Origin of the sequence: Frankia canadensis (genome assembly GCF_900197875.1) — a bacterium.
In the GTDB taxonomy this organism is placed as follows: domain Bacteria; phylum Actinomycetota; class Actinomycetes; order Frankiales; family Frankiaceae; genus Frankia; species Frankia canadensis.
In genome coordinates this window covers 1-56,713 of sequence record NZ_FZMO01000046.1, presented here as the reverse complement: position 1 = coordinate 56,713, position 56,713 = coordinate 1, and the positions used below count along the sequence as shown (strand labels likewise).

At 73.4% G+C, this 56,713-nt stretch carries 51 protein-coding genes; 34 read left to right on the top strand and 17 right to left on the bottom strand.

Annotated elements, in window-relative coordinates; genetic code table 11:
- The gene (locus tag C1A33_RS05735; protein ID WP_133150568.1) at positions 1-243 is read right to left on the bottom strand and encodes a hypothetical protein; all 243 of its coding nucleotides are present in this window, start codon (positions 241-243) and stop codon (positions 1-3) included.
- A 264-nt stretch (positions 244-507) separates the two neighbouring features.
- On the opposite strand from C1A33_RS05735, the gene C1A33_RS05730 reads away from it, so the two are divergent.
- On the top strand, positions 508-1,356 hold the full coding sequence (locus C1A33_RS05730) for a helix-turn-helix domain-containing protein (RefSeq protein WP_101830467.1): 849 nt from the start codon (positions 508-510) through the stop codon (positions 1,354-1,356).
- Between the two features lie 5 nt (positions 1,357-1,361).
- Entirely contained in the window at positions 1,362-1,577 is a 216-nt protein-coding gene (locus tag C1A33_RS05725; protein WP_101830466.1) for a DUF397 domain-containing protein, read from the top strand.
- A 32-nt stretch (positions 1,578-1,609) separates the two neighbouring features.
- Here the strand turns inward: C1A33_RS05725 and C1A33_RS05720 are convergent, their stop codons facing one another.
- Complete coding sequence (locus C1A33_RS05720) at positions 1,610-3,070, bottom strand: acyl-CoA carboxylase subunit beta (RefSeq protein WP_101830465.1); 1,461 nt, start codon at positions 3,068-3,070, stop codon at positions 1,610-1,612.
- A gap of 125 nt (positions 3,071-3,195) precedes the next feature.
- Here C1A33_RS05720 and C1A33_RS05715 point away from each other — a divergent pair, with 125 nt between their 5' ends.
- The 5 genes from C1A33_RS05715 (at position 3,196) to C1A33_RS05695 (ending at position 7,831) form a co-directional block, all read left to right on the top strand.
- Complete coding sequence (locus C1A33_RS05715) at positions 3,196-4,092, top strand: LysR family transcriptional regulator (RefSeq protein WP_101830464.1); 897 nt, start codon at positions 3,196-3,198, stop codon at positions 4,090-4,092.
- Between the two features lie 136 nt (positions 4,093-4,228).
- Entirely contained in the window at positions 4,229-5,149 is a 921-nt protein-coding gene (locus tag C1A33_RS05710) for a 5'/3'-nucleotidase SurE (RefSeq protein ID WP_243407232.1), read from the top strand.
- Between the two features lie 290 nt (positions 5,150-5,439).
- Complete coding sequence (locus C1A33_RS05705) at positions 5,440-5,700, top strand: hypothetical protein (RefSeq protein ID WP_101830462.1); 261 nt, start codon at positions 5,440-5,442, stop codon at positions 5,698-5,700.
- 544 nt (positions 5,701-6,244) lie between these two features.
- The gene (locus C1A33_RS05700; protein ID WP_243407228.1) at positions 6,245-6,997 is read left to right on the top strand and encodes a Clp protease N-terminal domain-containing protein; all 753 of its coding nucleotides are present in this window, start codon (positions 6,245-6,247) and stop codon (positions 6,995-6,997) included.
- A gap of 48 nt (positions 6,998-7,045) precedes the next feature.
- Positions 7,046-7,831: an NUDIX hydrolase gene (locus C1A33_RS05695; protein WP_101830461.1), complete on the top strand. Its 786-nt coding sequence runs from the start codon at positions 7,046-7,048 to the stop codon at positions 7,829-7,831.
- Positions 7,832-7,859: 28 nt separating this feature from the next.
- Here the strand turns inward: C1A33_RS05695 and efeB are convergent, their stop codons facing one another.
- The 3 genes from efeB to efeU all read right to left on the bottom strand — a co-directional run bounded on the left by efeB (position 7,860) and on the right by efeU (position 11,345).
- Entirely contained in the window at positions 7,860-9,113 is a 1,254-nt protein-coding gene (gene efeB, locus C1A33_RS05690) for an iron uptake transporter deferrochelatase/peroxidase subunit (protein WP_101830460.1), read from the bottom strand.
- A gap of 98 nt (positions 9,114-9,211) precedes the next feature.
- Positions 9,212-10,366 (bottom strand): iron uptake system protein EfeO, encoded by a 1,155-nt coding sequence (efeO, locus tag C1A33_RS05685; RefSeq protein ID WP_101830483.1) that lies wholly within the window; start codon positions 10,364-10,366, stop codon positions 9,212-9,214.
- Between the two features lie 61 nt (positions 10,367-10,427).
- Positions 10,428-11,345, bottom strand: coding sequence for an iron uptake transporter permease EfeU (gene efeU / locus C1A33_RS05675; protein WP_243407227.1), 918 nt, complete (start codon positions 11,343-11,345; stop codon positions 10,428-10,430).
- Between the two features lie 547 nt (positions 11,346-11,892).
- Between efeU and C1A33_RS05670 the strand changes: the two genes are divergently transcribed.
- Together C1A33_RS05670 and C1A33_RS05665 are read left to right on the top strand one after the other, a co-directional pair.
- Positions 11,893-12,567: an NUDIX domain-containing protein gene (locus C1A33_RS05670; RefSeq protein WP_207770177.1), complete on the top strand. Its 675-nt coding sequence runs from the start codon at positions 11,893-11,895 to the stop codon at positions 12,565-12,567.
- A gap of 475 nt (positions 12,568-13,042) precedes the next feature.
- Positions 13,043-13,819, top strand: coding sequence for an aquaporin (locus tag C1A33_RS05665; protein ID WP_101830459.1), 777 nt, complete (start codon positions 13,043-13,045; stop codon positions 13,817-13,819).
- Between the two features lie 92 nt (positions 13,820-13,911).
- On the opposite strand, the gene C1A33_RS05660 is transcribed toward C1A33_RS05665, so the two are convergent.
- On the bottom strand, positions 13,912-16,200 hold the full coding sequence (locus tag C1A33_RS05660; protein ID WP_101830458.1) for an MMPL family transporter: 2,289 nt from the start codon (positions 16,198-16,200) through the stop codon (positions 13,912-13,914).
- A 171-nt stretch (positions 16,201-16,371) separates the two neighbouring features.
- On the opposite strand from C1A33_RS05660, the gene C1A33_RS05655 reads away from it, so the two are divergent.
- From C1A33_RS05655 to hpnH, 9 genes are all read left to right on the top strand, one after another.
- The gene (locus C1A33_RS05655; RefSeq protein WP_101830457.1) at positions 16,372-17,133 is read left to right on the top strand and encodes a TetR/AcrR family transcriptional regulator; all 762 of its coding nucleotides are present in this window, start codon (positions 16,372-16,374) and stop codon (positions 17,131-17,133) included.
- Between the two features lie 1,241 nt (positions 17,134-18,374).
- Entirely contained in the window at positions 18,375-19,211 is an 837-nt protein-coding gene (locus tag C1A33_RS05650) for an SDR family NAD(P)-dependent oxidoreductase (RefSeq protein WP_207770176.1), read from the top strand.
- Positions 19,212-19,561: 350 nt separating this feature from the next.
- Entirely contained in the window at positions 19,562-20,581 is a 1,020-nt protein-coding gene (hpnC, locus tag C1A33_RS05645) for a squalene synthase HpnC (protein WP_101830455.1), read from the top strand.
- Positions 20,578-21,492, top strand: coding sequence for a presqualene diphosphate synthase HpnD (gene hpnD / locus C1A33_RS05640; protein WP_101830454.1), 915 nt, complete (start codon positions 20,578-20,580; stop codon positions 21,490-21,492). Before hpnC ends, hpnD begins: the two co-directional genes overlap by 4 nt.
- Entirely contained in the window at positions 21,489-23,090 is a 1,602-nt protein-coding gene (gene hpnE, locus C1A33_RS05635; RefSeq protein WP_101830453.1) for a hydroxysqualene dehydroxylase HpnE, read from the top strand. Before hpnD ends, hpnE begins: the two co-directional genes overlap by 4 nt.
- Positions 23,087-24,103: a polyprenyl synthetase family protein gene (locus tag C1A33_RS05630; RefSeq protein WP_101830452.1), complete on the top strand. Its 1,017-nt coding sequence runs from the start codon at positions 23,087-23,089 to the stop codon at positions 24,101-24,103. Before hpnE ends, C1A33_RS05630 begins: the two co-directional genes overlap by 4 nt.
- 146 nt (positions 24,104-24,249) lie before the next feature.
- Complete coding sequence (locus C1A33_RS05625) at positions 24,250-26,406, top strand: terpene cyclase/mutase family protein (protein ID WP_101830451.1); 2,157 nt, start codon at positions 24,250-24,252, stop codon at positions 26,404-26,406.
- Positions 26,403-28,280 (top strand): 4-hydroxy-3-methylbut-2-enyl diphosphate reductase, encoded by a 1,878-nt coding sequence (gene ispH, locus C1A33_RS05620; protein ID WP_101830450.1) that lies wholly within the window; start codon positions 26,403-26,405, stop codon positions 28,278-28,280. Before C1A33_RS05625 ends, ispH begins: the two co-directional genes overlap by 4 nt.
- A gap of 488 nt (positions 28,281-28,768) precedes the next feature.
- A complete protein-coding gene (gene hpnH / locus C1A33_RS05615; protein ID WP_101830449.1) occupies positions 28,769-29,773 on the top strand; it encodes an adenosyl-hopene transferase HpnH in 1,005 nt (334 codons plus the stop codon).
- An 84-nt stretch (positions 29,774-29,857) separates the two neighbouring features.
- Here hpnH and C1A33_RS05610 read toward each other — a convergent pair whose 3' ends face one another.
- Complete coding sequence (locus C1A33_RS05610; RefSeq protein WP_101830448.1) at positions 29,858-30,529, bottom strand: TetR/AcrR family transcriptional regulator; 672 nt, start codon at positions 30,527-30,529, stop codon at positions 29,858-29,860.
- Between the two features lie 244 nt (positions 30,530-30,773).
- Between C1A33_RS05610 and C1A33_RS05605 the strand changes: the two genes are divergently transcribed.
- Positions 30,774-32,081 (top strand): glycosyltransferase, encoded by a 1,308-nt coding sequence (locus tag C1A33_RS05605; RefSeq protein WP_243407226.1) that lies wholly within the window; start codon positions 30,774-30,776, stop codon positions 32,079-32,081.
- 27 nt (positions 32,082-32,108) lie between these two features.
- Here the strand turns inward: C1A33_RS05605 and C1A33_RS05600 are convergent, their stop codons facing one another.
- Together C1A33_RS05600 and C1A33_RS05595 are read right to left on the bottom strand one after the other, a co-directional pair.
- Positions 32,109-32,942 (bottom strand): urease accessory protein UreD, encoded by an 834-nt coding sequence (locus tag C1A33_RS05600; protein WP_101830447.1) that lies wholly within the window; start codon positions 32,940-32,942, stop codon positions 32,109-32,111.
- Positions 32,939-33,556 (bottom strand): TetR/AcrR family transcriptional regulator, encoded by a 618-nt coding sequence (locus C1A33_RS05595; protein WP_101830481.1) that lies wholly within the window; start codon positions 33,554-33,556, stop codon positions 32,939-32,941. The genes C1A33_RS05600 and C1A33_RS05595 overlap by 4 nt, the downstream gene beginning before the upstream one ends.
- Before the next feature lie 196 nt (positions 33,557-33,752).
- Between C1A33_RS05595 and C1A33_RS05590 the strand changes: the two genes are divergently transcribed.
- Entirely contained in the window at positions 33,753-34,655 is a 903-nt protein-coding gene (locus C1A33_RS05590; RefSeq protein WP_101830446.1) for a TIGR03620 family F420-dependent LLM class oxidoreductase, read from the top strand.
- Here the strand turns inward: C1A33_RS05590 and C1A33_RS05585 are convergent.
- Positions 34,652-35,371 carry an urease accessory protein UreF gene (locus tag C1A33_RS05585; RefSeq protein ID WP_243407225.1) on the bottom strand — a complete coding sequence of 240 codons (720 nt, stop codon included), beginning with the start codon at positions 35,369-35,371 and terminating at the stop codon, positions 34,652-34,654. The genes C1A33_RS05590 and C1A33_RS05585 overlap by 4 nt on opposite strands.
- A 79-nt stretch (positions 35,372-35,450) precedes the next feature.
- Between C1A33_RS05585 and C1A33_RS05580 the strand changes: the two genes are divergently transcribed.
- Together C1A33_RS05580 and C1A33_RS05575 are read left to right on the top strand one after the other, a co-directional pair.
- Positions 35,451-35,681 (top strand): hypothetical protein, encoded by a 231-nt coding sequence (locus C1A33_RS05580; RefSeq protein ID WP_101830445.1) that lies wholly within the window; start codon positions 35,451-35,453, stop codon positions 35,679-35,681.
- Positions 35,682-35,908: 227 nt separating this feature from the next.
- Entirely contained in the window at positions 35,909-36,862 is a 954-nt protein-coding gene (locus C1A33_RS05575; protein WP_101830479.1) for a phytanoyl-CoA dioxygenase family protein, read from the top strand.
- On the opposite strand, the gene C1A33_RS05570 is transcribed toward C1A33_RS05575, so the two are convergent.
- From C1A33_RS05570 to C1A33_RS05560, 3 genes are read right to left on the bottom strand one after another with little or no spacing between them, the layout of a single operon-like run.
- Complete coding sequence (locus tag C1A33_RS05570) at positions 36,859-38,598, bottom strand: urease subunit alpha (RefSeq protein WP_101830444.1); 1,740 nt, start codon at positions 38,596-38,598, stop codon at positions 36,859-36,861. The genes C1A33_RS05575 and C1A33_RS05570 overlap by 4 nt on opposite strands.
- Complete coding sequence (locus C1A33_RS05565; protein WP_101830443.1) at positions 38,595-38,951, bottom strand: urease subunit beta; 357 nt, start codon at positions 38,949-38,951, stop codon at positions 38,595-38,597. The genes C1A33_RS05570 and C1A33_RS05565 overlap by 4 nt, the downstream gene beginning before the upstream one ends.
- On the bottom strand, positions 38,948-39,250 hold the full coding sequence (locus tag C1A33_RS05560) for an urease subunit gamma (protein ID WP_101830442.1): 303 nt from the start codon (positions 39,248-39,250) through the stop codon (positions 38,948-38,950). Before C1A33_RS05560 ends, C1A33_RS05565 begins: the two co-directional genes overlap by 4 nt.
- Before the next feature lie 315 nt (positions 39,251-39,565).
- Here C1A33_RS05560 and C1A33_RS05555 point away from each other — a divergent pair, with 315 nt between their 5' ends.
- From C1A33_RS05555 to C1A33_RS05535, 5 genes are read left to right on the top strand one after another with little or no spacing between them, the layout of a single operon-like run.
- A complete protein-coding gene (locus C1A33_RS05555) occupies positions 39,566-40,597 on the top strand; it encodes an ABC transporter substrate-binding protein (RefSeq protein ID WP_101830441.1) in 1,032 nt (343 codons plus the stop codon).
- Positions 40,594-41,424 (top strand): ABC transporter ATP-binding protein, encoded by an 831-nt coding sequence (locus tag C1A33_RS05550; RefSeq protein ID WP_101830440.1) that lies wholly within the window; start codon positions 40,594-40,596, stop codon positions 41,422-41,424. Before C1A33_RS05555 ends, C1A33_RS05550 begins: the two co-directional genes overlap by 4 nt.
- On the top strand, positions 41,421-42,188 hold the full coding sequence (locus tag C1A33_RS05545; RefSeq protein WP_101830439.1) for an ABC transporter permease: 768 nt from the start codon (positions 41,421-41,423) through the stop codon (positions 42,186-42,188). Before C1A33_RS05550 ends, C1A33_RS05545 begins: the two co-directional genes overlap by 4 nt.
- On the top strand, positions 42,185-42,988 hold the full coding sequence (locus tag C1A33_RS05540) for an ABC transporter permease (RefSeq protein WP_101830478.1): 804 nt from the start codon (positions 42,185-42,187) through the stop codon (positions 42,986-42,988). Before C1A33_RS05545 ends, C1A33_RS05540 begins: the two co-directional genes overlap by 4 nt.
- A gap of 52 nt (positions 42,989-43,040) precedes the next feature.
- A complete protein-coding gene (locus tag C1A33_RS05535) occupies positions 43,041-44,696 on the top strand; it encodes an adenine deaminase C-terminal domain-containing protein (protein WP_243407223.1) in 1,656 nt (551 codons plus the stop codon).
- Positions 44,697-44,706: 10 nt separating this feature from the next.
- On the opposite strand, the gene C1A33_RS05530 is transcribed toward C1A33_RS05535, so the two are convergent.
- Both C1A33_RS05530 and C1A33_RS05525 read right to left on the bottom strand, forming a co-directional pair.
- Positions 44,707-45,894 (bottom strand): ATP-binding protein, encoded by a 1,188-nt coding sequence (locus tag C1A33_RS05530; protein WP_101830477.1) that lies wholly within the window; start codon positions 45,892-45,894, stop codon positions 44,707-44,709.
- Between the two features lie 71 nt (positions 45,895-45,965).
- Complete coding sequence (locus C1A33_RS05525; protein ID WP_101830476.1) at positions 45,966-47,054, bottom strand: aromatic ring-hydroxylating oxygenase subunit alpha; 1,089 nt, start codon at positions 47,052-47,054, stop codon at positions 45,966-45,968.
- A 213-nt stretch (positions 47,055-47,267) separates the two neighbouring features.
- Here C1A33_RS05525 and C1A33_RS05520 point away from each other — a divergent pair, with 213 nt between their 5' ends.
- The 6 genes from C1A33_RS05520 (at position 47,268) to uraH (ending at position 54,445) form a co-directional block, all read left to right on the top strand.
- Positions 47,268-48,167 carry an FAD binding domain-containing protein gene (locus C1A33_RS05520; protein WP_101830475.1) on the top strand — a complete coding sequence of 300 codons (900 nt, stop codon included), beginning with the start codon at positions 47,268-47,270 and terminating at the stop codon, positions 48,165-48,167.
- A complete protein-coding gene (locus tag C1A33_RS05515) occupies positions 48,164-48,664 on the top strand; it encodes a (2Fe-2S)-binding protein (RefSeq protein ID WP_101830437.1) in 501 nt (166 codons plus the stop codon). Before C1A33_RS05520 ends, C1A33_RS05515 begins: the two co-directional genes overlap by 4 nt.
- On the top strand, positions 48,661-50,997 hold the full coding sequence (gene pucD, locus C1A33_RS05510) for a xanthine dehydrogenase subunit D (RefSeq protein ID WP_101830436.1): 2,337 nt from the start codon (positions 48,661-48,663) through the stop codon (positions 50,995-50,997). Before C1A33_RS05515 ends, pucD begins: the two co-directional genes overlap by 4 nt.
- Positions 50,994-52,427, top strand: coding sequence for an allantoinase AllB (allB, locus tag C1A33_RS05505; RefSeq protein ID WP_101830435.1), 1,434 nt, complete (start codon positions 50,994-50,996; stop codon positions 52,425-52,427). Before pucD ends, allB begins: the two co-directional genes overlap by 4 nt.
- Positions 52,428-52,536: 109 nt before the next feature.
- On the top strand, positions 52,537-54,087 hold the full coding sequence (locus C1A33_RS05500; RefSeq protein WP_101830434.1) for an allantoicase: 1,551 nt from the start codon (positions 52,537-52,539) through the stop codon (positions 54,085-54,087).
- 19 nt (positions 54,088-54,106) lie between these two features.
- The gene (gene uraH / locus C1A33_RS05495) at positions 54,107-54,445 is read left to right on the top strand and encodes a hydroxyisourate hydrolase (protein WP_101830433.1); all 339 of its coding nucleotides are present in this window, start codon (positions 54,107-54,109) and stop codon (positions 54,443-54,445) included.
- 4 nt (positions 54,446-54,449) lie between these two features.
- Here uraH and C1A33_RS05490 read toward each other — a convergent pair whose 3' ends face one another.
- Positions 54,450-54,815, bottom strand: coding sequence for a YybH family protein (locus C1A33_RS05490; RefSeq protein WP_101830432.1), 366 nt, complete (start codon positions 54,813-54,815; stop codon positions 54,450-54,452).
- A 107-nt stretch (positions 54,816-54,922) separates the two neighbouring features.
- Here C1A33_RS05490 and C1A33_RS05485 point away from each other — a divergent pair, with 107 nt between their 5' ends.
- Positions 54,923-55,891 (top strand): LysR family transcriptional regulator, encoded by a 969-nt coding sequence (locus C1A33_RS05485; protein WP_101830431.1) that lies wholly within the window; start codon positions 54,923-54,925, stop codon positions 55,889-55,891.
- Between the two features lie 78 nt (positions 55,892-55,969).
- On the opposite strand, the gene C1A33_RS05480 is transcribed toward C1A33_RS05485, so the two are convergent.
- The coding region (locus C1A33_RS05480) for an HNH endonuclease (protein ID WP_207770175.1) at positions 55,970-56,713 on the bottom strand (744 nt) is incomplete at its 5' end.

Sequence of the window (56,713 nt, the reverse complement as noted above, 5' to 3'; positions counted from 1 at the left end):
TCAGACGGTTCCGGTGGGGCGGCGGATGAGGACGCGCAGCAACGCGTCCGGCAGGTGCGCCCCCGCGGAATAGCGCACCGGAGTGCTCCGTCTACGGTGCAACGCGGCCGTCGGCAGGAACATCGGCCCGACGGAGTATGGCCCGTTGACGTTCTTCGAACCCCATAGATCTGCTTCGGCGGACGAGTGGAACCCGCCCTGGATCACCGGCCCGGAGCTTGTCTGCTCAATGACTGCGAACAACGACGAATCCGCTCGGCTCACGCGGCCTCTCCTTCTCGACGGCGGGAAGGTGCTGTCCCCTGCCGGGCCCCTGCCTGCGGCAGGGGACAGCGGCTGGCGGGGAACCAGTGCGTCCCCGCCAGTGAAAGCGACTTTATGCACGTGCGCAGGCAAGTGCGTAGGCAAGATTTGTGGTCTCATTGGTGGCTGCTTCCTCGGCAGGCCCTTACTCGTTGCGGCAGGCTACGATCACGGGGCCCAGAAGTGAGGAGCGCCTTGTCCCGGATGACCGCCGCACCGACCATGCGTCGCCGCAAGCTCGGTGCAGAGCTCAAGCGTCTTCGCCTCGTGGCTGGTCTCACGATGAGGGAAGCGGCGAAGGTCTTGCGGGCCACCGAGAGCAAGGTGAGCCGCATGGAGAACGGCCATGTGCCGTTCAAGCAGATGGACATCGAGGACCTGCTCGACCTCTATGGCGTCCGGGACGCGGCGACACGGGCCGAGCTCGTCGATCTGGGGCGCGACACCCGCGCGGTCGGCTGGTGGCACACCTTCAGCGACGCCGTGCCCCAGGACTTCGAGCTCTACCTCGGCCTCGAGGCCGGCGCCGCCACGGTCTCCGCGTTCACCTGCGGCTTCATCGAGGGCCTGCTCCAGACGCCCGCCTATGCGACGGTCCTGATCCGGGGCGCGGCGCCGGGCGCCAGCGTGAGCGAGGTCGACCGCCGGGTTCGCCTGCGGCTCGAACGCCAGCACCGACTCGCCGACGCCAACCCGCCCCACCTGCGAGTGATCATGGACGAGGCGGTGCTGCGCCGGCCGATCGGGGGTCCGGAGGTCTTCCGTGATCAGCTTCGCCACCTGGTCAGCTGCGCGCAGCGGCCGAACATTACGCTCCAGGTGCTGCCGTTCGGCCGGGGCTGGCACCCCGCCGTCGGCAGGTCCTTCACGATCCTGGCGTTCCCCGAGGACGTCTGCGCCGACGTCGTGTACGTCGAGGAGGTCGGAAGCAGCCTGTATGTGGAGAAACCGGGCGCCACGGCCCGCTACAAGCGGATGCTTGACGAGCTGGCCGTCATCGCGATGCCGCCGGACGAGTCGGTTCAGCTGATCAGGACAATAAGCGAGGAATAGCCATCATGAATAAGATCGATTTCGATCCCGCACAGCTCACGTTCGTGAAGAGCAGCCACAGCGACGGAGAACGCGCCTGCGTCGAGGTCGCCCGTATTCCCGGCGGTCTCGGCGTCGCCGTGCGGGACAGCAAGGACCCGGACGTTCGGCCTCAGATCTACACCGCGCAGGAGTGGGCCGCGTTCGTCGCCGGCGTGCGTGCCGGCGAGTTCGACCTCTGAAAGCCGCCGACCGCGGCGCGTGCCGAACCCGGCTACAGCGGGATGTTGCCATGGCGGCCGCGCCGCGGCGGCGCGTCGGCGAGAGCCTCGGCGATGCGGCGGCGGGTGTCGGTCGGCTCGATGACGGCGTCGATGACGCCGAGGGCCAGCCCGCGGTCAACCCCGCCAGCCGCCAGCGCGTGTTCCTCGGCGAGTCGGGCGAGCAGTGCCGGCCGGTCGGATTCGCCCGCCGCGGCGAGGGCCCGCCGGTGCAGGATTCCGACCGCGGCCTCGGCGCCCATCACCGCGACCTCCGCCTCCGGCCAGGCGAGCACGGCGGTGGCCCCGAGTGACCGCGAGTTCATCGCGATGTACGCCCCGCCGAACGACTTGCGGGTCACCAGCGTCACTCGGGGCACGGTCGCCTCGGCGAACGCGTAGAGCAGCTTGGCCCCGCGCCGCACGACGCCCTCCCACTCCTGGCCCACCCCGGGCAGGTAGCCGGGCACGTCGACGAGCACCACCAGGGGAAGGCCGAAGGCGTCGCACATCCGCACGAACCGGGAGATCTTCTCCGCACTCAGCGAATCCAGGCAGCCACCCTTGCGGATCGGGTTGTTCGCGATGACCCCGACCGCCTGCCCGTACAGCCGCCCGAGCCCGATCACCGCGTTCGCCGCCCATCGCGGCTGGAGCTCCTCGAACGGATGCGGCCCCTCGTCGAGCAGGCGCAGCACCAGTGGCCGTACGTCGTAGGCGCGCCGCGGACGCTCCGGCAGCAGCGTGCGCGGGTCGGGCCGCGCGGCCTCACCCGGATCGAGCTCGTCGTCGCGGGCCGGGTCGAGGGCGAAGCGCGGCTGCCCGGTCAGCAGCGAGGTGATCCGCCGGGCCCGGGCCAGCGCGTCACCCTCCGAGGTGGCCAGCACGTGTACCACCCCGGAGCGGCGACCGTGCGCCTGCGGGCCACCGAGCCCCGCCATGTCGATCACCTCGCCGGTCACGCTGCGCACGACGTCCGGTCCGGTGACGAACACCCGGCCGGCCGGCGCCATGATGACGACGTCGGTCAGCGCCGGCCCGTACGCCGCGCCGCCCGCCGCCGGCCCGAGCACCACCGAGACCTGCGGGACCCGGCCCGACGCGTGGATCATCGCGGCGAAGATCCGGCCGATGCCGTCGAGGGCCTGCACCCCCTCGGCGAGACTCGCCCCGCCGGAGTGCCACAGCCCGATCACCGGCTGCCCGGTCCGCACCGCCTCCTCGATCGCCGCGACGATCTGCCCGGCGCCGTCCGCGCCGAGGGCACCACCCATCCGGGTCGCGTCCGTGCAGAAGGCGACCACCTCGCTCCCGTCGACCCGGCCGCGCCCCGCCGCCACCCGGCTGGCGGCGACCGTGGGGAACGCCGCGAACGTGCCGGGATCGAACAGCGCGGACAGCCGTCGGTGTGGGCCGCGGACATCCTGTTCCGGGACGACAAGCCGTACCCGCTCGCCGCTCGTTACCTCCGCCATGACGCCCCTCTCCCGCGGATCGTCCCGCCGACGGCCGTACGACCTCTTCCGATGATGCGGCGCCGGCCTTTCGTCTCCCTATAAGCCAGCTCAAGCGCCGGCAGGCCGGTTGATACCCTGCCGGTATGGGCGGCGAGCTGGAGACGCGGCAGTTGCGGTACTTCGTCGCCGTGGCCGAGGAGCTGCATTTCGGGCGGGCGGCCAGCCGGCTGGGAATGGCGCAGCCGCCGCTGTCCCGGGCGATCCGCGATCTCGAACGCCAGCTCGGCGTCCAGTTGTTCGAGCGCACCACCCGCCAGGTCGCGCTCACCACGGCCGGCGACGTCCTGCTGCGCGAGGCCCGCACCGCCCTCGACGCGGTCAGCGCCGCCGAGCGCCGGGCGCGCCGCGCCGGTGGCGGCGGGCCCGGGCTGCGGCTCGCCGCCGACCACGACGCCGGGCTGCTGTCGCGGATCCTCGACGCCTATCGCCGCGAGCGGGCGTCGCTGCCGGTGGAACTGCTGCTCGGCGGGCGCGGTGACCAGACCCCGGCGCTGCGGGACGGCCGAGCCGACGTCGCGCTCGTCGCCACCCCCTTCGACGACCGCGAGCTGGACCTCGAACCGCTGCTGACCGAGCCACGCCTGGTCGCGCTCGCCGCCGCGGACCCGCTGGCCGCCCGCTCAACCCTGTGCCTCGCCGACCTCGCCGGCAGGGTCCTGCCCGACGGCCAGCCCGCGGACGTCGACGGCGGCACCCTCGCCCCTGGCGCGGCCTCGGGGAGTGGGCCGCGGCTGGACCTCGCGCAGATCTTCCACCTGGTCGAGCTCGGCGGCGTGGTCTGGTTCGCGCCGCTCTCGGTCGCGCGCCGCCACCCGCGACCCGGCCTCGCGTACCGCAACGTCCGCGACCTGGTCCCGTGCACCCTGGTGGTCGCCTGGCCGCGCTCCTCGTGCTCCATGGCCGTCGCCGCCTTCGTCCGCGTCGCGGCCAGCACCGCGGCGGCGTACCCGCCGGAGCCCGCGTCCCGGTCACGGGCCTGACCCGACCCCGCCTGTCGGCTGCTCGACGCCGCCAGCGGGATGACATGACGCGAGGTAGCCGGTAAAAGGTGTACCAACCGGCACCGATCCCGCTGACTTCCTTGCGTCTTCGCAGGTCAGGAGCACTGTTGTGGCCATGAAACCCGCCCGGCTCACCGTCGCGGCGGCGGCGGTCCTGCTCGGCTGCGTCACCGGGTGCGGATCCGGCGAGGATCCCGCCGGTCCCGCGCCCGCCAGCACCGCGCCCACCGCGACCGCGCCGGCGGGCGCGGCCGGTCCCAAAGCCGCCGCGACGGCCACGGCCAGGCCGGTGGACACCGTCCTCGACGTGCTCGTCACCAGCGACGACGGGGTCGGCTCGGCCGGCGTCGACGCGCTCGCGCACGCCCTCGCGACCCTGCCGGGCACGACCGTGCGCATCGTGGCGCCGGCGGCCAACCAGAGCGGCACCGGCGACCGGAGCAGCGGCGGCCAGATCACCCACGGTGACACGACGACGGCCACCGGCCAGCGCGCCACCGAGGTGAGCGGCTTTCCCGCGGACGCCGTCGCGGTGGCCCTCGACGATCTGGGCCTGCGGCCCGATCTCGTCGTCGCCGGGATCCACGAGGGCCAGAACCTCGGGCCCGATCTCGGCACGTCCGGCACCGTCGGCGCGGCCCGCGCCGCCGCGCGGCGGGGCATCCCGGCGCTGGCCGCGAGCGCCGGCCTCGGCGACACCTACGACTACGGGCCCGCCGTCGCGCAGGTCCTCGCCTGGATCTCCGCGCACCGCGCGAACCTGCTCGCCACCTCCGCGGCCGGGGGCCAGCCGGCGAGCGCCGTGGGCGGGTCCGCCGCCACCCAGACCGTCGCCAACCTGAACGTCCCGAACTGCTTCGCCGGTGGGGCGGTCCGGGGGGTGCGGGAGCTCGCCAGCGAGGCGAGGGTGGCCGACCCGGCGGCCACCCGGACGACGCAGACCTGCACCGCCACGATCACGTCAGACGACGAGGTCGGCGCGTTCAACGCCGGCTTCGCGACCCTGACCACCGTCCCCGCCCGCCAGCCCGAATAACCCGGCCCGGGTGCAATACGGGCAAACTAGGCTCTGCCTATTCCGTACCGCGTTTTTGTCGACAAGGTGTTGTCAGCGAGTTCCGGTCTCGTTACGCTCGCTCTGCACCCGGTCGCCACAAGGATTCTGGCAGCGGGTGGTGAAACGGGGGCTCACATTTTCCGGCCGACGTGGTGAGCTGCCGGCGTCCTGGGTCGCGGCATGGGTCGGTGGCGCGGGATGGTGTTTTCTTTCGTCGGCATGGTCGGGCGCGGCCGGGAATGGTTGCGCGTACATGAAAGGTGGGAGACATGGCCCTTTACCACACCGAGATCCAGTGGGGCGGCCCGGGCGCCGACTGGCACAAGGACGCTGACCTGCAGGTCGTCATCAGCAACCGCAACGGCGTCGTTCCGCAGTCCGGCCGGCCCGCCACCGGCACGCAGGTGAGCTGGTCGGGACCGCAGGGCAGCGGGAACGTCCTGTTCTTCGACAACGGCGCCACCTTCCAGGGGGCCGCGCAGTTCCCGGGTGAGGGCCCGGTCGGCTACCGCGGTACCGCCGCCTCCTGACCGTCCGGTGTGGGCCGTCGTCCGCCGGCGGCCCGCACCCGCACCCGCACCCACGACAGGGTGTCCGCGACGGCGTGCGGCACGTAGTGCATAGCCGCGCATGAATACTCCTCATCCCATGGCCGGGTCGGCGCCGGATGTTCGGATTCTCGGCGAGGTGGTTTCGAAAGGCCGGTCTCCGCGCCCGGCTCCTGGCTGTGGCACATTCCCTGATGAGCGATGCACCGCCGAATGGCGCGGTGTCCGCCGTGTATTTTCTGATGCTTCACGAACACGGTGCCATGCGCGCGGCCGGGCGGCGCCCACCGCCTCGCAGTAAGCCGCGTACCGGGCGGACTTCCCGTAGGTGGGAAGCGCGTGCGGGGCATGGCGGCGTCGTGTCGCGAATACCGGACTTGGTGTCCGTGTTGCCCCTGATTATGCGACACGGGTCGCCGTGACGCTGTCGGAACGCTGCCACGGCAAGCCGTGAGGGAACCCGTCGCGCGTGGGTGCCGTCAACCCACGGTTGACGCTCTCATGCCGTCAACCTATGGTTGACGGCATGAGTGAGAGCGAGTCCGTTCGGATGTCCCGCACCGTCCGTCTCGACGACCTGATCGACGGCATCCGCTCGGCACACCCCGACGACGCGCTGGACCAGCTGTCCAACGCGGTCCTGATCGCCGACCACCTCGGTGAGGTCGCCGACCATCTGATCGGCCACTTCGTCGACCAGGCCCGCCGCTCCGGCGCGTCCTGGACCGAGATCGGCCGCAGCCTGGGCGTGACCAAGCAGGCTGCGCAGAAGCGGTTCGTCCCGAAGGGCGCCGGTGACGCGGCGAACCCGGGCGACGCCGGCTTCAGCCGCTACACCCCCCGCGCCCGCAACGTCGTCATCACCGCGCAGAACGCGGCGCACACCGCCCACAACGACACGATCACCCCCGCCCACCTCGTCCTCGGACTGATCGGCGAGACCGGCGCCGTCGCCGCCAACGCCCTCCAGGAACAGGGGATCGACCTGGACGAGCTCGGCCGGGCGGCCACCGCGGCGCTGCCGCCCGCGGTCGAGCAGACGCCGGCCCTGGTCCCCTTCGACGCCGACGCGCGGCAGGCGCTGGAGCTCACCTTCCGGGAGGCCCTGCGGCTCGGCCACAACTACGTCGGCACCGAGCACATCCTGCTCGCCCTGCTGGCCCTGGAGGACGGTTCCGGGGTTCTCAGCGACGCCGGCGTCGACCCGGCCGTCACTGAGGAGAACATCCAGCGGGCACTCGCCTCCCTGGTCGTGGGCCGCCGCTCCGCGGCCGAGTGAGAGCGGGCTGCGACCGGTTCAATTCAGGGGGTGCGAGAGGATCACCGCATGAGCGACGATCCCGACGCGCCCTGCGCGTCCCCGCCCGTGCCCGCGTCCCCGCCCGTGCCCGTGCCCGCGTCCGTGCCCGCGTCCGTGCCCGCGTCCGTGCCCGCGTCCGTGCCCGCGTCCGTGGCGGCGGCCGGCACCGAACCGCCGTGGATCGACGTCGGGTCGCGCAACCCGCAGTGGCTGCCGTGGGTGCGTGAACTGCACTCCATCGCCCAGGCAGGCCTCGCCTACTCCCGTGACCCCTTCGACCTGGAGCGGTTCGAGCAGCTCCGCCACCTCAGCTACCGCATCGCGGCCCGCTGCGCCGCCGTCACCGTCCCCGTCGCGGAGGGCATCTTCGGCGGGGAGGTCGGTTACCAGACGCCGAAGGTCGACGTCCGCGGGGTGCTGTTCGACGGTGACCGGATCCTGCTCGTCCGGGAGAAGGAGGACGGCGGGTGGGCGCTGCCCGGCGGCTGGGCGGACGTGGGGCTCACTCCGTCCGAGGTCGTCGTCAAGGAGATCCGGGAGGAGGCGGGGCTGGAGGCGGAGCCGGTGCGCCTGCTCGGCGTCCTCGACAAGCGCCGGCACGCGCACCCGCCGTACCCGAACGACACCTACAAGGTCTTCATCCGCTGCCGGGTGGTCGGCGGGACGGCCGGCGCGGGCCTGGAGACGTCCGAGGTCGGCTGGTTCGCCCGCGACGCGCTGCCGCCGCTGTCCGCCAGGCGCAACACGGCGGCACAGCTGGTGATGATGTTCGCCTTCCTCGACGACCCGAGCGCCCCCGCCCTGCTCGACTGAGGTCATCGGCCGGGGGCCGCCGCGATGCTCAGGCGAGCAGGCCGCTGGCCCAGTAGTCGCGCCCGTCGCGTACCCCGGGCGGGACCGCGAACACGGCGCTCGAGGTGTGCTGGATGTACTCGTTGAGGGCGTCCGACGCGGCGAGCCGGCGCTGGACCGGGATGAACCCGGTGCGCGGGTCGCGCTGGAAGGCGATGAAGAACAGGCCGGCGTCGAGCTGGCCGGTCTCCTGGTTGACGCCGTCGGTGTAGGAGTAGCCGCGGCGCAGCAGCGTCACGCCGCCGTTGCTGGCCGGGGCGGCGAGGCGGATGTGGGCGTCCGCGGCGATGATCAGCTCACCGCCGGCGTCCTTGGCGCCCAGCGGCACCGGGTCGAACTCCTCGGCGGCGCCCAGCGGCGCGCCGCTGGCCTTCGCCCGGCCGAACACCTGCTCCTGGTCGCGCAGGTAGTCGCGGTCCCAGGACTCCAGCAGCATCCGGATGCGGCGGGTGACGACGTAGGTGCCGCCGCGCATCCAGGCCTGGTCGCCGTCGGCGCCGACCCAGACGTGCTTGTCCAGCGACGCGGCGTCCTCGCGCTTGATGTTGTTGGTGCCGTCCTTGAAGCCCATCAGGTTGCGCGGGGTGTCCTGGTCGGAACTGGTCGTGCTGGTCCGGCCGAAGCCGAGCTGGAACCAGCGCAGCACCGCCGTGCCCTGGGCCAGCCGGCGCAGGTTGCGCACCGCGTGGAAGGCGACCTGCGGATCGTCCGCGCACGCCTGCACGCACAGGTCGCCGCGACTGCGCAGCGGGTCGAGGTTGTCGCCGGGCAGCGGCGGGATGTCGGCGAGCGCCGCCGGGCGCCGTGACGCCAGCCCGAACCGGTTGTCGAACAGGCTGGGCCCCACCCCGAAGGTGATCGTCAGGTTCCCGGCGGTCAGGCCGATCGCCTCGCCAGTGTCGCGCGGCGGGGACTGCGGCGCGGCCTCGTCGTCGGCGACGGCCTGCCCGGCGGCCATCCGCGCCGCCGCCGCCGTCCAGCCGACGAGCAGCGTGCGCAGCTCCTCCCTGCTCACCCCGGCGGAGACGTCGAAGGCGGCGAAGGCGAGCCGGTCCTGCGCGTCGGTGATGATGCCCGCCTGGCGGGGGCCGTGGAAGGCCACCACCCCGCGCGGGGACACCGCCGTCGCGGGCGGCGGGTCGTCCGAACAGGCCGCGGCCGTCGCGGCGACCGCACCGGCCCCGGCGAGACCCGCGGCGCCGAACAGGGCACGCCGGCGCGACAGGCTGATCCGCTCGACCATGGTGTTCGCTCCTTACCTTCCCGGGGACGTGGGGTCGCCCTGGGCATGGGGGCCGGGCGGCGTCGCCACCGGGCCCCCATGCCTGCCTGCCGGCGGCGCTAGGCGACGACTGTGCCCGCGACCTGGGACAACGGCTCGGCCAGCGCGTCCACGGCCTGGGACAGGCCGCGGCGCTGGTCCTGGGTGACGGTGTCGTAGCTGACGTAGCCGTCGCCCTTCTTGTAGGGCTCCAGGGCCTTGTACATGGCGGTGAAGCGGGTGCGCACGGTCGTGGCGAGCTTCGGGTCGAGCGTCTTCAGCGCCGGCTCCAGCAGCGTGAACGCCTTGTCCGCGCCGTCGACGTTGCCCTGGATGTCGAGCAGGTCGAGCTTGGCGTACCGCTCCTCCTCGCCGGTGATCTTCGACTTGCCGACCTCGTTGAGCAGCTCCGTGGCGCCGTTGGCGATCTGCGCCGGCTGGAAGGTCGCCTTCGCCACCAGCGTGTTCAGCTTGCCGACGTCGGTGCCCAGCTGGTCGGCGATCGGCCCGGTGCCGGCCAGTGACCTGTCCGCGAAGATCGCCTTCTCCAGGCGGTGGAAGCCGGACCAGTGCGCCTCGTCGGGGGCGTCGTCGATGCGGGCGTCGATCGCCGGGTCGAGGTCGCCGAACGACTCGGCGACCGGCTCGATCCGCTCGTAGTTCAGCCGCGGCGGACCGTACAGCTTCGCCGCCTGGTCGAGATCACCGGACTTCACCGCCGTGACGAAGGCCGCGGTGTTCGTCACCAGCTCCGACACCTGCTGGCGGACGTAGGTGGCATAGCCGGTGTTGGCGGTGGCCAGCGCCGTGGTCACCGCCGCGCTGCGGGTGGCGGTCGCGCCGCTCGCCTGCGTCACGGTGAAGTCGACCTTCTCCGGGCCGGACCCACCCGGGCAGTACAGCTGGTACTTGCCGGGCCTGACGTTGAGCGAGAACGTCCCCGACAGGCCCGGGGTGATGTTCTCCTTCTCGCCGAGGATGGTGTCGCCGCTCATCAGCTCGGCCTCGGTGACGGCCCCGGCGTCCTTGTTCACGATCTTGAAGGTGACCGGGCCCGACTCGATGTTCGCCGTGTCCGGTGAACAGCCCTTCGAGGTCAGGGTGACGGTGACGGTCTTCTTCGCGGCCGTCGAGCCGGAGCCGCCGGAGTCGCCCGAGTCGCTTCCCCCGCATGCGACGGCGCCCGTCGCGATCACAATGGCGATGGCGCTGTACGCGACTGGTGCGCGACGCACGTGATGCCCCCAACATGGTGTGTTGTCTTCTGACAGGTGGTGCGGTGGCCGGCGGGCGGGGTCAGGGTCCGGTGGCCGGGGTGCCGCTGGCGCCGGTGGAGGCGGTGGAGGCGGTGGTGCCGGTGGAGGCACCGGAGGCGGCTGTCGCCGGCGCCGGGGCCGCCGTGGCGCCTGGCCGGCGCCGCGCCGGCCAGGCGACGTAGAGGGCCAGCGGCACCAGGTACACCACCCAGACGACGACCTCGGCGACGACGGGTCGTGGCTGCAGCCCCAGCACGCCGGTGAGCACGCTCGACAGCGGCGTGCCCGGGCGAACGAGCCAGCTCAGGTCGAAGGTCCGACCCTGGCCCGTGTTCAGCCAGCCGGCCTCGTGCGCGGTGTGCGCCGCCATCGCCAGCAGGCCGGCGGCGATGACCACCAGGACCAGCCCGGTGACGCGGAAGAAGCGCGACAGGTTGATCCGCACGCCGCCGCGGTAGATGCCGAACCCGACGGCCGCCGCGACCAGCACGCCGATGAGCGCGCCACCCCCGGCGGACGCCGGGGAGGTGCTCGCGTTGAACGCGGCGATCAGGAAGACGGCCGTCTCGAAGCCCTCCCGCAGTACCGCGAGGAACGCCATCAGCACCAGCGCGCGGGTCGAGCCATGTTCCAGGGCCGACGCGGTGGCCGACTCCAGCGAGCCGCGCAGGTCCCGCGAGTGCCGGCGCATCCAGAAGACCATGTAGGTCACCATGGCCACCGCGATGAGCCCGATGACGGTCTCCAGGCCCTCCTGTTCGCGCTGCGGCAGTTCCTGGTCGACCACGTGGAGGACGACGCCGATGCCCAGGCACAGCAGCAGGGCCAGCGTGACGCCGAGCCAGACCTGGCGCAGCGCGTCCCGTCGGTCACGCTGGCGGAGGAAGGCGGCGACGATGCCGACGATCAGCGAGGCCTCCAGGCCTTCCCGAAGGCCGATCACAAAGGTGGGAAGCAAGTCCGGCCTCCGTTCGTCTCCACCCGCCGGCCCGGGAATGCCCCTCGCCTACCCGGACCTGCGGTTAGCCTCAGCTAAGTTAGGGCAACCTAACGGGATTGGCAAGAAAAGTCTCCGTGGCGGTGCGCGGCGTCGCGGCCTCGCCCGAGCGGCTCGTGGACGTGCCGCCACCTGCGATGACGGGCGACCGGCGGGCGCGCGGGCGCCGAGCGGGCGGCGGCCCGTCGGCCGTGGCCCGACGCACGGGGGCGGTATGGGTTCCGGTGGCGCCGCCGGTATGTGCCAGGGCCCCGGCCGGCGCGGCGTGGACGCCGCAGATGTCGGAGAAATGAACTAGGTGTCCCCGTCAATGCGGTCGCATCGAACTTCATGCCCCGCGCCGGGTGCCGCCTTCCATGTTGCGGCGCGAATCGCTGGCAACGTGGCTCCTTTCGTGGTCGGGTATCGGTGGAGCGACTGGCCCGCGGTCGCGGCGGATCTGATCGCCTGATCGTCAGTCCTATGCCGGATGATGACGGGCATGAATGAGGATCGTGAGAGTTCCAGGATGACGACCGGACGTGGATCTCATGACGGAGAGCATTGCGCCGGGCGCGCGCAGCGCACGCCGGACGAGGTGACCGACTGTCCGGTGGGTGACGACGTGCCCACCGTGATCCGGGCGGTGCCCACGGACGGACTGCCGCCGATGGCCCGGCCCTACACCGCGGCCGGCGCCCTGTTCTTCGACGAGGACGACCGGGTGCTGCTCGTCGACCCGTCGTACAAGCCGGGCTGGGACATCCCGGGCGGGTTCGTCGAACCGGGGGAGTCGCCCTACGCGGCCTGCGTCCGCGAGGTCGAGGAGGAGCTCGGCATCACCCCGCCGATCGGCGACCTGCTGGCCGTGGACTGGGCTCCCCGCCCCAAGGACGGCTGGCTCGAGGGCGAGATGCTGCTGTTCGTGTTCGACGGCGGCCTGCTCCCGCCCAGCTGGCGGGAGCGCATCCAGCTGGGCGTGGACGAGCTGGTCGCCTTCGCCTTCGTCCCGCTCGGCGAGGTGGATGGGCTGCTGCCGCCGCTGCACGCCCGCCGGGTCGCGGCGGCCGCGCGGCTGCGCCGTACCTCCCGCCGTGCCGGCTACCTGGAGTACGGCGACCTGATGACCGGGCAGTCCGCCGGGCTCGCGCCGGCGGACCACCCGCGGGCCCGCCGCCCGCAGCCGGCCCAGCCCGGCGGCTGAGCCAGCCCCGGCCAGCTGGGCCAGCCCGGTGCACCGGCCGTCTTTTGGCATTTGTGCGAGTTGTCCCTGCTTCCCCAACCTTCCGTCGGCCTGCCATTGACGGGAAGCCGGGTCGCCGGACCGGGTATCGGACCCGCCGGCGAGACGGAGAATGTCGGCGATTCCGGCGCCGCCCCGCGGGCCGGCCGGCCGCGAAAGCCATCGAGATTGTCCCGATATCGGACACTGCCGCCAGGTGAGGTTTCCGCCAATACGCCCCGTCCGGTATGTGACGTGCACGGCCGGGCCGCGCGGCGGGATTTCCGCCGCTTCGGCGGCGAGGCGTCGGCCGGTCCTCGCGGGTGCGCGGCGTGATCCACAGAGTGAAACCCGACACGGAGTGGAATCAATCGGGTACTCGGAGTGGATATCTGGACGTGTTCCCGGGCCCGTCAGACCTGCCCGCGGGCCGTCCCGGCGGCGGAGGGGGTTCCGCGTGCGTAGATACGTGGTGGAGGGAATCGGAACGTTCGTCCTGGTACTGGGTGGAGTGGGGACCGCGGTGCTCGCCAGTTCCGTGGTCGGCGTGCTCGGGATCGCGCTCGCCTTCGGGCTGTCCCTGCTCGTGCTTGTGTACGTGATCGGGCCGATCTCCGGCTGTCACGTCAATCCGGCGGTGACCCTGGGACTGCTGCTGTGCCGGAAGATCCAGCCGCGGCACGCGCTCGGCTACGTGGTGGCCCAGTGCGCCGGCGCGATCGTCGCCGCCGCGACGGTCTGGCTGCTGGCCGACTCTGGCCCGGCCGGCTACTCGCCCAGCACCCTGGGACTGGGCGCCAACGGCTACGGCACCCACTCACCCGGCGGGTTCGGCCTCGGCGGGGTGTTCCTCGTCGAGATCCTGCTCACCGCCCTGCTGGTGTTCACCGTTCTCGGCGCGACCGACGTGCGCGCGCCGTTCGGCTTCGCGGGTCTGGCGATCGGGCTCGTCCTCACCCTGTGCCACCTCATCAGCATCCCGCTCGACGGCACGTCGGTGAACCCCGCGCGCTCGCTGGGACCGGCGGTGTTCGTCGGCGGGTGGGCGCTCGGCCAGTTGTGGCTGTTCATCGTGGCGCCGGCGACCGGGGCGATCCTGGCCGCGGCCGCCTACCTGGGCCTGCGACCGGGCCCGCAGGTCAGCGCGTCCACCGCGGAACGGGACCTGCCGCAGGAGTCGCTCGACCGGATCGCCCAGGAGACCGCCCGCCTCATCAACGGCCGGGTCGAGTAGCCAAGACGCGAAACCCCCGCCAGGCGCGCCCGGCGTACGGGCGGCCGGCGGGGGTTCGGCGCGTTCGGGTCGGGTCAGGCGTTCGGGTCAGGTCAGTGCGTGGGTTCGCCCGCGCGGGGCGCGTCCGACTCGTGGTGCGCCTGGCCGGGGACCTCGTGGACGTGCCCACCGCCGATCGGGATCGCCGCTGCGGGCAGCGCGTCCGCGGGCAGCGGGGTGTGGCGGATCTCCTCGATGTCCTCGGCCGCCTCCACCGAGATCCGGGGCAGGATCCGGTCGAGCCAGGACGGCACCCACCAGTTCGCCCGCCCGAACACGTGCATCAGCGACGGCACGAGCACCGTGCGGATGATGAACGCGTCGATCACGATCGCGCTCGCGAGCCCGAGGCCCATCAGCTTGATGACGCGGTCGTCGCCCAGGATGAACGAGGCGAACACCAGCGTCATGATGCCGCCGGCCGCGGAGATCACCCGGCCGGTCTCGGCCTGCCCGAGCGAGACGGCCAGCTGGTTGTCGCGCCGCGCCGTCCACTCCTCGTGCATCCGGCTGACCAGGAAGACCTCGTAGTCCATGGACAGGCCGAACAGGATCGCGAACAGGATGACCGGGATGAACGCCTCGACCGGGCCGCCGGTGACGCTGAACACCGACGAGCCCCAGCCCCACTGGAACACGGCCACCACGATGCCGAACGAGGCACCGACGGCGAGCAGGTTCATCACGGACGCGGTCAACGGGATCAGCAGGCTGCGGAACACCGCCACCAGCAGCAGGAAGGCGAGGACGACCACGACGCCGATGAACAGCGGCAGCTTGTCCGACAGCGTGCTGGAGAAGTCCTCGAAGATCGCCGTGATACCGCCGATGTAGATGCCGGTGTTCGTCTGGTTGGCCTGCGGGACGACGTCGTCGCGCAGCCGGTGCAGCAGCTTCGAGGTGTCCTCGGCCTGCGGGCTGGTCGTGGGGTAGAGCGTGGCGATCTCCGCCTGGCCCTTGGGGCTCTCGCGCGGCTCGGACACCGAGGCGACGCCCGGGGTGGTCCGGGCCGCCCGGACCACGGCGTCGAAGGTGGCCTTGTCCTGCGGGGAGCGGATCTCGGCGACGAGCGAGAACGGCCCGTTGAAGCCGGGGCCGAAGCCGTCGGCGAGCAGGTCGTAGCCGCGCTTGGTGGTCTTGGACGTGTCGCCGTTGCCGAGGTCGGACGAGCCGAGCCGCAGCGAGAAGAACGGGACCGCGATCACCAGGATCACGACGCCGCTGACGACGGCGAACAGCTGCGGCCGGCGCTCGATGCGCTTGGCCCAGTTCCACCAGAAGCCCGAGGTGCTCGCGTGCTCGGGACCGTCCTCGGCGAGACGGCGGCGGTCCCGCCGGTTGAGCACCCGCATGCCGTAGAAGCCGAGCAGCGCCGGCAGCAGCGTGACCGCGGCGAACATCGTCATCGCGACGACGACCGCCGCCGAGATCGCCACGCCGTACAGGAAGCTCACCCCGAGGGCGAACATGCCCAGCAGCGCGATGCAGACGGTGATGCCGGCGAACAGCACCGCGCGGCCCGAGGTGTTCACCGCGGTGACCGCGGCCTCCTCGGGGCTCTTGCCGGCCCGCAGGCCGATCCGGTGCCGGTTGACGATGAACAGCGCGTAGTCGATGCCGACGCCCAGGCCGATCAGCGTCGCCAGGATCGGGCTGAACTCGGCGATCGTGATCACGTGCGAGAACAGGATGATGAGCATGCTGCCGACGCCGAGCGCGATGATCGCGGTGATCAGCGGCAGGGTGACGGCCAGCAGCGAGCCGAACGCGAGGAAGAGGATGACCGCGGCGGCCACGATGCCGATGAGCTCGCTGTAGCTCTGCTCCTGCTGCTCGATGACCGCCACCAGCTGGCCGGTGGCCTCGACCTGCAACGACGACGAGTCGGAGGAGCGGGCGGTGTCGACGAACGTCTGGATGTCGTCCTTGGGCAGGTCGATGCCCTGCTGGTCGAAGTCGACCGATGCGAAGGCGGTCAGGCCGTCACTCTTGCTGATCTGCGTCTCGCCGCCCCGCTCGAAGGGGCTGTGGACGGCGGAGACGTGCGGCAGCGTGGCCAGCTTGTCGAGCATCTCCGTCGCCGGCCCGCGCAGCGCGGGGTCGGTCAGGGGAGCGCCGGTGCGGCTGTGCAGGACGATCGTGGCGCTGTCGCCGGACGCCGCCGGGAAGTCGCGCTGCAGGAGGTCGATGGCCTTCTGGGAGTCCGTTCCGGGCAGCGAGAAGGCGTCCTTGTAGTCGTTGCCGGCCGCCTGACTGATCCCGCCGAGCCCGATCAGGGCGACGATCCACAGAAGCAGGACGAGCCGGCGGTGCCTGAAGCACCATCGGGCGAGCGATGCCACGGTTTCCCCTCGAACGTTTGATGATCGGGCGGTGTCGTCACCGGCGAGGTGTTGATCGCGGGTGCGTGGGTTGCGCGTGGGTGGGTTCGAGCCCCGAACTTACCGGTCGTTCAGTAGGTAGGGTTGAGGGTAACATTCGTCGCGGACTCGATCGGAGGGTGTGGATCCGTCATGGTCGAGTCGACAGCGCCCGAGTCGCCGGGCGACACCAGGTCGCGGATCCTCGCGGCGGCGATGAGCCTGTTCGGGGAGCAGGGCTACGCCGGCACCTCTGTGAGGGACATCTCAGAGCGGCTCGGCGTGACCAAGGCAGCGCTCTATTATCACTTCCCCTCCAAGGAAACGATTCTCGACGCGCTGCTGCAGCCGTTCATGTCCGAACTCGCCCGGCTGGTCGATCTGGTCCGGCAGAACCCGCCGCCCGGGCCCCGGATCGTGGTCGAGCGGCTGGCCGAGCTGATGTCCGGGTCGGGTGGCGTGCTGCTTGTGTTCGTCAACGATCCGTCGATCATTCACCGCAAGATCGGTGAGAGTGACATGCTCTCCCTGCAGCACGCCCTCGTCCGCGCGCTGGCGGGGCCCTCGCCGTCGCAGGCGCGGCTGTTGCGGGCGCACTGCGCCATCGGCGCGCTGAAGTCGGGGATCATGGGCCGGGCGCTGGAGCGGGCGGCCGCCACGGAGCCCGCGGCGTCGGTGGGCCGCGGTGGCGCCGGCTGCGGGCCGCGGGCCGTGACGGCGGGCGGCGGCGCGGGTGGGGAGGATGTCGACGCGGTCTGCTCGTCGACGCTGCGCTCGCTCGCGACGCGGATATCGCAGGGGCTGTGGCCGTTGGTCACCGCCGCCGAACGGCACGAGATCGTCGCCGCCGCGCTCGCGGCGCTCGGGGGCGAGGACGGGTCGCGCCGCCCCGAGGCCGCCGGAACGTGCGTGTAGTTCGCGACATCGCCGGCGCCGCGGGGTCCGCCGCACCGGGTCCGGATGGTGGGTGATTCCCGGCGGGTACGCACCCGGGGTAGTCCGTCCGCCGGACGGCCGCGCGGATTCGCGGCGATCGAGTTCGGGTGAGCGGCCAGGTCGACTGAGTATCCGTTCGGGGGTGGCCAACACCTCGATGCCACCGAACGTGCCGGCCCGCTCCGTGTCATCGCCGTCCTCTGAGCGCCGCGGCCGGGGGATCTATGCCGTGTGTCCGATATCACCGTCCCGGGAGATATCGGTACCGGGTGGTCCGTCCATTAGGTTCGGAGAAATGCCGCTTTCGATCACCTTTGTCGAAGGCGGTAGGGTGGTTGTCGTGTGGAGGATGGATCAGTGCTCGGACGATGCCCACGCGGCCCGCGGGGCGCTCGCCTCGCGCCGGCCTGGACCGGGGTGGGGACGAGTCACGGATGAGCCCCGTCCCCAGCGGGTCGCCGCGGGTGCGGCGCCCGGGTCGGACTGACGATGCGGCGCCGGCGGGCCAGGTCACGGGCCTGCGCGTGCCGGGGGCCCGCAGGTGCCTGCCCTGCCGGTCGGGCCGCGGGTGCCGGTCGGGCCGCGGGTGCCGGGAGCGTCCGCGGTGCCGGCCGGGCGCTCGGGTCCACGGCGGCGCCGGCGCGATCGCCGGGGCGCGGGCCGGCACCCGGAAATTCCCTCACCGGCATTGCGGGCGGAAATCACCGTAATAGCCGGGCCGCCCGGGTGGAGTGGTTCAGTCGCGTCGCGGCTGATCCAGAATCCTTCGTGCGGGCGCCAAATCGGACCGCGTCCGCGGGCCCGATACCAGTTCGTCTCGCCGATACCGGCGAGGCCACCAGGATAGCGGGAGTGTGATAGGGAGACCGGAGTCTCGCCGGGGTTCCGCCCGGTCGATGTCGCCCATCTGACCATGGACGACCCGGCGGCGGGACGGTGAAATGGTGGAGTCATGGACCAGGTGGGCGCGGGATGGTGTCGGCGTCCACGGTCCTGAGCCCGACGGTTGACAGGTAGTAGCTGTTCGGATCGGCATGGCCCCGGGGAGCGGCCGATGCGGCGGTCCGGCGGATGAGGTCGTGCCATCGGACCGTGCCGATCAGGTTTGGTCGGACCACCTCGCGACGCGGGGCGAGATGAGTGGGGAAAGTAGTAGGTGACGTGCAACCAGTGCCCGCGGGGGAGAACGGCGTGAAAGGAACGACCGGAAGTGGTGTGTCGTGAGCACACGGTCCCGGCCTGCTTTCCGTGACGGAGGGTTGACCGTCCTCACCAATCGGGCCGCGAGAACGGGCGCGGCCCCAGCAATCTGGCCACCGCGCACAGCGGTGGTGACCGGTGCCTCCAGCGGCATCGGTCGGGAGGCCGCACTGCTGCTGGCCGCGGGCGGCTGCCGCTCGCTGCTGGTCGGCCGCAACGGCTCCGCGCTGGACGAGGTCGCGGCGGCGACGGAGGGACACCGCATCGCCGTCGACCTGGCTACATCGGGCTCGGAGGTGGCGGTCGCCTCCCGGGCCGGTGAGCTGCTCGGAGACGTCGACCTGCTGGTGTGTTCCGCGGGACTCGGAGCCGCCGGACCGTTCGACATGATGTCGCAGGAGGCGATCGCGCAGCTCGTCGCGGTCAATGTCCTGTCGCCGATGGCGCTGGTCCGGGCCATGCTACCGGCCATGCTCGATCGGGGGCAGGGCCGGATTCTGATCGTCGGCAGCATCGCCGGCGCGCTCGGCGTGCGCGGCGAGGTCGCCTACTCCGCGACGAAGGCGGCGATGGGTGGGTTCGCCGACGCGCTGCGGGCCGAGGTCGCCGGGCGCGGTGTCACCGTGACCCTGTGCCTGCCCGGAGTGGTCGACACCCCGTTCTTCCACCGCCGCGGCGCACCGTACGTGCGGCGCTGGCCGCGTCCGATCCCGGCGGCGCTCGTCGCCGAGCGGATGCTGGCGGCGGCGGGGCGGGGCAGCGCGGAGGTCTGGGTGCCCGGCTGGCTCAACGGAGCCGTGCGCATCCACGACGCGATGCCGTCGCTGTACCGCAGACTGGCCGGAGTCTTCGGATGATCCGGCGATCCGAGTACCGTGCGGGCCGGCCCGTGCCGGCCCCCCTTGGGGGTGAGTGACACCGACGACACTCCCCGGCGGCCTTCGTGACCGCTGGGGCAGACGCGCCGGGCGGGGCCGGCGGCGCGCCCAGCGCCCCCGGTCCCGCACCGCCTCACTGGGCCGCGTCCCCGTCCAGCTGGAATCCCGTCGCGGTCTGCCGCGGACGGTTCCCGGCGGCTCCGCCCGGCCCGGATTCCCCCGCCGAGACCGATCCGCCCGGCTCCGAACGCCCCGGACCCCGATCCGTCCTGGAGCCCGACCCCGGAACACGTCGCCCGGAGTGCAGACCGTCATCGAAGGAGAGGCGTATGACCGCCATCGACGCCCCAACCGGCCCACCCCGCACGCCTGCGCCGTCGGGCGCGACGGGCCTGTCCACTCCCGCCGAGCAGCTGCTGCTCGCCGCGCCGGCGGAGAACTTCCCGGTCTCGCCGATCGTCCTGCCCGCGGCGGTCCGCTCCCACTTCCATGCCATCTACGCCTACTGCCGGTTCGTCGACAACATCGGCGACGAGGCGGACGGGGACCGGCTCGCCCTGCTTGACCGGCTCAGCGACGACCTGGCGCTGATCTGGTCCGGCGGTGAGCCCGAGCTGCCGGTCCTGCGCCGCCTCGCCCCCACCGTGCGTGCCTGCGACCTGCCGGCCGAGCCGTTCGAGCGCCTCGTCGAGGCGAACCGGCAGGACCAGCGGGTCACCCGATACGCCACCTTCGAGGACCTCGTCCAGTACTGCACGCTGTCGGCGGACCCGGTGGGGCGGATGGTGCTCGGCGTGTTCGGCCTGGCCACCCCCGATCGGGTGGTGCTCTCCGACCGGATCTGCACCGCGCTGCAGCTCGTCGAGCACTGGCAGGACGTGGCCGAGGACCTCGCCGCCGGGCGGATCTACCTGCCGCTGGAGGACCTCGACGCGTTCGGGGTGACCGAGGCGGACCTGCGGGCGCGCTCGGCCGGTCCCGCGGTGCGGCACCTGATGGCCTTCCAGGTGGCGCGGGCCCGTACGGTGATGGACCAGGGCGCCCCACTGGTGTCGATGGTGCCGGGCCGGCTGCGGTTCGCGCTGGCCGGCTTCGTCGGCGGCGGCCGCGCCGCGCTCGACGCGATCCGCCGGGCCGGCTACGACGTTCTCGGCGGCCCGCCGAAGGCGCCGAAGCCGCGGCTGGCGGGCTTCGCGCTGGTCGCCCTGGCCCGCGCGTCGGGTCCCGCGGCGGCGGGCGCGGCGCGCACCGCGGCGGCGGTCGCGAGCGTCACCAGCACGGCCGGCGCCGCCGGCAGTGCGGCGAGATCCACCGGGTCCGCCGGCTCCACGGCGGGGGAGGGACGATGAGCATCTCAGCCGCGGGCGCGTCGCGCCGGCCGACCGTCGCCGAGGCGTACGCCTCCTGCGAGGCGCTGACCCGTGAGGCGGCGCGCAACTTCTCCTATGGCATCAGGCTGCTCCCGCCAGACAAGCGCGGCGCGCTGTCCGCCGTGTACGCGCTGTCACGCCGGCTTGATGACATCGGCGACGGCGACCTGCCCGACGAGGAGAAGCTCGCCGGGCTCGCCGGGGTGCGCGCCGAGGTGCACGGGCTGGGCGAGAACAGCTCCGACGACCCGGTCTACGTCGCGCTCGCCGACGCGGCCCGCCGCTTCCCGATCCCGCTGGAGGCGTTCATCGAGCTGGCCGACGGCGTCGAGAGCGACGTGCACGGCACCACCTACGAGACGTTCGACGACATGGTCGGCTACTGCCGGCTCGTCGCCGGCACCATCGGCCGGCTGTCCCTGGGCATCTTCGGCACCGAGGCGGCCGCGAACAACCGGTCCGCGCCGGCGATCGCCGACGCGCTCGGGGTCGCGCTGCAGCAGACCAACATCCTGCGCGACGTGCGCGAGGACCTCATCGGCGGGCGGATCTACCTGCCGGCGCAGGAACTGAAGGCCGCGGGCATCGAGCTGTCCGTCGACGCGTCGGGCCACCTCGGCGGGCCGCCGGTGGCGCTGCTGGGCTACCTGCGCTCCTCCGCGCAGCGCGCCGAGGACTGGTACGCCCGCGGGATGGTGCTGCTCGACCTGCTGGACCGTCGCAGCGCCGCCTGTTGCGGCGCGATGGCCGGGATCTATCTGCGGCTCAACCGCCGGATCAAGAACGACCCGAGCGCCGTGCTCGACCGGCGCCTGGCGCTGCCGGGCTGGCAGAAGGCGGTCGTCGCCGCCCGCAGCCTCGCGGGCCGACCGGAGACGAGCGCCGCATGAGCGTCCGGGAGGATCACCGGCGGCATCTCGTTGTCGTCGGCGGCGGCCTCGCCGGGATGGCCGCGGCACTGCTCGCCGCGGACAGCGGGGTACGGGTCACCCTGCTGGAGGCCCGTCCCCGCCTCGGCGGGCAGACGACGTCGTTCCGGCGCGGCGAGCTGTGGATCGACACCGGTCAGCACGTGTTCATGCGCTGCTGCACCGCCTACCGCGGCCTGCTCGCGCGCCTGGGCGTCGAGCACCTGACGACGCTGCAGCCCCGCCTCGACGTCCCGGTGCTGCTCGGCGACTCGCTGACCCGCACCCGGCTGCGCCGCACCAGCGTTCGGCTGCCCGCGCCACTGCACCTGGCCCCGGCGCTGCTCGGCTACCGGGCGCTGCCGCTGGCCGAGCGGCTGCGCGCCGGGCTCGCCGCGTTCCAGCTCGGCCGGCTCGACCAGCGCTCCGCGGCCGTGGACGGGCGCTCGTTCGGCAGCTGGCTCGCCGCGCACGGTCAGGGCCCGGCGGCGACGTCGGCCCTGTGGGAGCTGTTGACGGTCGCGACGCTGAACGCGCCGGCCGACGAGGCGTCGCTGGGCCTGGCCGCGAAGGTCGTGCGCACCGGCCTGCTGGAGGGCGCCGACGCCGGCGACCTCGGCTGGGCCGAGGTGCCGCTGTCCCGGCTGCACGGCGACGCGGCGGCCAGCGCCCTGGCCGCCGCCGGCGCCGACGTGCGGCTCGGTGCGAAGGTCCGCTCGATCACCGCCGCGGCCGGCGGCACCTGGCGCCTGGCCGTCACCGCCGGCGGCACCGGCCGTGGGGAGGCGGTCGCGGGCACCGACGAGTCCGGCGAGCTGCGCGCGGACGCGGTCGTGCTGGCGGTGCAGCCGCCCGCCGCGGCCGCGCTGCTGCCGGCGGATGCCACGACGGACCGGGCGGCGCTGGGCGAGCTCGGTGACTCGCCGATCATCAACGTGCACATGATCTACCCCCGGCAGGTGATCGAGGGGCCGTTCCTCGCCGTCGTCGACTCGCCGATCCAGTGGATCTTCGATCGGACGATCTCCTCCGGCCTCGCCGCCTCCGGCCCGCCCGGCGCCCAGTATCTCGCGCTGTCGCAGTCGGCGGCCGGGCCCTGGATCGACCGGCCGGCGAACGAGCTGCGGGCGATGTTCGTCGAGGAGATGGCCCGGCTGTTTCCGGCCGCCCGCGCCGCCGAGCCGATCGAGGTCTTCGTGACCCGGGAGCGCACGGCGACCTTCCGGCAGGCGCCCGGTTCGCTCGCGTTGCGCCCGGGAGCGTCGACCGGCCTGCCCCACTTCGCCCTGGCCGGGACGTGGACCGACACCGGGTGGCCCGCGACCATGGAATCGGCCGTGCGTAGCGGACTCGCTGCGGCCCGTGAGAGCCTGGCCGGCATGGGGGTTGTCGTCACCGGGTTGGCCCGGTCCGCCGGCGGGCATCCGGCGAGCGGCGCGGCCCGGCTGTTGCCATCGGAAGTGTCGGATCTTCCGGATCCACGGGGGGAGAACGCGGCGGCCACCGGGTCGACGGTGGCCGCTGGGCCGGTGCCCACCGGCCAGCAAGGCCACTCATCCATTGGGGGATTCCCGGTATGACCATGACGGTTCCGGATGCGATCGAGCGGGGGCGGACCCTCACCGTGCCGGCGCTACGCGCCGTGGTGGACCGCCTGCACCCGCGTCTTCGCCACGTCGTCGCCTACCACCGCGGCTGGGTGGACGCCGCCGGCGAGCCGCTGACCGGTGGCGGCGGCAAGCTCGTGCGCCCGGCGCTCGCGCTGCTGTCCGCCGAGGCGGCCGGCGCGCCGGCGGAGGTCGGCCTGCCCGCGGCCGTCGCCGTCGAGCTGGTCCACGACTTCTCGCTGCTGCACGACGACCTGATGGACGGCGACACCGAGCGCCGCCACCGGGCCACCGCCTGGACGGTCTTCGGTGCCGACGGCGCGATCCTGGCCGGCGACGCCCTGCTCGGGCTCGCCGTCCAGATCCTGCTCGAGGTGCCCGGCGAGCCGGCTCGGCGCGCCGCGCTGTCGCTGAGCGCCGGCGTGCAGGAACTGGTCCGCGGCCAGGCCGAGGACCTGATGTTCGAGCGCCGCTCCGACGTCACCGTGGCCGACACGCTGCACATGGAGGACGGCAAGACCGGCGCGCTGCTGGCCTGCTCGGCGTCGCTGGGCGCCATGCTCGCCGGCGCCGACGACGAACTGGTGAACGCGCTGGCCGAGTATGGCTCGCGCCTGGGCACCGCCTTCCAGCTCATCGACGACCTGCTCGGTATCTGGGGCGACCCGTCGGTGACCGGCAAGCCGGTGCTGTCGGACCTGCGCTCGCGCAAGAAGTCGGTACCGGTCGTCGTCGCCCTCGAGGCCGGCGGCGCCGCGGCCGACGAGCTGCGCGCCTTCCTCACCACCACCGGCGAGGCCAGCGAAGCGGAACTCGCCCACATCGCCGAGCTCATCGAGCGGGCCGGCGGCCGCGACTGGACGACCGCCGAGGCGGACCGCCAGCTCAAGGCGTGTGAGAACGTCCTGCGCTCGCAGTCGATGCCGGAGCGGGCCGAGGCCGAGCTGCTCGCGCTGGCCCGTTTCGTGACCGAGCGCGATCGCTGAAGGAGGCCGCAGGTGTGCACAGGCGCTCATGCCGCCTGGACCACCCGCCGCCCCGTCCCAGGTCGGGGTGCCGCCGGGTGGTGGGGCGGCGACCAGCCTGGTGACCGTTCGCCTGACCATCGCACGTACGACGAGGGGAGTCGTCGATGAGCCTGACCTCGGACCCGTCTCCGGCTGCTCCGGCGGCCGAGCAGAGCGTGAAGCGGCCCACCATCCCGGTGCCCGCCACCGCCGATGCCTACGGGATCTCCCGGTCCTCACCGCCGCTGCCCACCGCATCGGCGCCGCGCGAGAGCACGGCGACCGACGGCGCCGCGCCGGCCCCCGCGGCCGGCTCCGGCCCGATCAGCGCTGACACCGCCGCGGCGCGGGCCCGGGACCACCTGCTCGCCCTGCAGGACGACGAGGGCTGGTGGAAGGGTGACCTCGAGACCAACGTCACGATGGACGCCGAGGATCTGTTCATGAAGCAGTTCCTCGGCATCCGCGAGGCCGAGGAGACCGAGCAGACCGCCCGGTGGGTCCGCTCCCAGCAGCTCGACGACGGCGGCTGGGCCACTTTCTACGGCGGACCGGCCGATCTGTCCACCACCATCGAGGCCTACATCGCGCTGCGCCTGGCCGGCGACGCCGTCGACGCGCCGCACATGGCGCGGGCGGCCGAGCTGGTGCGGGCGAAGGGCGGGGTGGCCGCCTCCCGGGTGTTCACCCGGATCTGGCTGGCCGCCCTCGGCCAGTGGTCGTGGGACGACGTGCCGGTGATCCCGCCGGAACTGATCTTCCTGCCGTCGTGGGTGCCGCTGAACGTCTACGACTTCGCCTGCTGGGCGCGGCAGACGGTCGTGGCGCTGACGATCGTCGGCTCGCTGCGCCCGTCACACGACCTCGGCTTCGACATCGACGAGCTCAAGGTCGCGGCGCCCGCCCGCAAGCTGGCGCCGCTGCGCAGCTGGGAGGGCGTCTTCCAGCGGCTCGACCGGGCGCTGCACCGCTATGAGCGCCGGCCGATCGGGCTGCTGCGCACCCTGGCGCTGCGCCGGGCCACCGAGTGGGTCGTCGCCCGCCAGGAGGCCGACGGGTGCTGGGGCGGCATCCAGCCGCCGTGGGTCTACTCCGTCATGGCGCTGCACCTGATGGGCTACCCGCTCAACCACCCGGTGATCGCCACCGCGTTCCGTGGGATGGAGCGGTTCGTGATCCGCCGCGACACGCCGGAAGGCCCGATCCGGCAGATCGAGGCCTGTCAGTCGCCGGTCTGGGACACCGCGCTCGCGGTGGTGGCCCTGGCCGACGCGGGCGTGCCCGCGGACCACCCGGCGATGGTGAAGGCCGGCCGCTGGCTCGTCGACGAGGAGGTCCGGGTCGCCGGCGACTGGGCGGTCCGCCGCCCCGAGCTCGCCCCCGGCGGCTGGGCGTTCGAGTTCGACAACGACTTCTACCCCGACGTCGACGACACCGCCGAGGTCGTGCTGGCGCTGCGCCGCCTGCTCGGCGCCGAGCACGTCGTCCCGCCGGCGCTGCGCGGCGCGTACGAGCACGCCGCCGCGGGGCGGCCCACCGTCGAGGACGCCGACCCGGCGCTGGCCGCCGCGATGCGCGCGGCGGCGGCCCGCGGGGTCGACTGGAGCGTCGGGATGCGCTCGTCGAACGGTGCCTGGGGCGCCTTCGACGCGGACAACGTCCGGATGCTCGCCACGAAGATCCCGTTCTGCGACTTCGGCGAGGTCGTGGACCCGCCGTCGGCGGACGTCACGGCGCACCTCGTCGAGATGCTCGCCGACCTCGGCCGCTCCGATCACCCGATCACCCAGCGGGCCGTCCAGTGGCTGCTGGACAACCAGGAGCCGGGCGGATCGTGGTTCGGGCGCTGGGGCGTGAACCACGTCTACGGCACCGGGGCGGTCGTGCCGGCGCTGATCGCCGCCGGCGTGCCGACCGACCACCCGGCGATCACCGCCGCGGTGCGCTGGCTGGTCGAGCACCAGGCACCCGAGGGTGGCTGGGGCGAGGACCTGCGCTCCTACACCGATCCGGCCTGGATCGGCCGGGGCGCGCTCACCGCCTCCCAGACGGCGTGGGCGCTGCTCGCGCTGCTGGCCGTCGACCCGAACAGCCTGGCGGTGAGGCGCGGCGTGCGGTGGCTGTGCGAGACCCAGCGGCCCGACGGCACCTGGGACGAGCCCTACTTCACCGGCACCGGCTTCCCGTGGGACTTCTCGCTGAACTACAACCTGTACCGGCTGGTCTTCCCACTGACGGCACTCGGTCGGTACGTGAGCCTCACCGGGGTGTCCACGTCATGAACACGTCCGCATCCCCGGGCGGCGACCGGGCCGCCCCCGGCGCCGCCGCGGGTGACGGCGCCACTCGCTCCTCGGGTGGCACTGGCGCCACCGGCGAGGCGGCGGTGATCCCCACGCAGGATCCGCTGTCGCCGTCGGTGCCCTCGTCGGCCGTCCACCGGCGCTCGGCCGTCCACGCCGCTGTCGGCGTGGCCGGTCGGCGCGGCACCGCGTCCACCGCGACCCTCACCGGCCCGGCGGGAGGCACGCCCGCCGCCACGGTGACCGTCACCCCGCCCGCGCCAGCCGTCTCACCCCGGCCCGCGGTCACGCCCGCGGCCGCCGGGTCGGCGCGGCGGCGCGCCCGGCTCGTGGTCGCCACGGCGCTGCGGTTCGAGGCCATGGCCGCCGGACGGTCCGGCCTGCCCACCGACACGATCATGATTCGGACCGGGATGGGCCCGGAACGGGCCGAGCGGGCGGCCCGGGTCGTCCGCGAGGCACGGCCCGACGCGGTCGCCATCGTGGGCCTCTCCGGTGGCCTCGCCGCCGGGATCAGGCCGGGTGACGTGGTCGTCGCCAGCGAGATCCGCGGCGTCGACGGCCGGGTCGTCGGCCGGTGCGCCTCCGCCCCGCTGCTCGCCGGTGACCTGCGCCGGCTCGGCCTGACCGTGCACGTCGGCCCGATCGTCACCGTCGCGAAGATCGCCACCGGCGACGAGCGGACCCGGCTGGCCGCCACCGGCGCCATCGCCGTGGACATGGAGAGCGGGCCCATCGCCCAGGGGGCCGGTGACGTTCCCTTCGCCGCCGTACGGGTGATCGTCGACACCGCCGACGAGCCGCTCGGCCGGGTCGACATGCTCCGCCGGGGCGTCGTCGGCCTGCGCACCCTGCGCCGCCTCGGCCCGCCGATCGGCGCCTGGGCGGCGGCGGTCGGCCGTCGCACGGTGCTGCTCGCCGAGCCGCGGGCGTTCTGCGCCGGCGTCGAGCGCGCGATCGAGGTCGTCGAGCGGGCGCTGGAGGTGCACGGGGCGCCCGTCTACGTCCGCAAGCAGATCGTGCACAACTCGCACGTCGTCGCCGACCTGGCCGCACGCGGCGCCGTCTTCGTCGAGGAGCTCGACGAGGTGCCGGCCGGCGCCACCGTGGTGTTCTCCGCGCACGGCGTCGCCCCCGCGGTCTGGGACCAGGCCGGCACCCGCGAGCTGTCCGTCATCGACGCGACCTGTCCGCTGGTCGAGAAGGTGCACGCCGAGGCCCGCCGCTTCACCACCCGCGGCGACACGGTGTTCCTCATCGGCCACGCCGGTCACGAGGAGGTCGACGGCACCCTCGGCGAGGCTCCCGGCCGCATCCGGCTGGTGCAGTCCGCCGCCGAGGTCGACTCCCTCGAGGTCGACGACCCCGAGCGGGTCACCTACCTCATGCAGACGACCTTGGCCCTGGACGAGGCCGCCGAGGTCGTCGACGCGCTGCGGGACCGCTTCCCGGCCATCGTCGGCCCGGGCTCCGCGGACATCTGCTACGCGACATCCAACCGGCAGAACGCGGTGCGCAAGGTCGCGGCCGCGGCGCAGCTCGTCCTCGTCGTCGGCTCGGCGAACAGCGCCAACTCGGTCCGCCTGGTGCAGGTCAGCCAGCGCGACGGAGCGGCCTCCCACCTGGTCGAGAACGTCGGCGACGTGCGGCTGGCCTGGCTGGACGGCGTGGAGACGGTCGGCATCTCGGCCGGTGCCTCCGCGCCGCCGTCGCTCGTCGAGGAGCTCACCGAGGCGCTGTCCGGTCTCGGGCGCACCGAGGTTTCCGTACGCTCCGTCGGCCGCGAGACGGTCGCCTTCCACCTGCCCAAGGAACTGCGCCGAGCGGCGGCGACTCCCTCCTCGCCGGCCTGACCACATCCCCACCTGATCACATCCTCGCCTGACCGCCTCCCCGGCCCGCCCGCCTGCCGCCGGTCCCGGCTGGGACCCGCCTGGTGGCGAGGTCGCGACCCATGCCGAGGTCCGGGCCCGCTCGCGTGCGCGCGGGACGTGCCCGGCCCTCGGCCTCGCCGGCGCTCGAGTCGCGCAGGGCGCGAGCCCATGTCACTCTCGGTAATGGCGAGGCCGGGTGGTGGGGTGGTCCACCTCCGACGAGGCGTCGAAGGTCGGGGGCGCGGCGCCGCGACCCGCTATCGCGGCGCCGACCGGTCCCGCGACCATGCCCCTGACCTGGTCCTATCTTGCCCACGTCAACGTTGCGCGCACGAAGCGTCGGTCTTGCGACGTGGCTGTGCGGCAGTTCATCACACGATCCACATGCAGGCTGTACGTACAGGCTGTATGGTCAGTGCAGCGATCATCGGTCCTTCACCGGCGACCTGAGAGAGGGGAGCTACGCCGTGGCGGTTGAGTGGCGGTACCAGCTCCGTATCGGTACCTACCTGGCGAAGCAGAAGCTGCTGCGTCGCAAGCACTTCCCGCTCGTGCTGGAGCTCGAGCCACTGTTTGCCTGCAACCTGTCCTGCACGGGCTGCGGCAAGATCCAGCACCCGGCGTCCGTCCTGAAGCAGCGGATGAGCGTCGACGACGCGCTCGCCGCCGTCAAGGAGTGCGGTGCGCCGGTCGTGGCGATCGCGGGCGGTGAGCCGCTCATGCACCCGCAGATCCACGAGATCGTCAACGAGCTGGTCAAGCGCAAGAAGTTCGTGATCCTGTGCACGAACGGGCTGCTGCTGCAGAAGAAGCTCAAGAACTTCACCCCGTCGCCCTACTTCACCTTCGTCCTGCACATCGACGGGCTGCGCGAGCGGCACGACGCGGTGGTGGAGAAGGAGGGCACGTTCGACGAGTGCGTCCGGGCGTTCCACGCGGCCAAGGCCGCCGGGTTCCGCGTCGGGACGAACTCCACGTTCTTCAACAACGACAGCCCGCAGGATGTCATCGACATCCTGACGTTCCTCAACGACGACCTCAAGGTCGACCAGATCCAGCTCTCGCCCGGCTACGCGTACGAGAAGGCTCCCGACCAGGAGCACTTCCTCGCCGTGCAGGAGACCCGCGAGATGTTCGCCAAGGTCTTCGCGGACGGCCGGCGCAAGCGGTTCCGGCTCAACCACTCGCCGATCTTCCTCGACTTCCTGGAGGGGAAGAAGGAGCTCGACTGCACCGCCTGGGGCATTCCGAGCTACTCGCTGTTCGGCTGGCAGAAGCCCTGCTACCTGATGAGCGACGGCTACGTCTCCTCCTACAAGGAGCTCGTCGAGACCACCGACTGGGACTCCTACGGCCGCGGCAAGGACCCGCGCTGCGCGAACTGCATGGCGCACTGCGGGTACGAGACGTCGGCCGTGCTGGCCACGATGGGCTCGCTCAAGGAGTCCATTCGCGCCTCCCGCCAGGCCTGACGGGCCGCTGTACCACCTCGTCGACGCCGCCCCGGCCGGATCTCTCCGGCCGGGGCGGCGTTCGGCGTTTCGGCCAGGACGACGTCAGCAGACGCGCGGCGGGCTGCCGTCGGCGCTGACGGAGGACTGGTCGGAGAGGTCGTCGCTGCCAAGGCTGAGGCCGCGCACCAGGCGGTCGAGCACGATGCCGACCTCGACGCGGGCGGTGTCCGGATCGGCGGCGCCGGCGGTGTAGATGCTCGCCTCCGACAGCAGGGCGGCCACCAGGCGGGTCAGCGGGGCGACCGGCACGGGGGCGATGCTCTTCTCGGTCATCGCCCGCTCCAGCCACTCGGACAGCAGCCGGTACCCGTGCCGCTCGACCAGCTCGTCCCACGCCTCGCCGCCGAGGACGGCGGGGCCGTCGATCAGCACGATGCGCTGGAAGTCGCTGTCCGCGGTGGAGATGTCGAGCAGCGACTGGAAACCGGAGCGCAGCTGCGTCCAGGCATCGCTGGGCAGCTCGGCGTCGCGGGCGAGCTCGCCGGCGACGAGCTTCTCGGCGACCTCGGTGGCGACCTGCTCCATGACGGTCCGGAACAGCTGGGCCTTGTCGCGGAAGTGGTGGTACAGGGCGCCGCGGGTCACCTGGGCGTCAGCGACGATCTCCTCGGTGCCGGTCGCGGCGAATCCCTGCTCGGCGAACCGGCGGCGGGCTGCCGAGACGAGGGCCTGACGGGTGTCAGCCGTCTGCTCGGAACGACGGCTACGTGTCACCCCTCGATTATGGTGCAGCGGCGGCCCTGCGCGGCGGCTGCGGGAACCAGGGACCGGTCGGGGTGAGCCGGAGGTCACCCGACTGCGGGCCACCCGCCCGAGGTCAGAATGGCACGACGGTGCTAGCCGCGTCCCCGGTTCCGCCGCTTCGAGGTCGCCACCAGGGGCAACACCAAAAGTTCTTTACGCTTAATTACCCCGCACGGCGGACCTGCGCCCACTTCCCGTGGCAGCATCACTCTCTGTGACTGTGATCCAGTGGATAGCCCTCGCCTCGCTGCTCGCCTGGCTGTACCTGGCCGTCGGTCATGGCTTCTTCTGGCGGACCGACCAGCGCCTGCCGGCCCGCCGGGCCCCCAGCGTCTGGCCCAGCGTCGCGATCATCATTCCCGCCCGGGACGAGGCGGACGTGCTGCCCGTGACCCTGCCGACGCTGCTCACCCAGGACTACCCCGGTCCCGCGCGGCTCATCCTCGTCGACGACGGCTCCACAGACGGCACGACCGAGGTGGCGCGGGCGCTCGCGGACGAGGCGGCGAAGCGCGGCGGGTCGAACGTGACGGCCGCCGTCACCGCGTCGACGGAGCCGCCCCCCGGCTGGACCGGCAAGCTGTGGGCGCTGCGCCGGGGCGTCGACTGTGCAGGCGACGCCGAGTTCCTGCTGCTCACCGACGCCGACATCGCCCACGACCCGGGCTCGCTGACCAGCCTCGTCGCCTCCGCCTGCACACAGGACCTGGACATGGTCTCCCAGATGGCGGTGCTGCGCGCCGAGACCGTCTGGGAGCGCCTCATCGTCCCGGCGTTCGTCTACTTCTTCGCGATGCTCTATCCGTTCCGCTGGTCGAACCGGCCGAACTCGCGGGTGGCGGCCGCCGCCGGCGGCTGCTCCCTCGTGCGGCGGGAGGCCCTGCTCGCGGCCGGCGGGCTCGCGGAGGTCCGCGGCGCGGTCATCGACGACGTGGCCATCGCCCGGATCATCAAGCGCTCCGGCGGTCGGACCTGGCTCGGACTCGCCGAGCAGGTGCACAGCCGCCGCCCCTACCCGCGGCTGGCCGACCTGTGGAAGATGGTGTCCCGCAGCGCGTACGCCCAGCTGCGCCACTCGCCGCTGCTGCTGCTCGGCACGGTGCTGGGGATGACGCTCGTCTTCGTCGTCCCCGTCGCCGCGACCATCGCGGGCCTCGCCGCCGGCGACGCGACGGTCGCGATCGTCGGCGCCGTCGCCTGGCTGATCATGACGCTGTCCTACCTGCCGATGATCCGCTACTACCGACAGCCCCTGGCCGGCGCCCTGCTCCTGCCCGCCGTCGCCGCCCTCTACTGCGGGATGACGGTCGACTCCGCGCGCCTGAAACGGGCCGGCCGCGGCGCCGCCTGGAAGGGGCGCACCTACGCCGACCACGGCGCGCCGACCGCGACGGCGGCCCGGCCCGCGACCATCGTGGAACCGCCGCGCGATCCCTGGAACGACGGCGTGTCCCGCCCGGTGGCCACGGCCGTGCCCGAGCCGAGCGGTCCTCTCGACGAGGCCGAAGCCGGGCACGCCTGAGGCTGGTCGGTCCGGGCCGGCGGTCGGCTACGCCCGCCGCCAGACGGGGTCCGCCGGCCCCGCGAGCAGCCGTCGCCGCAGGCTGACGGCGTCGTCCGCGATCGCCGAGACCAGATAGCCCGGTCCGGCCAGGGGCAGCAGCGCGGCGCCGTCGGCGACGCCGGCGTCCACCGCGGGTCCAGCCTGTTCGGGCCCGGCGACCAGCAGGGAGCCGACGGCGCGGGCCGCGCCGAGATGGGCTGGCCCGCGCATGCCCGGCACGTCCGGGCCGAGCACGAGGTCCTGGCGCAGCAGCGGCGCCGGCGTCGCGGCGGGCCCGGCGCCGGACACGTCGACGCGCAGGGTTCCGTGGAACGATCCCGGGGCCTCGCCGAAGCGGCCCAGCAGGATCTCCTCCCGCAGCAGCAGCCGTGCGGTGGCCCCGAGCCGGACGTCGATCGTCGACGCGTGGTCGGCGCCGGCGGCGACGACGGTCGGCTCCGGCGCGAACTCCAGCGCGCCGCCGTCGGCGACCTCGGCGGACACGGCGAACCGCGACGGCCCCGGCCCCCATCCCGGCAGCGCCACCATGGCGGCCACCGAGCGCACCAGCAGCCGCACCCCGCCGCCGACCGCGATGTCGAGCCGCAGGTCATCGCCCGCCAGCGGGCCCGCCGCGGCACCCACCAGGTGCACCGTCGCGGCCGCCTGATCCGTCGCCGTCGCCCGCTGCGTGGCGGTCAGGCGCAGGACGATCGGAACCTCCGAGCGCAGGTCGCTCACCCGTGGCAACCCCTGCGGCCCGAGGTCGACCTGGATCGCCGCCCTGGCGCGGATCGCCGTGCGACCCGTGCGGTGCGCCGCCGGGGACAGGGACGTCACCGCGGCGCCGCCGCCGGGTCCTCGGCAGCGGCCGGCCCACGCAGGCCGTCGAGGGCGAGCGCGAGCACCCGATCGATCGCGAGCGGCCCGGGCGCGCCGCAGGAGGACTGCTCGAACGCCCACGCGATGCCGGTGACCAGCGTGAACACCTCAAGGACGCCAAGGTCGCGGCGCAGTGCGCCCACCCCCTGGGCGGCGGTGACCAGCGACGCGCCGGCGCCGCGCATCGACGTGCACGCCGCGTGCAGGTCGCTGTCAGCGTCCCGCAGGGTGCGCGCGAGCGCGGCGGTGAGCCCGCGATAGGTGCTGGCGAAGTCGAGGAACTCCCGCAGCCAGATGATCAGCGCCTCCTCGGGCGCGGCCATGGCCGACAACTGTTGGGCCCGCCTGGTGAGCAGGTCGAACCGGTCGTGCAGCACGGCCTCGAGCAGCGCCTCGCGGGAGGGGAAGTGGCGGTAGAACGTGCCGATGCCCACCCCGGCCTGGCGGGCGATCCCCTCCAGTGAGGTGTCGATGCCGTGCTCGGCGAAGGCCTGGCGAGCCTGGGCGAGGAGACGGTCGCGGTTGGCTCGCGCGTCCGAACGTCTGGGCCGGGTGCCGGTGGGACCGCTCACCGCCACTCCCTCCGCCGCCGCATCACTGTCTCCGCCGCATCACGGTCGGCCGTCACTTCCCTTGCGGTGACGAGGGGAGGGTACCTCCTCGGCGCTCACCGCCCGCACGACCTTTGCGGAGTGTGCCTCCGATAAGGTGACTTCGATCCAGCGGAGGCATCCTCCGCTTGGCGGCGAGCGTCGAAGGGCGGCACGGATGATGGTGGAACGAGTCCGCGAGCGACTGGGCAGGTTCGGTGTCTGGATTCCGCCCTACGTGCTCGGCGTCACCTCGGTCGAGGTCCAGCGGCGGGAGCTCGTCCGAATCGAGCGGCTCGGGTACGGCTCGATCTGGACCGGGGAGACGCCCGTCGCCTCCTCGATGCGCAGCCGGGAGGCGTTCGCGCAGCTGGGGCTGATGCTCGCCGCGACCGAGCGGATCGTGGTCGGCGCGGGGATCGCCAACATCGGCAACCGGGCCGCGACCGCGATGCACACCGGTGCCGCGACGCTCGCCGAGGCCTATCCGGGCCGGTTCGTGCTCGGGCTCGGCGGTCACTCCGGCGAGCGCCCGCTGGGCATGCTGCGCGAGTACCTCGACGCGATGGCGCGGCCGGCCGACACCGCGAACCAGCTGGCGGACTACCCGCTGGTGCTGGCCGCCCTCGGGCCTCGGGCCCACGAGCTCGCGCGCGAGCGCGCGCACGGGGTCCATCCGTTCCTGCAGCCCGTGGCGCACACGGCGGCCGCGCGGGCGGCGGTAGGGCCGGGCTCGCTGGTCATCCCGCATCAGTCCGTGGTCCTCGAGACCGATCCGGACACCGCGAGGAGCCGGCTGCGGGCCATCTTCGACGCCGGCGTGGGGGCCGCACACTCCCCGTACGCCCGGCACTACCTGCGCCTCGGGTACAGCGAGGCGGATGTGCTCGGCCGCCGCAGCGACCGGCTCATCGACGACCTGCTCGCCTGGGGCGACGAGGCGGCCGTCGCGGCCCGGCTGACCGCGCAGCTCGACGCCGGCGCCGACCACGTCCTCGTGCATCCGTTCGCGGCGGATCTCCCCGCGGCCGTCGACCAGCTCGAACGGCTGGCTCCGCTGCTGGTGGGCGCTGCCTACTAGGAGGTGAACATGCGCGGGCTGGCGAGGCGGTGGCGCTCGGCGAGGTGCTCGAGCCGGATGCCGGTGTGGGCCGGCAGGTCGCGGGGCGGGAGACCGGCGGCCCGCTCGCCCGCCCGCGCGACGCCCGCCACGTCCCCCGCGAGCCGGGCGGTGACGGCGGTGACGGCGATGGGGTCCAGACCCAGCAGGCGGGTCGCGGCCGTCGAGGGGCCGGTGACCGTGAGGTGCGCGGCGGTGAGGGCGGCGTCCGCGGGGGCCAGCCCGGCGCCGGCGCAGACCATGCCCAGCGCGATCGGGTGATGCGGGGCGCGTGGGCCCGGCGGGACCGGCCAGGCGGCGCGGCCGGTGCGCAGCAGGGTGCGCCCCTGGGCTCGGCTGGCCGCCCGCGCGGCGGGGGACGGGGTGCGCGCGTCCAGTTCCGCGTCCAACTCGGCGATGCCGGGATCCGCGCCCGTGTCGCCGGCCAACGCGAGGCAGGTCGCCGCGGCGAAGGCGGCGGCGACCACGCCCGCGGTGTGCAGCCGGCCGAGCAGGAATCGTTCCAGGTCAGACACGTCCGCGAGGCTGCCCTCCACGACCGCCGCCTCCACCCCGCCCGAATGGGCGTGCCCCCCGGTCGGCATTCGGCCGTCCGCCAGCACCAGCAGCGTCGCCCGCCGCGCCGCGGACTCCGCCGCGGCGCCCAGCCCCGGTCGGTCGGGCGACAGTTCGGTCATGTCCGGCACCTCCTGTGCGAGAGTTCAGCCCCGGGCGGGCCGGACGGCCGCGTGGGACGGGGATGGGGGACGAGGACCGATGCATCGACGAGGTGCCCGCCGGCTGCGCCTGGCCGGCCTGCTGCTGGCGCCGGCCGTGCTGGTGCCGGCACTTGCCTCCTGTGGGAACGACCGACCGCCGAAACCCCGCTGCGCGGCGGGCTATCAGGCCAGGTGGGACAGCCACGACCACGAGTGGGACTGCGAGCGGTCCAGCTCGGGGTCGAGCCACGGCACCGGTCACCGCACGCGCGGCCGCACCCGACACTAGCGGGCGTCGGCGGGCGCCATGGCAACGAGGGCGAAACTCCTCGCCCGTACCGTGTGATGTTCCGAAAGGCCTGGTCGCAAGCGTGCCCGGGCCGTCGAGAGCGCAGCGAGGGAAGGGGACGGCGCGTGGGAGATCCGAGGTCTGGCCAGGGCGAGACCGGTGCGGTGGGCGGCGGCCCACGGCCGGGCGGCGGCGGTCACGCCGAGCCGGCACGCGGCGTGCCGTCCATGCCCGAGGTCGCGGGCCTCGGGGTCTTCGACATCGATCCGGACGGGCCCGATCCGCTGGCCGTGCCGGGCCTGGCCGACTTCTACCGCGAGCATGGCTTCGTCCTGCTCCGCGGCCTGCTCGCGCCGTCGCTGATCGACCGGATCGAGGACGAGTGTGTCCGGGCGCAGCAGGGCGTCCTCGCCGGATCCGTCTCGCGGCGTCATGGCTCGACCCAGTACCTCGACGCGCGCCACCTGGACCGCCCTGACCAGGGGCAGGCCCAGCCGAACGGGAACGGGGCGTCCGCCGAACGGGCGGTGTCGGTCCTGGCGCGGGCGGGCTCCGACGCGCGGCCGTACGTGAACTACGTCGAGCACGTGGAGGAGCTCTCCCCGGCGGTGCGGGCGTCGGCGACGCATCCGCTGCTGGTAGAACTGCTGCGCCGGCTGCTCGGCGGACAGGTGTGGATGCTCGAGGGCGCCGGTTCCGGGGTGGTGTTCCAGGACGCCCGTCCCGGCCAGGAGTCCGGCTACACCCGCATCGGCTGGCACTCCGACTGGCAGGCGATGCCGAGCCTCGACGTCTGGCCCGGGGCCGCGTTCACCATCCACATCGACGAGACCAGCCCCGCCAACGGGTTCCTGCGGGTGGTCCCCGGCTCGCACCGCTGGGCCACGCCGGCGCCCTACCTCAACATCAACAACGTCGAGGTGCCGGCGGACGCCCGCCCGGCCGGGGGATACACCGACGCCGAGCCCCCCGCGCCGATGCCGCTGGGCTTCGAGAGGGTCCCCGGGGAGATCGCCCTCTACGCCAACCGCGGCGACCTGCTGCTGCATGACGCCTACCTGTGGCACTCGGCCGCCCGCGCGACGCAGGACGACGCCACCCGCCGGCACGTCCGCGCCGGCTACTACGCCGGCGACCGCGCCAGCTACCGCCAGCAGTTCATCAAGAACGCCGCCCGCTAGAACAGGAAGTACCGCTGGGCCATCGGCAGCTCGCTGGCCGGGTCGGCCTCGATCGCCTCCCCGTCGACGTAGACGGTGAACGTGTCGGGGTCGACGCGGATGTCCGGGGTGGCGGTGTTCTCCGGCAGGTCGGCCTTGCCGCGCCGGCGCACGTCCTCGACCGCGACGACGGGCGTCGCGAGGCCGAGCCGCTCGGGCAGGCCGTCCTCGATCGCGGCCGGCGCCACGAACGTCAGCGACGTCGCCGCCGCCGGTCCGCGGGCGGCCCCCCACATCGGGCGGGGCAGCACCGGCTGCGGGGTGGGGATGGAGGCGTTCGCGTCGCCCATCGCCGCCCAGGCGATGAACCCGCCCTTGAGCACCAGCGACGGGCGCACCCCGAAGAACGCCGGATCGTAGAGCACCAGATCCGCCAGCTTGCCGGGCTCCACCGAGCCGATCTGCGCGTCCAGCCCGTGCGCCACCGCCGGGCAGATCGTGTACTTGGCGACGTAGCGCCGAGCCCTGGCGTTGTCCGCTCCGCCGCTGGCGCCACCGTCTCCGGGCAGCGCGCCGCGGCGGCGCTTCATCACGTGCGCCGTCTGCCAGGTGCGTAGCACGACCTCGCCGATGCGGCCCATCGCCTGCGAGTCCGAGCCGATCATGGAGATGGCGCCGAGGTCGTGCAGGACGTCCTCGGCGGCGATCGTCGACGGCCGGATCCGGCTCTCGGCGAAGGCCAGGTCCTCGGGCACGCTCGGGTTGAGATGGTGGCAGACCATCAGCATGTCGAGGTGCTCGTCGAGGGTGTTGACGGTGTGCGGGCGGGTCGGGTTCGTCGACGACGGCAGCACGTTGCCGGCCGCCGCGACCGTGATGATGTCCGGTGCGTGGCCGCCGCCGGCACCCTCGGTGTGGTATGCGTGGATCGCCCGGCCGGCGATCGCGGCGAGGGTGTCCTCGACGAAACCGGCCTCGTTCAACGTGTCCGAGTGCAGCGCGACCTGCACACCCGACGCGTCCGCCACTCGCAGACAGGCGTCGATCGCCGCCGGGGTGGTGCCCCAGTCCTCGTGCAGTTTGAAGCCGGCGGCACCGGCGCGCAGCTGCTCCCACATCGCCGCCTCGTGGACCGTGTTGCCCTTGCCGAGCAGGACGATGTTGACCGGATAGTCGTCCATCGCGGTGAGCATCCGGGCCAGGTTCCACGGGCCGGGTGTGACGGTCGTCGCCTTGGTGCCCTCGGCCGGCCCGGTGCCGCCGCCGATCAGCGTGGTGATCCCGGCGCCGAGCGCCTCCGGCACCTGCTGCGGACAGATCAGGTGCACGTGGCAGTCCACCGCCCCGGCAGTGAGGATCTTCCCGTTGCCGGCGATGATCTCGGTGCCGGGGCCGATGACCAGGTCCGGGTGGACGCCGTCCATCGTGTCCGGGTTGCCGGCCTTGCCGAGCGCGACGATCCGCCCGTCGCGCACCCCCACGTCCGCCTTGACGACGCCCCAGTGGTCGAGCACGACGGCACCGGTGATGACCAGGTCGGGCGCGCCCTCGGCCCGGGTGGCCCGCGCCTGCCCCATCGACTCGCGGATCACCTTGCCGCCGCCGAAGACCGCCTCGTCGCCGGTGCCGGCGAGTTCCGGCCCCCGGCTGCGGTCCTCGGTGACCTCGATGAACAGGTCGGTGTCGGCGAGCCGGATGCGGTCCCCGACCGTCGGGCCGTACAGCGCGGCGTAACGCGAGCGATCGAGGCTGGTCACGATCCCTCTCCCAGGAAGCCTGGCAGGGCGGCGGTGGCGGTGCGGCTGTCCAGCGCGCCGGCCCACTCGGCCCGCAGGCCGGGGACGACGCGGGCGCCGGCCAGCGGGACGAGGGCGACCTCGCGCTCCACGCCCGGCTCGAAGCGGACGGCCGTGCCGGCGGGCACCGCGAGCCGGTGGCCCCAGGCGGCGTCCCGGTCGAAGTCGAGCGCGGGGTTGGCCGCGGCGAAGTGGTAGTGCGAGCCGACCTGGACCGGCCGGTCGCCGGTGTTGCGCACGACCAGGGTCCGGGCGGGCCGGGCGACGTTGATCTCGATGGACCCCTCGCCGGGCAGGATCTCGCCGGGGATCACGGGATCGGCCGGTGGACGGTCACCAGCTTGGTGCCGTCGGGGAAGGTGGCCTCGACCTGGACCTCGGCGAGCATCTCCGGCACCCCGTCCATGACGTCCTCACGGGTCAGCACGGTGCGGCCCGCGTGCATCAGCTCAGCGACGGTGCGGCCGTCGCGGGCCCCCTCCAGCAGGAACGAGGTGAGGATCGCCGTCGCCTCGGGATGGTTCAGCCGAAGCCCGCGGGCGCGTCGTTCCCGGGCGAGTCCGGCCGCGACATGGATGAGCAGCCGTTCCTGTTCATGAGGGCTGAGCAGCACGAGCGCGAAGCCTAGCAGGCCGCCGCGGCGCGGATGCGCGACGCACTTCCCGGGGCCCGATGTCGGACAGATGAACGTGAATCCCGGTTCTGGGCGTTCAGGTTTCGGCGGTGTTTCGCCGCGCCGGATTTCGGCGGGTGCTGTCCGAGCTCGGCCGGGCGGGGGCCAGAATGGAGTTACCCGCAATTCACCTGGGTGCGATGGGACGGATACGCCTCCTTCCTAGCGTCCGGGAGACCGCTCGGGTGGGCGGGCGCAGTCGATGGGGGTTTGGTGACAAAAGGTCTGGATCGGCGGGGTTTCCTCCGCCGGGGCATGGGCGTGACCGCGGGAGCGACTCTGCTCTCCGTCGGTGGGGGCGGTCTGCTGGCCGCGTGCGGCAGCGACGACGAGGACTCGAGCTCGAGTGGCTCCGGATCGTTCGGAACGCTCGCCATCCGGCTGTCCTGGATCAAGAACGTCGAGTTCGCTGGCGAGTACATCGCCGACCAGCGCGGCTACTACAAGGCGGCCGGATTCTCCGGCGTCAACCTGATCGCCGGCGGCCCGTCGGCGACGCCGCAGGACACCGACGTCGCGACGGGCAAGGCGTTTATCGGCATCTCCTCGCCGGACATCACCGGAAACGCGATCACCCAGGGTGCGCCGCTGAAGATCATCGGTGCGCAGTACCAGAAGAACCCCTTCGCCATCATGTCGCTGACGAAGAAGCCGATCACCTCCCCGCAGGAGATGCTCGGCAAGAAGATCGGTGTGCAGGCGACGAACGAGTCGGTCTGGACGGCCTTCCTGAAGGCGAACAAGATCGACCCCTCCGCGATCACGAAGGTCCCCGTCGAGTTCGACCCGCTGCCGCTGACCACGGGAACCGTCGACGGCTGGTTCTCGTTCGTCACGAACGAACCGAACTCGCTGCGGGTGAAGGGTTTCGACGTCACCACCTTCCTGCTCGCCGACCACAACTACCCGCTCGTCTCGGAGACCTTCATGGTCAGCGACGAGTCGATCGCGAAGAACCGGGACAAGGTGAAGGCGGCCCTCACCGCGGAGATCCGCGGCTGGAAGGACGCCACCGCCGACCCGGCGCTCGGCGCGAAGCTCGCCGCCACCGTCTACGGCAAGGACCTCGGCCTCGACGAGAAGGAACAGGTGCTGGAGAGCACCGACCAGAACAAACTCATTCTCACCGCGGAGACGAAGAAGAACGGCCTGTTCACCGTCACCGACGAGCTGGTCGAGGAGAACATCGCGACGCTGAAGATCGCCGGCGTCGACCTCACCGCGGACAAGCTCTTCGACCTGTCCATCCTCCGCGAACTGTACAAGGAGAAGCCGGAGTTGATATGAGTGCTGCCCCAGGCTCCGGCTCCGGGGTGAGCGTGGTGGGCCTGCGCAAGGAGTTCCGCCTCGGCCGCAGGACCGTGCACGCGCTGGAGGACGTCACCATCTCCACCGAGGAGGGGTCGTTCCTGACCCTGATCGGACCGTCCGGGTGCGGGAAGTCGACGGTGCTGCGCATCCTCGCCGATCTGGAGGCGCCGAGCGCCGGCGAGGTGCTGGTCCACGGCGAGCATCCGGCCGCCGCCCGGCGCGGCCACCATCTCGGCATCGCGTTCCAGGACGCGGCGCTGCTGCCGTGGCGCTCGGTGGAGGCGAACATCCGCCTGCCGCTGGAGGTCAGCGGCGTGAAGGTGGAACGCTCGGTGATCGCCGACCTGATCAGCCTGGTCGGGCTGACCGGCTTCGAGAAGGCCCGGCCCGCGCAGCTGTCCGGCGGCATGCGCCAGCGCGTCGCGATCGCCCGCGCGCTGGTCGTCGAACCGCGGGTGCTGCTGCTCGACGAGCCCTTCGGCGCGCTCGACGACATGACCCGCCAGCGGCTCAACTTCGAGCTGCTGCGGATCTGGAGCGAGCGTGCCACGACCACGGTGCTTGTCACGCACTCCATCCCCGAGGCGGTGATCCTCTCCGACACGGTCGCGGTGATGAGCGCGCGGCCCGGCCGGATCTCCGCCCTCGTCGACATCGACCTGCCGCGCCCGCGCACCCCGGAGATGCTGCGCTCACCCCGCTTCCACGAACTGCACGACGAGCTGTCCGCCCTGCTCTTCTCCGGCAGTGCGCCCGCCGCGGCGCCAGAGCCGGCGCCGGCGCCGGTGGGCAGCGACGCATGACCGCACGGCCGGCCTGGGTCGGCGGGCTGGTCGGCGTCGTCGGCCTGCTCGCGCTGTGGTGGCTGCTCGCCGTCACCGTCCTGAGTAACGGCGGCGTCGTGCCGACCCCGTGGGAGGTCGTGCGGGCGCTGTGGGACGACCATCGCCTGATGTGGACGTCGGCCCGGGCGACGATCGGCATCGCGCTGAAGGGCTGGCTGATCGGCAACGGGCTGGCCATCGGCCTCGCCGTCGTCTTCTTCGGCGTTCCGGTCGTGGAGCGGGTGCTGCTGCAGATCGGGGTGGCGTCCTACTGCCTGCCGGTGATCGCGATCGGGCCGATCCTGACCACCGTCTTCGACGGCAGCACCCCGCAGATCGCGCTGGCCGGCATCTCGGTGTTCTTCACGACGATGGTCGGCACGCTGCTGGGCCTGCGGGCCGCCGACCCGGCGAGCCTCGACGTGGTGCGGGCCAGCGGCGGCGGGCCGCTGCGCCAGACGCGCCACGTCCGGCTGCGCGCCGCCCTGCCCAGCACCTTCGCCGGGCTGCAGATCGCCGCGCCCGCGGCCGTCCTCGGCGCGATCATCGGTGAGTACCTCGGCGCCGACCGTGGCCTGGGAGTGGCGATGGTCCACTCGCAGCAGGCGCTGGAGGTCCCGCGCACGTGGGCGCTGGCCGTGGTCGCCTCGGCCGTCGCCGGGCTGGGCTACGCGCTGACCGCGCTGGCCGCCCGGCTGCTCACGCCGTGGGCGCCGCGCGGCAACCCGGGCGGTGCCGGATGATCGCCACGGTCGCGTGGCGGCTGGGACGGACGATGCTGTCGGTGGTGGCGTCCGTGGCCGTGATCATCGGGCTCTGGTACGCGTTCATCGCCGTCTTCGACCTGAACTCCCTGGTAGCGAAGGACCCGAAGGCGGTCTGGGACTACCTGTTCACCGCCGAGAAGGCGCCGCGGAGCCGACGGGTGATCCTCGACGGCCTGTGGCGGACCCTCGGTGACGCCGGGATGGGTTACCTGGTGGGCACGGCGGCGGCGATCGTCGTGGCCGTCACGTTCGTGCTGTTCCGCTCGGTCGAGCGGGCGCTGATGCCGGTCGCGCTGACGCTGCGCTCCGTGCCGCTGGTCGCGATGATCCCGCTGCTCACGCTGGTGTTCGGGCGGGGGCTGACCGCCGTCGGGGTGATCGCGGGCATCATCGTGTTCTTCCCGTCGCTGGTGAACCTGGTCTTCGGCCTGCGCTCCGGCCCGCCGGCCGCCGCCGACCTCGTGCTCGCCTACGGCGGCGGCCCGGCGACGGTGCTGCGCAAGGTGTCGCTGCCCAGCGCCCTGCCCGCGCTGTTCGTCTCCGCGCGGATCGCCGTCCCCGGCGCGATCATCGGGGCCCTGCTGGCCGAATGGCTGGCCACCGGCAAGGGCCTCGGCTACTCCATGCAGCGCGCCCAGCAGACCTTCGACTACGGCGGGGTGTGGGCGTCCGTCGTCGTCATCACCGCGGCGAGCATCGCGCTGTACGCGGTCGTCGGCGTCATCGAGGCGATCGTCCTCGCCCGGTATGGCCCGAACTCGGGACGCGGCAGCTAGCGGTGGCCGCGAGGACAAGGACAGCCGCGAGGATGAGGACAAAGGATCACGCGTGAACGTCGCACGCACCAGCCGCGGACCCTGGCTGGCGTCAACAACCCGGTCGACGATCCCGCGCCGCCCACCGGCGGTGCCGGACGCCGGCCGTCCCGTGCCGCCCGCCCAGCCGGCGGGCCGCCCCGAACCCGTCGAGCGGCTGGCCGGTGCTGAGCGGCTGGCCGGTGTGGAGCGGCTGGTGCCGTCGGCCGTCCAGGTGGAGCGGCTGCGCCGGGTGGCCCGCGGCGACGAGGACGCGGATCTCGTCGTGCGCGGCGGGCTGGTCATGGTCGTCCACGACGGCAGCGTGGTCAGCCGGGACATCCTCATCGTCGGGCGGTACATCGCCGCGGTGACGAAGCCAGGGGTGCTGGGCGGACGGCGTTCCCTCGACGCCGCGGGCCGCCACGTGCTGCCCGCCTACGTCGACGCCGGGCTGCGCATCGAGGACACCCTGCTCAGCCCGGGGGAACTGGCCCGGCTCATCGTCCCGCACGGCACCGGCACCCTGCTCGCCGACTCGACCGCGCTCACCGCGCTCGGTGGGACCCGTGCGGTGGAGTTCGCGACCGGCTCCGCGACGCCCCTGCGGATCCTCGCCCGTGCGGGCCGGGCGCCCGCCGGCGCGGGCGGCGGTATCGGACCGTCCGCCACTGGGACGAACGGGCTGTCCGCGCTGGCGGCGGGGGCTGGCGACGGGCTGCGCCAGGCCCTCGCCAGCCCCGTCCGCGCGGGCATCAGAACCGTCGCGGAGCTCGCCACCCACGGCCACGTCGACCATGACGTGCACCTCGCCGTCAGCCAGGGAACCAGCCCGATCGAGGCCATCCGGCGGGCCACCCTGCTACCCGCCCGCGCGCACGGCCTGGAGGCGGTGCTCGGCTCGATCGCCCCCGCGCGGCTCGCCGACCTGCAGGTGGTCGCCGCGCTGGCGGACGCCGCGCCCCCGGACGTCGTCGTCGCCGGCGGCCGCATCGCCGCCGAACGCGGACGGCCGCTGTTCGAGAACGCGGATCCGCCACCGTCCTGGGCGGATGGTCGCGTCCGGCTGCCGGCGGACCTGCACGCCGGTTCCTTCGCCTGCCCCGGCGGGCGCGACGGCAGCGTCGCCGTGGCGAGCATCGACAGTGCTGTTCCGCTGCCCTCGCCCGCGGCGGCGACGCTCGGGCCCGCCGCCGGCACGCGGCCGGCTGCGGCGGCCCGCCATCAGGTCCGCGTGGCGCGGATGGCACCGACCGTCCGCGGTGAGCAGGTCACCGCCGATCCGACCCGTGACCTGCAGAAGGTCGCGGTCTTCTCGAGCCAGACCGGGGACGGCGGTTCGGTCGAGATCGGCCTGCTGCGCGGCTGCGGGCTCGTACGCGGCGCGCTGGGGTTCACCACCGGCCGCGACCCCGGTCAGGTGATCATCATTGGGGTTCGCGACGACGACATGCTGACCGTCGCGCGGGCGATCGAGGGCATGGGTGGCGGCTTCGCCGTCGTCGACCAGGGCTGGGTGCGCGCGGCCTGCCCGCTGCCCCTGCTCGGCCTGATGAGCGACGCCCCCTGGGAGGCGGTGCTCGGCGAACTGGTAGCCGTCGACACGGCCGCCACGGCCCTGGGCTGCACTCTCCCGTCCCCACTGCGCACCCTGGCGTCCCTCGGCCGCCTCCTGCACACCCGTCCCTGAGCGGGGCCCGTCAGGGACGACCGCTGGCCCGCCGCGCCGGCGGCAGGGCAGGACCCGCGTCCGGGATCGCCCATCCCGCCGACGCGTGGGGCCCAGCCGGGCCATGCGCGGCAGGTGCGGGCGTGGCAGGTGCGGGCGTGGCAGGTGCGGGCGTGGCCGGTCCGGTCCGACCGGTGAGCTGGTCGCGGACGTGCGCGGCGCTGTCGCGAAGGTCGCGCCGCACCTGGTCGGTCAGCTGCCAGGTACGGCCGGCGCTGTCGCCGCTGACCTGCACGAGGCCCGCCCGCAGCAGGCCGAACAGCGTCGCCCGGGCATGGGATCGGTCCGTGGTGAGCAGCGCCGCCGCCTCGGCGGTCCGCAGCCGATGGCGGTGGATCAGCGCGGTCAGCAGCTGGAGGTGGGCGCGTCCCAGTGGCTGGCCGAGATGCTCGCGGGCCACGACGTACCGCGCGAAGGCGAGATCGGGGTCGTCGCCGGGCAGCAGGGCGATGACGGCCCGGTCGGTCGACCGCTCGAAGCGCGGCGCGGCGAGACCGTGGCGGAGCTGCTCGGCGATCGCCCGACCGACGCCCCGCCCGGTGCGCTGGGCGATACCGGCCCGCCGGAAGGCGTCCACGAGCAGCGGGTTGCGCGCCACGGGCAGCCCGGACAGCGCGGTGCCGGGACGCGGGTCGACACCCAGGCGGGCCGGATTGGCGATCTGGATGCCGTCCTCGCCCCAGCGGACGTGCACCACGCCCGGGACGGTGTAGTCCCGGTGGGTCAGCGCGTTGGTCAGCAGCTCCCGGAACGCCTGCTCCGAACAGGCGGGGACCTGCACCCGCACGAGCTCGTACCGGACGGCCTGCGTGGCGGTACGGGCGCGGAACCGGGCGAGCAGCTCCTCGGCCAGCCGGAACAGCGGCCAGTGGAAGAAGTCGTTGACCTCGGCGACCTCGCCCCGCAGTACCTGCATCGCCACCTCGTGGAACGGCAGGTGCCACCGGATCGCCTCCGGCCGGCCGAACAGCAGCAGCGCCTCGGGCAGCAACGCGCCCTGCGCCGACGCCACCCCGAGCGCGACGGCCAGCTCCCGGTCGGCGAGCCCCGCGAGGCTCGCCTCGGCACGCCGACCCGACGCGCTCACCAGCCGGCGGAACCGCTCGAACTCCCGCGGATCGAGATCGGCCCAGACCGCCCCGCTCCCCAGCTCCGTCATGAAGTCCTGCCTCCCGGCCCGCATCGGCGATCTCCATCGTAGGTTGCGCGCCGAGCCGTTGAGCTGGGAAGTCAGCGCCTTGCCTGTCGGATATCCGCCGTTCGCCGGGCGACGCGGCGCTCCCGGGCCGTCGCGGGAGTGTGCCGGTCGACCAGGGCGGCCAGGGCGCGGCGCAGGGCGACTCCCGCCGCGTCGGCGCGGATGCTCACCTCCTCGGCGGGCTCGCCGTCGTCGCCGAGCAGGGGGAGCCCGTCGAGGTCGAAGCGTTCCTGCAGAGCCAGGTCCTCGTCGAGGACGCGCTGCTCGAAGCGGGCGGCCTCGGCCAGCCGGTCCGCGTCGCCCCCGAGATCGTCGCGCAGCACCCGGGTGTAGACGCGGGTGGCGCCGGAGTCCTCGGGTTGCAGGCAGAACAGGATGCTGGTGATCGTGCCGGCGTCCGGGTACTCCATCCGCAGGCGGAGCATGAACGGCGGCCGGTAGACGTAGGTCGTCCAGCGGCGCTGGACGAGGGGGTGCTCGCCCGTCGCGACCAGGGGATCCTCCGGATTGGCCACCACCTGCTCGAGCTGGACCACGAAGCCGTCGCCGTCGGGGGTGACCCGGTAGGGCGGGACGGCGGTGTCCTCGCCGGCGCCGATCGTGTCCGCGTGCACGAACGGGAAGTGCGCGGTGTCCAGGAAGTTGTCGGCCAGCAGGCCGGCGCACGCGGTGGTGCGGGTCGGCTCGAGCCACACCGAGTCGAAGCCGGTCGAGTGCTCCTCGGGCAGCTCGATCAGCTCGGCCACCGGCTCCCGCGGCGCGATCCAGACCAGGCCATGCCGCTCGGTGACCCCCCAGGCGGGGACCGCCCTGGCCCGTCTGGGCGGTGGCGTGCCAGGGCCGAGAGCGGGCACCGTCGTGCACTCGCCGGACGCGACGAACCGCCACCCGTGGTAGCCGCAGACCAGCTCGTCCGCGTCCACCCGGCCGGCGGACAACGGGGCGAGCCGGTGCGGGCACCGGTCGGCGAAGGCGGCCAGCCTGTCGTCCAGCCGGGCGACCACCCAGGGCTCCCCGAGCAGGCGCACGGCCACCGGCTCGTCGCCGACCTCCGTCGAGCGGGCCACCGGATGCCAGCCATGGCGCAGCGCGGGAGTGGTGTTCCTCAGACGACGTGACATGCCCACCTCGCTCGTCGGTCCCCTCCTGTCCCGGTCCCCTCCTGTATCGCACAGTCGCGCGACGCGGACACGACCGATCCGGCCAAAGGGGGACAAGGGCCCCTACCCCGAGAAAAACGTCTTCGTGTTTCCTCGCGACGCCGAGCATGTAACACTGGGTGACGACGATGCGACGAACATCAACGTAACGTTCCGCCTCTAGTGTCGGATGCCATGCACTCCTCGCCCGCTCGCCCCGCGTCGGCGATGTACCGCCCGCGCACGGTGGGGGAGGCGGTGGACATGCTCGCCGGCGCCCGCGAGTCCGGTACCGAGGTCGTCCTGCTCTCCGGTGGGACGGACCTGGTGCCCGCGCTGCGCTCCGGCGAGCGCCGCGCGGACGCCGTCGTCGCCCTGCGGCGGGTGCAGGAACTGCGCGTGCGCGGCGCCGGCGCCGACAGTCTGACCGTCGGCGCCGGCGTGACCTACACCGATCTCGTCGGCTGGTCCCTGTCGCCGGGGCTCGCCCGGACCGCCCGGGTCGTCGGGTCCGTGCAGATCCGCAACACCGGCACGGTCGGCGGAGCCCTCGGCTCGGCCCGGCCGGCCGGCGACCTGCTGACGTTCCTCACCGCCGCCGACGCGGAGGTGCTCACCGCCTCGCCGAGCGGGCCCGCTCGGCTGCCGCTCGCCCGCTTCCTCGCCGGCGGCCCCGCACCAGGTGCCGTGGTCACCGCGGTGCGCCTGGCCCGACCGGGCGGTCCGCAGACCTACCTCAAGATCGGCGGACGGCAGGCGGCCTTCCCCGCCGTCGTCTCCTGCGCCGTCCTCGTCGACCGGCTACGCCGCAGCCTGACCTGCGCGATCGGGGGAGTAGGCCGGCTGCCGGCCCGGATGGAGGAGGCCGAGAGCGCCGCCGCGGGCGACATCGACTGGGCAACCGGGACGGCGTCACCCGCCGCGGCCCGCCGTTTCGCCGACCTGGTGACCGCGGCGGCCGCCCGGATCGCGCCGGCCCTGCCCGTCGGCCCGCGGGAGTCGGCCGAGTACCGCTGGCACGCGGCGGGCGTGCTCGCCGGCCGCGCGTTCACCCGCTGCCTGCTCCCCGCCGCGACACCGGATGAGCCGACGTGAGTGGCGGGGAGACCTACCGGCTGCACGTCGACGGGTTCCCGCGCACGGTCAGCGGTGCCTGGATCGGGGACTCGCTGCTGACGGTGCTGCGTGACGCCCTCGGCGTGACGGCGGTCAAGGACGCCTGCGAGCAGGGGCGGTGCGGCGCCTGCTCGGTGCTGCTCGACGGCCGGCTCGCGGCGTCGTGCACGGTGCTCGCCGCCGACGCGGACGGGGCCCGGGTCGTCACCGTCGCCGGGCTCGGGACCGTCGGGCTCGCCCGCGCGGTGCGGGCGACGTTTCTCGCCGAGGGGGCCGTGCAGTGCGGCTTCTGCACGCCCGGTTTCGTCGTCGCGGTGACGGACCTGCTCACCCGCCGGCCGGACGCCGACGCGGACGAACTGCGTGAGGCGCTGGCCGGCAACATCTGCCGCTGCACCGGCTACGGCCGGATCATCGCCGCCGTCCAGGCCGTCCAGCGCGACAGGGCCGTCCAACGAGACAGGGACGCACGGTGAGCGGCGGCGTCGGCGCGTCCGCCCGCCGCCCGGACGGCCCGGCGAAGGTGGCCGGGACGTTCCCCTACGCCGGGGACCTGCGGGTCCCGGGAATGCTGCACGGGCGGACCCTGCGCTGCCCACACCCGCGGGCGCGGATCCGCCGCGTCGACACCGCGACGGCCCGCCAGCTGCCGGGCGTCGCGGCCGTCGTGACCGCCGCAGACGTGCCCGGCGTCGCCACCTACGGGCTGATCATCGCCGACCAGCCCGTCTTCGCCGCGACCGAGGCCCGCTACGCCGGGGAGCCGGTGGCCGCGGTGGCCGCCGTCGACGCCCGTACCGCCCGCCGCGCCCTCGCGGCGATCGAGGTCGACTACGAGCCGTTGCCGCCCCACACCGATCCCGCGCTCGCGCTCGCCCCGGACACGCCTCGCCTGCACCCGGCAGGCAACCTCTACCGCGAGATCGACGTTCGCCACGGCGACCCCGACCGCGACGGTCCGGTGGTGATCGAGGACCACTACGTCGTCGGCATGCAGGACCAGGCGTTCCTCGCACCCGAGGCGGCCCTCATCACCCCGGCGGCGGACGGTGGCGTCGACCTGCGGGTCGCCACCCAGTGGCTGCACTCCGACCGCGAGCAGCTCGCCGCCTGCCTGGCCCTGCCGGAGGATCTCGTCCGGCTCACCCTGGCCGGGGTGGGGGGCGCGTTCGGCGGGCGCGAGGACATCACCCTGCAGATCCACGGGGCGCTGCTGGCCCGGGCAGCGGGGGCGCCGGTCCGGATCGCCTACGACCGGGTCGAGTCGTTCCTCGGCCATCCCCACCGTCATCCCGCCCGCATGTGGTTCCGGCACACCGCCACCCGTGCCGGCGATCTGGTCAGCGTCCAGGCCCGTCTGGTCCTCGACGGCGGCGCCTACGCGTCGTCGTCCCCGGCGGTGCTGGCCAACGCGGTCACCCACGCGGCCGGTCCGTACCGGGTGCCCCACGCGCGGCTGCACGGGGTGGTGGTGCGGACCAACAACCCGCCCTGCGGGGCCATGCGCGGGTTCGGCGTTCCGCAGGTGACCATCGGCCACGAGGCCCAGTTGGACCGGCTGGCGGACGCTGTCGGCCTGGACCCCGTCGAGCTGCGCGTGCGCAACGCCATCTGCCCGGGCGACATCCTGCCGACCGGCCAGGTGATGGGCGGCCCGCTACCCGCCCGGGAACTCATCCAGCTCGTCGCCGCCCGACCCCTGCCCCCGTCACCGACGGCTGGCCCAGCCGGCCCGACGGGCCTCACCCTGCCCGGCGGCCTGCCCGCCGCCGCCGACCCGAGCCGGGTGCGTCGCGGCGTCGGATACGCCCTTGCCTACAAGAACCTGCTGTTCTCCGAGGGCATGGACGACTCCTCCGTGGCTCGCGTCCGCCTCGACCTCGCCGCCGACGGCACCCCGCGGGCCAGCATCCACAGCGCCTGCGCCGAGGTCGGCCAGGGGTTCGTCGCCATCGCCGAGCAGATCGCCCGCACCGAGCTCGGCGTCGACCAGGTCGTGCTGCGCCCGGCGGACACCGCGATCGGTAGCGCCGGCTCCACCAGTGCGTCCCGCCAGACCTGGATGAGCGGCGGGGCGGTGCGCGGAGCGTGCGTCGCGGTCGCCGACCGCCTGCTGGCCCGCGTGGCCCGCACCGCCGGACTGCCAGCGCGGGTCGTCGAGGCGCCCGGGGCAAGCCTGCGCATCACCGCGGGACGGATCGTGGGCGCCGAGGCGGGCCTGCGCCTCACGCTGGCCGACGCGCTCGCCGCCGGCCCGGTCGAGGCCGAGTTCACCTTTCACCACCGGCGCACCACCGCGCTCGACGCCGCCGGCCAGGGGGATCCGCACGTCGCCTTCGCCGCCGCCGCGCATCGGGCCGTCGTCGACGTCGACCTCGACCTGGGGCTGGTCCGGGTCGTGTCGATGGCGCTGGCCCAGGACTGCGGCACCGTGCTCAACCCGCTGGCGCTGCGCGGCCAGGTCGAGGGCGGCACCGCGCAGGGCCTGGGCCTGGCCGTGATGGAGGAGCTGGTCACCGACGGCGGGCGGGTGACGAACCCGACCTTCCACGACTACCTGCTGCCCACCGCCGCCGACGTCCCCGACCTGGACTTCGTGGCCGTCACCGAGCCACAGCCGGAAGCCCCGTACGGGGTGAAGGGTGTCGGTGAGGCCCCCACCTGCACGGCGACGCCGGCGATCGTCGCGGCGATCCGGGCGGCGGTGGGCCGCGACCTGCGCCGCGTCCCCGTCCGCCCGCAGGACCTCGTTGATCTGGAAAACCCTGTCGACCTGCCTGGCGCCCCTGGAGGTGACCCGCCAGCATGAGCGACTCCGCCCCTTCTGGCCCTGCCCTGGCTGATTCCCGCCTGGCACTGCCCCGCCTGGCACTCTCCCGCCTGGCACTGCCCCGCCTGGCACTGCCCGAGCGCCCGCGGGTCCTGCGCTCGCGCCGGGTCATCCTCCCCGACGGCGAGCGTCCCGCGGCGGTACACGTCGAGGCCGGCCGGATCACGGCGGTCACGGTGCTGACCGAGGCGCCGGCGGGGGTGCCGGTGACCGACCTCGGCGACCTCGTGCTGATGCCGGGCGTCGTCGACAGCCACGTGCACGTCAACGAGCCCGGCCGCACCGAGTGGGAGGGATTCGCCACCGCGACCCGGGCGGCGGCCGCCGGCGGCGTCACCACGATCATCGACATGCCGCTGAACGCGATCCCGCCGACGACGTCGCTCGCCGCCCTCGAGGCCAAGCGGGCCGCGGCCGCCGGGCAGATCGCCGTCGACGTGGGTTTCTGGGGCGGCATCATCGGCGCCGACACCCGCCGCCAGCGCGACCTCGCCGCGCTGCACGACGCCGGCGTCTTCGGATTCAAGGCGTTCCTGGCCCCGTCCGGGGTCGAGGAGTTCCCGCACGTGTCGATGGACGTCCTGGCCGCCGCCGTCGGGCACACCGCCCGCATGGGCGCCCTCACCGTCGTGCACGCCGAGTCGCCCACGGTCCTCGCCGCGGCCCCGCCGGTGGTCGGCCGGGCGTTCGCGAGCTGGCTGGCCTCCCGGCCACCGGCCGCGGAGAAGCGGGCGGTGGCGGGACTCGCGGCGCTGTCCGCGGCGACCGGCGCCCGGCTGCACGTGCTGCACCTGTCCGCCGCGGACGCGCTCGACGACGTCCTGGCCGCCCGGGTGGAGGGACTGCCGCTGAGCGTCGAGACCTGCCCGCACTACCTGACCTTCACCGCCGAGGAGGTGCCCGACGGCGCCACCGTGTTCAAGTGCGCCCCACCCATCCGGGGCCGGACGAACCAGGACCGGCTGTGGGACGCGCTCGCCGAGGGACTGTTCGCCGGCGTCGTCACCGACCACTCCCCGTCGACGCCGGCGGTCAGGCAGATCGACACCGGCGACTTCGCCGCCGCCTGGGGCGGGATCGCGTCCGTGCAGATCGGGCTGCCCGCCGTGTGGACGGGGGCCCGCGCGCGTGGCCACAGCCTCGCCGACGTGGTCCGCTGGATGTGCACGGGACCGGCGGACCTCGCCGGCCTGCGCGCCAAGGGCCGGATCGCGGTGGGCGCCGACGCCGACCTCGTCGTCCTCGACCCGGACGCGTCGTTCGTCGTCGAACCAGCCATGCTGCACCACCGCCACCCGCTGACCCCCTACGCGGGCCGCAGCCTGACCGGACTGGTCCAGGCGACCTACCTCCGGGGGGTGCGCGCCGACGGCAACCGTCCGCCCCGCGGACGGCTGCTCGCCCGATGAGGGACGTATCACCCGATGAGAGACGTACTCTTTGCGTCCCGCAAACGCGGTGCCCCATCCTGTCCCCGCGGGGCCCGTGCCGCCACCCGTCTGACCGAGAGGGATTCTGATGAGTGACCAGCCCGATCTGACCAACCTTGCCGATCTGGCGGCGGCCCGGTTCGGTGGCACGGTCGTGGCCGTCAACGATGAGTTCTTCGCGTTCGCCGAGCGGATGCTGCTGCCCGAGGCGCCCGTGGTCCGGCCGGGCGTGTTCACCGAGCGCGGCCAGTGGACGGACGGCTGGGAGACCCGCCGTCGCCGCGACCTGCCCGGGGCTGACTGGGCCATCGTCCGCCTGGGCTCGCCCGGCATCGCCCGGGCGATCACCGTCGACACCACCCACTTCACCGGCAACGCGCCGGAGGCCGTCACGATCCACGGGGCGACGCTCGCCGGCTACCCCTCGGCGGCCGAGGCGGCCGACCCCGCCGTCGACTGGGTCGAACTCGTGCCGCGCACCCCGGTGACCGCCGACGCCGCCAACGTCCTGCCCGTGGCCGAGCACGGCCTGACCCGCATCACCCACCTGCGGCTCACGATCCACCCGGACGGCGGCGTCGCCCGGCTGCGCGTGCACGGCACGGTCGTGCCGGATCCCCGGCTGCTCGACCATGTCACCTCCGACCTCGCCGCCGCCGACCTGGGCGGGGTTGTCGTCGCGGCCAGCGACATGCACTATGGCGACCGCCACAACCTCAACGCCTCCGGTGATGCCCGGGCGATGGGGGAGGGCTGGGAGACCCGCCGCCGCCGCGGCACGGGGCACGACTGGGCGGTGGTGCGCCTGGTCACCCAGGGCCTGATCGTGCGGGCTGAGGTCGACACCAGCCACTTCCGCGGCAACGCCCCCCGGGCCGTCGAGCTGTGGGCGGCCGACTACCCGGACCTGCTCGACCCCGACGACGTCAGCGCCATCGGCGACTGGTTCCCGCTCCTGCCGCGCACCCGGGTGCAGCCCAACACCCGCCACCTGTTCGACCTGGAGGTTCCCGTCCAGGCCACCCATGTGCGCATCGACGCCATCCCCGACGGCGGCCTCGCCCGGCTGCGCCTGACCGGCCTGCCGACGTCGACCGGGCGGGAGTCGCTCGCCATGCGCTGGTTCGACGCGCTGTCCCCGGAAGCCGCGATCGAGGAGCTGCTGGCCTGCTGCGGTTCCGAGGACTGGGCCGCCGCAGTGGTGGAGCGCCGCCCGTTCGGCACCCTGGCCGGGCTGCTGCCCGCCGCCGAGCAGGAATGGTGGGCGCTGCCCGAGCCGGCCTGGCTGGAGGCGTTCACCGCGCACCCCCGGATCGGCGAGCGCCCCACCCGCACCCCGGCGCCGCCGACGACCGCCCGGGCCTCGCTCGTCTCCCTCGACGCCCCCCGGCGGGAGCAGGCGGCGATGGACGAGGCGTCCGACGAGATCAGGGCCGCCTTCGCCGCCGGCAACGCCGAGTACGAGGACCGTTTCGGCTACATCTTCCTGGTCCGGGCGGCGGGCCGCACCGCCGAGGAGATGCTCACGGTGCTCCACGAGCGGATGACCCACGGCCCGGCCGAGGAACTGCGGATCGCCGCAGGCCAACAGGCCGAGATCACCGCCCTGCGCATCCGCCACCTGATCACCGGCGCCTGATCACCGGAGGGAGGGGCTGATGGGCCTGTCCACCCATGTGCTGGACACCGCGGCGGGACGTCCCGCCGCGGGCGTACCAGTCCGCCTTGAACGCGGCCTGCCCCCGCAACAGGCTGCCTCCCCGGAACAGGCTGGCGTCTGGACGGCCGTCGCGTCCGGGGTCACCGACGCCGACGGCCGGCTCGCGGGCCTGCCGCTGACCGCGCCCGGCCGCTGGCGGCTCGTCTTCGACACCCACGCGCGCTCGGCGTTCTTCCCCGAGGTGACGATCACGTTCGCGGTCACCGACCCGGCCGAGCACCATCACGTCCCGCTGCTGCTAGCGCCGTTCGGCTACTCGACCTACCGGGGCAGCTGACCGGTCAACCGTCGGCCCGGACGAACTCGGGCTGGTCGAGCAGCCGCAGCCAGGTGCCGTCCGGCTGGCGACGGGCGACCTGCGCGCGGGCGCCGGCGCCATCCCGGGCCACCGTGGATGTCAGCGCGACGTCGCCGTGAACCAGGGTGGGCAGCGGCGCCTCGGGCTCGAAGCGTGGCGCGTCCGCGAGCACCTTCTCCCACAGCGCCCGGATGGCGTCGCGCCCCACGGTCTGGCCACCTGGCGGGTACGCCATGACGGCGTCACGCTCGTAGAGCTCCGCGATGCCGGCGGCGTCCCCGGCGTTCGCCCGCTCGACGAACAGCCTGGTCAGATCCTCAGGCGTGCGGGCGCCCTCGTGCTCGGTCATCCTCGACTCCTTCTTCCGTTCCGGTCAGTGTGCTGTGCCGCCAGTCTCGCCAGCGGGAGACGTAGTAGTCCAACAGATGATTCTGATGGGATCTAGAATCCCGGATTATGGAACTGCGCCAGCTGGAGTACTTCATCGCCGTCGCCGAGGAGGCGAACTTCACCCGTGCCGCGCAGCGGGTGCGCATCAGCCAGTCGGGGGTCAGCGCCCAGGTCCGCGTACTGGAACATGAGCTGGGCGCGCTCCTGATCGACCGCTCGGGCCGCAGCGCGACGTTGACGCCCGCGGGCGTTGCGGCGCTGGAGCACGCCCGGGCGGCGCTGGCGGCCGTCGGCGCCGTGCGGGCGGCCGTCGACGAGGTGAACGGTCTGATCAGGGGCCGGATCGTGGTGGGCATGGTCGCGTCCTGCACGTTCGAGCCGCTGTTCGACGCGCTCGCCTCCTTCCACGCCGAACATCCCGGCATCGAGATCACCCTGACGGAGGACAGCTCCGACCGACTTCTCGACCAGGTCCGCGCCGGGTCGCTGGGCCTGGCCCTGGTCGGCACGCCCGCTGACGCGCCACTCCTGTCCGGGGCTGGCACCATGTCCGGGGCGGGCGCCCTGCCCGAGCCGCGGGCGGTGTCCGGGCCGCGGGCGATGCCCGTCGTCGCGGAGCCGCTGGTCGCCGCGGTCGCGCCCGCTCACCCGTTGGCCGTCCGGTCCAGCCTGCGCGTCGGTGATCTGGTGCCCTATCCCATCGCCTGCCTGCCGACCGGCACCGGCGTGCGGGCGGTGTTCGACCGGGCCTGTGCGGCCGCCGGCGAGCGCCCGCGCGTGACGCTGGAGGCCGCGGCGCCGACGGCTGTCGCCGAGCTCGCGGCCCGCGGCCTCGGCGTCGCCGTCCTGTCGGCGTCGATGGTGGACGATCAGCCCGACCGGCTGCGCAGCATGCCGATCGAGGACGTCCCCACCCTCGCCGCCCTCGCCCTCGTCTGGGGCGACACCCACGACCCGGCACTACGAGTGCTCATCCGCCACTGCCACCGCCGCTTCGCCCAGCCGACGTCAACCGCCCGGCCGACGTCGCGCTAAGCCGGCACTTCGGTACCAGGACGACGAGCTCATGGCGGTCGCCCAGTGGATGCTGGCGCGCAGTGGCCTTCTCATAGATCAGCGCACGTCCGCGCCTTGGCCTCCACCTCCACCGTCGAGGTTGCGGATGAGTGCGTCGAGGTCGTGGGTGGTGAGGGTGGGTGATGTGGCGGTGATGGGGGTGCCATCGGCCCGGGTGGCGTAGACGGTGTTGCGGCCCGATCGGTGCAGGGTGATGTGCTGGTCGTGGATGGTTTTGTGGTGTCGGCTGCAGAGCAGGAGCAGGTTTTCGATGTCGGTGGTTCCTCCTTGTTCCCAGCTGATGGCGTGGTGGGTTTGGAGCCATCGGGTGCGCTGGCAGCCGGGGTAGCGGCAGTGTCCGCGGTCGCGGAGGTGGACGGCGTCGCGGAGGCGGTTGGTGGGGAAGCGTCGTCGTCTGCCGAGGTGCAGCGGGTTGCCGTGCTGGTCGGTGTGGAGGTCGCGGAGGTAGGTGTCGCAGCCGAGGCGTTCGAGGACGGTGGCGGGTAGTCCGATGTGGGGGCCGAGGATGCCGCCGAGGGTGCCTTGTATGCGTCCTGCCGTTTGTTGACGGTCCTCACTTCCTGGGCCGCCGCTGTCGCCGTCCTCGCTGTCGATGTCATCGCCGTCGGTGTGGTCGTTGTCGGCGGTGTCGTGCGGGGGGTCCTCGTTCTTGCTGTTCTGGCTGGTGCTGGTGCTGGTGCTGGTGCTGGTGCTGGTGGGGGTGGTGGTTTCGAGGTGGATGTTGAGGGCGGTGTGGAGGTCGCGGAGGTAGGTGTCGCAGCCGAGGCGTTCCGTTCTGGC

Bases quoted from the DNA above. Each gene is read 5' to 3' on its own strand.
- C1A33_RS05730 (WP_101830467.1), top strand. From the start codon at position 508: ATGACCGCCGCACCGACCATGCGTCGCCGCAAGCTCGGTGCAGAGCTC.
- C1A33_RS05725 (WP_101830466.1), top strand. From the start codon at position 1,362: ATGAATAAGATCGATTTCGATCCCGCACAGCTCACGTTCGTGAAGAGC.
- C1A33_RS05720 (WP_101830465.1), bottom strand. From the start codon at position 3,070: ATGGCGGAGGTAACGAGCGGCGAGCGGGTACGGCTTGTCGTCCCGGAA.
- C1A33_RS05715 (WP_101830464.1), top strand. From the start codon at position 3,196: ATGGGCGGCGAGCTGGAGACGCGGCAGTTGCGGTACTTCGTCGCCGTG.
- C1A33_RS05710 (WP_243407232.1), top strand. From the start codon at position 4,229: ATGAAACCCGCCCGGCTCACCGTCGCGGCGGCGGCGGTCCTGCTCGGC.
- C1A33_RS05705 (WP_101830462.1), top strand. From the start codon at position 5,440: ATGGCCCTTTACCACACCGAGATCCAGTGGGGCGGCCCGGGCGCCGAC.
- C1A33_RS05700 (WP_243407228.1), top strand. From the start codon at position 6,245: ATGAGTGAGAGCGAGTCCGTTCGGATGTCCCGCACCGTCCGTCTCGAC.
- C1A33_RS05695 (WP_101830461.1), top strand. From the start codon at position 7,046: ATGAGCGACGATCCCGACGCGCCCTGCGCGTCCCCGCCCGTGCCCGCG.
- efeB (WP_101830460.1), bottom strand. From the start codon at position 9,113: ATGGTCGAGCGGATCAGCCTGTCGCGCCGGCGTGCCCTGTTCGGCGCC.
- C1A33_RS05670 (WP_207770177.1), top strand. From the start codon at position 11,893: ATGACGACCGGACGTGGATCTCATGACGGAGAGCATTGCGCCGGGCGC.
- C1A33_RS05655 (WP_101830457.1), top strand. From the start codon at position 16,372: ATGGTCGAGTCGACAGCGCCCGAGTCGCCGGGCGACACCAGGTCGCGG.
- hpnC (WP_101830455.1), top strand. From the start codon at position 19,562: ATGACCGCCATCGACGCCCCAACCGGCCCACCCCGCACGCCTGCGCCG.
- hpnD (WP_101830454.1), top strand. From the start codon at position 20,578: ATGAGCATCTCAGCCGCGGGCGCGTCGCGCCGGCCGACCGTCGCCGAG.
- hpnE (WP_101830453.1), top strand. From the start codon at position 21,489: ATGAGCGTCCGGGAGGATCACCGGCGGCATCTCGTTGTCGTCGGCGGC.
- C1A33_RS05630 (WP_101830452.1), top strand. From the start codon at position 23,087: ATGACCATGACGGTTCCGGATGCGATCGAGCGGGGGCGGACCCTCACC.
- C1A33_RS05625 (WP_101830451.1), top strand. From the start codon at position 24,250: ATGAGCCTGACCTCGGACCCGTCTCCGGCTGCTCCGGCGGCCGAGCAG.
- ispH (WP_101830450.1), top strand. From the start codon at position 26,403: ATGAACACGTCCGCATCCCCGGGCGGCGACCGGGCCGCCCCCGGCGCC.
- C1A33_RS05590 (WP_101830446.1), top strand. From the start codon at position 33,753: ATGATGGTGGAACGAGTCCGCGAGCGACTGGGCAGGTTCGGTGTCTGG.
- C1A33_RS05585 (WP_243407225.1), bottom strand. From the start codon at position 35,371: ATGACCGAACTGTCGCCCGACCGACCGGGGCTGGGCGCCGCGGCGGAG.
- C1A33_RS05580 (WP_101830445.1), top strand. From the start codon at position 35,451: ATGCATCGACGAGGTGCCCGCCGGCTGCGCCTGGCCGGCCTGCTGCTG.
- C1A33_RS05575 (WP_101830479.1), top strand. From the start codon at position 35,909: ATGCCCGAGGTCGCGGGCCTCGGGGTCTTCGACATCGATCCGGACGGG.
- C1A33_RS05555 (WP_101830441.1), top strand. From the start codon at position 39,566: ATGGGCGTGACCGCGGGAGCGACTCTGCTCTCCGTCGGTGGGGGCGGT.
- C1A33_RS05550 (WP_101830440.1), top strand. From the start codon at position 40,594: ATGAGTGCTGCCCCAGGCTCCGGCTCCGGGGTGAGCGTGGTGGGCCTG.
- C1A33_RS05545 (WP_101830439.1), top strand. From the start codon at position 41,421: ATGACCGCACGGCCGGCCTGGGTCGGCGGGCTGGTCGGCGTCGTCGGC.
- C1A33_RS05540 (WP_101830478.1), top strand. From the start codon at position 42,185: ATGATCGCCACGGTCGCGTGGCGGCTGGGACGGACGATGCTGTCGGTG.
- C1A33_RS05530 (WP_101830477.1), bottom strand. From the start codon at position 45,894: ATGACGGAGCTGGGGAGCGGGGCGGTCTGGGCCGATCTCGATCCGCGG.
- C1A33_RS05525 (WP_101830476.1), bottom strand. From the start codon at position 47,054: ATGTCACGTCGTCTGAGGAACACCACTCCCGCGCTGCGCCATGGCTGG.
- C1A33_RS05520 (WP_101830475.1), top strand. From the start codon at position 47,268: ATGCACTCCTCGCCCGCTCGCCCCGCGTCGGCGATGTACCGCCCGCGC.
- allB (WP_101830435.1), top strand. From the start codon at position 50,994: ATGAGCGACTCCGCCCCTTCTGGCCCTGCCCTGGCTGATTCCCGCCTG.
- C1A33_RS05500 (WP_101830434.1), top strand. From the start codon at position 52,537: ATGAGTGACCAGCCCGATCTGACCAACCTTGCCGATCTGGCGGCGGCC.
- uraH (WP_101830433.1), top strand. From the start codon at position 54,107: ATGGGCCTGTCCACCCATGTGCTGGACACCGCGGCGGGACGTCCCGCC.
- C1A33_RS05490 (WP_101830432.1), bottom strand. From the start codon at position 54,815: ATGACCGAGCACGAGGGCGCCCGCACGCCTGAGGATCTGACCAGGCTG.
- C1A33_RS05485 (WP_101830431.1), top strand. From the start codon at position 54,923: ATGGAACTGCGCCAGCTGGAGTACTTCATCGCCGTCGCCGAGGAGGCG.